Source organism: Actinomadura madurae, assembly GCF_900115095.1.
Lineage (GTDB): Bacteria > Actinomycetota > Actinomycetes > Streptosporangiales > Streptosporangiaceae > Spirillospora > Spirillospora madurae.
In genome coordinates, this window is sequence record NZ_FOVH01000010.1 from 341,506 (window position 1) to 384,375 (window position 42,870).

At 71.5% G+C, this 42,870-nt stretch carries 38 protein-coding genes and 2 tRNA genes (1 of these 40 only partly in view); 31 read left to right on the forward strand and 9 right to left on the reverse strand.

Annotation, left to right across the window (positions count from 1 at the left end; all coding sequences use genetic code 11):
* The 16 genes from BM339_RS27500 to BM339_RS27575 all read left to right on the forward strand — a co-directional run.
* Positions 1 to 42, forward strand: partial view of a hypothetical protein gene (locus BM339_RS27500; RefSeq protein WP_075022691.1) — the 3' end only. It extends 1,467 nt beyond the left edge of the window; 42 of the gene's 1,509 nt are visible here — the last part of the coding sequence; its start codon lies beyond the left edge, outside the window; the stop codon is at positions 40 to 42.
* A 45-nt stretch (positions 43 to 87) separates the two neighbouring features.
* Positions 88 to 498, forward strand: a complete 411-nt coding sequence (gene ndk, locus BM339_RS27505) for a nucleoside-diphosphate kinase (RefSeq protein WP_021598063.1) — start codon at positions 88 to 90, stop codon at positions 496 to 498.
* Between the two features lie 377 nt (positions 499 to 875).
* Complete coding sequence (locus BM339_RS27510) at positions 876 to 1,910, forward strand: rod shape-determining protein (RefSeq protein WP_024935654.1); 1,035 nt, start codon at positions 876 to 878, stop codon at positions 1,908 to 1,910.
* 33 nt (positions 1,911 to 1,943) lie between these two features.
* Positions 1,944 to 2,933, forward strand: coding sequence for a rod shape-determining protein MreC (mreC, locus tag BM339_RS27515; protein WP_021598066.1), 990 nt, complete (start codon positions 1,944 to 1,946; stop codon positions 2,931 to 2,933).
* Position 2,934: 1 nt separating this feature from the next.
* Positions 2,935 to 3,534 (forward strand): rod shape-determining protein MreD, encoded by a 600-nt coding sequence (gene mreD / locus BM339_RS27520; RefSeq protein ID WP_021598068.1) that lies wholly within the window; start codon positions 2,935 to 2,937, stop codon positions 3,532 to 3,534.
* Positions 3,531 to 5,603: a penicillin-binding protein 2 gene (gene mrdA, locus BM339_RS27525; RefSeq protein ID WP_021598069.1), complete on the forward strand. Its 2,073-nt coding sequence runs from the start codon at positions 3,531 to 3,533 to the stop codon at positions 5,601 to 5,603. The genes mreD and mrdA overlap by 4 nt, the downstream gene beginning before the upstream one ends.
* Positions 5,603 to 6,784 (forward strand): rod shape-determining protein RodA, encoded by a 1,182-nt coding sequence (rodA, locus tag BM339_RS27530; protein WP_024935653.1) that lies wholly within the window; start codon positions 5,603 to 5,605, stop codon positions 6,782 to 6,784. The genes mrdA and rodA overlap by 1 nt, the downstream gene beginning before the upstream one ends.
* A gap of 75 nt (positions 6,785 to 6,859) precedes the next feature.
* A complete protein-coding gene (locus BM339_RS27535; protein ID WP_021598072.1) occupies positions 6,860 to 8,782 on the forward strand; it encodes a TIGR03960 family B12-binding radical SAM protein in 1,923 nt (640 codons plus the stop codon).
* A 151-nt stretch (positions 8,783 to 8,933) separates the two neighbouring features.
* Positions 8,934 to 9,791 (forward strand): TIGR03936 family radical SAM-associated protein, encoded by an 858-nt coding sequence (locus BM339_RS27540; RefSeq protein ID WP_075022692.1) that lies wholly within the window; start codon positions 8,934 to 8,936, stop codon positions 9,789 to 9,791.
* Positions 9,792 to 9,997: 206 nt separating this feature from the next.
* On the forward strand, positions 9,998 to 13,258 hold the full coding sequence (locus BM339_RS27545; RefSeq protein WP_083597987.1) for an Rne/Rng family ribonuclease: 3,261 nt from the start codon (positions 9,998 to 10,000) through the stop codon (positions 13,256 to 13,258).
* Between the two features lie 503 nt (positions 13,259 to 13,761).
* Positions 13,762 to 14,076 (forward strand): 50S ribosomal protein L21, encoded by a 315-nt coding sequence (gene rplU / locus BM339_RS27550; protein WP_021595696.1) that lies wholly within the window; start codon positions 13,762 to 13,764, stop codon positions 14,074 to 14,076.
* A 14-nt stretch (positions 14,077 to 14,090) separates the two neighbouring features.
* The gene (rpmA, locus tag BM339_RS27555; RefSeq protein WP_021595697.1) at positions 14,091 to 14,348 is read left to right on the forward strand and encodes a 50S ribosomal protein L27; all 258 of its coding nucleotides are present in this window, start codon (positions 14,091 to 14,093) and stop codon (positions 14,346 to 14,348) included.
* A 117-nt stretch (positions 14,349 to 14,465) separates the two neighbouring features.
* Entirely contained in the window at positions 14,466 to 15,830 is a 1,365-nt protein-coding gene (obgE, locus tag BM339_RS27560) for a GTPase ObgE (protein WP_412521069.1), read from the forward strand.
* A gap of 20 nt (positions 15,831 to 15,850) precedes the next feature.
* The gene (proB, locus tag BM339_RS27565; protein WP_021595699.1) at positions 15,851 to 16,957 is read left to right on the forward strand and encodes a glutamate 5-kinase; all 1,107 of its coding nucleotides are present in this window, start codon (positions 15,851 to 15,853) and stop codon (positions 16,955 to 16,957) included.
* Between the two features lie 46 nt (positions 16,958 to 17,003).
* On the forward strand, positions 17,004 to 18,263 hold the full coding sequence (locus BM339_RS27570; RefSeq protein WP_075022694.1) for a glutamate-5-semialdehyde dehydrogenase: 1,260 nt from the start codon (positions 17,004 to 17,006) through the stop codon (positions 18,261 to 18,263).
* Positions 18,264 to 18,354: 91 nt separating this feature from the next.
* Positions 18,355 to 20,109 carry a TIGR03767 family metallophosphoesterase gene (locus BM339_RS27575; RefSeq protein WP_075022695.1) on the forward strand — a complete coding sequence of 585 codons (1,755 nt, stop codon included), beginning with the start codon at positions 18,355 to 18,357 and terminating at the stop codon, positions 20,107 to 20,109.
* An 88-nt stretch (positions 20,110 to 20,197) separates the two neighbouring features.
* Here BM339_RS27575 and BM339_RS27580 read toward each other — a convergent pair whose 3' ends face one another.
* Positions 20,198 to 21,232, reverse strand: a complete 1,035-nt coding sequence (locus BM339_RS27580) for a M48 family metallopeptidase (protein ID WP_021595702.1) — start codon at positions 21,230 to 21,232, stop codon at positions 20,198 to 20,200.
* Between the two features lie 90 nt (positions 21,233 to 21,322).
* Between BM339_RS27580 and BM339_RS27585 the strand changes: the two genes are divergently transcribed.
* From BM339_RS27585 to BM339_RS27640, 12 genes are all read left to right on the forward strand, one after another.
* Positions 21,323 to 22,609, forward strand: coding sequence for a phenylacetate--CoA ligase family protein (locus BM339_RS27585; protein ID WP_075022696.1), 1,287 nt, complete (start codon positions 21,323 to 21,325; stop codon positions 22,607 to 22,609).
* A gap of 50 nt (positions 22,610 to 22,659) precedes the next feature.
* Positions 22,660 to 23,259, forward strand: coding sequence for a nicotinate-nucleotide adenylyltransferase (gene nadD, locus BM339_RS27590; RefSeq protein ID WP_063747787.1), 600 nt, complete (start codon positions 22,660 to 22,662; stop codon positions 23,257 to 23,259).
* 176 nt (positions 23,260 to 23,435) lie between these two features.
* Positions 23,436 to 23,849: a ribosome silencing factor gene (gene rsfS / locus BM339_RS27595; protein WP_075022697.1), complete on the forward strand. Its 414-nt coding sequence runs from the start codon at positions 23,436 to 23,438 to the stop codon at positions 23,847 to 23,849.
* The gene (locus tag BM339_RS27600) at positions 23,842 to 24,504 is read left to right on the forward strand and encodes a histidine phosphatase family protein (protein WP_075022698.1); all 663 of its coding nucleotides are present in this window, start codon (positions 23,842 to 23,844) and stop codon (positions 24,502 to 24,504) included. Before rsfS ends, BM339_RS27600 begins: the two co-directional genes overlap by 8 nt.
* A 77-nt stretch (positions 24,505 to 24,581) precedes the next feature.
* A tRNA-Ala gene (locus tag BM339_RS27605) sits at positions 24,582 to 24,654 on the forward strand.
* A gap of 266 nt (positions 24,655 to 24,920) precedes the next feature.
* Positions 24,921 to 25,511, forward strand: coding sequence for a TetR/AcrR family transcriptional regulator (locus BM339_RS27610; RefSeq protein ID WP_218163769.1), 591 nt, complete (start codon positions 24,921 to 24,923; stop codon positions 25,509 to 25,511).
* Positions 25,512 to 25,599: 88 nt separating this feature from the next.
* Complete coding sequence (locus BM339_RS27615) at positions 25,600 to 26,145, forward strand: VOC family protein (RefSeq protein WP_075022699.1); 546 nt, start codon at positions 25,600 to 25,602, stop codon at positions 26,143 to 26,145.
* Positions 26,142 to 27,797 carry an FAD-dependent monooxygenase gene (locus BM339_RS27620; protein ID WP_075022700.1) on the forward strand — a complete coding sequence of 552 codons (1,656 nt, stop codon included), beginning with the start codon at positions 26,142 to 26,144 and terminating at the stop codon, positions 27,795 to 27,797. The genes BM339_RS27615 and BM339_RS27620 overlap by 4 nt, the downstream gene beginning before the upstream one ends.
* 95 nt (positions 27,798 to 27,892) lie before the next feature.
* Complete coding sequence (locus BM339_RS27625; protein WP_075022701.1) at positions 27,893 to 28,762, forward strand: fumarylacetoacetate hydrolase family protein; 870 nt, start codon at positions 27,893 to 27,895, stop codon at positions 28,760 to 28,762.
* 35 nt (positions 28,763 to 28,797) lie between these two features.
* The gene (locus BM339_RS27630; protein WP_075022702.1) at positions 28,798 to 29,565 is read left to right on the forward strand and encodes an SUMF1/EgtB/PvdO family nonheme iron enzyme; all 768 of its coding nucleotides are present in this window, start codon (positions 28,798 to 28,800) and stop codon (positions 29,563 to 29,565) included.
* Positions 29,456 to 29,740 carry a hypothetical protein gene (locus BM339_RS48915; RefSeq protein WP_143118611.1) on the forward strand — a complete coding sequence of 95 codons (285 nt, stop codon included), beginning with the start codon at positions 29,456 to 29,458 and terminating at the stop codon, positions 29,738 to 29,740. Before BM339_RS27630 ends, BM339_RS48915 begins: the two co-directional genes overlap by 110 nt.
* A gap of 28 nt (positions 29,741 to 29,768) precedes the next feature.
* Positions 29,769 to 31,919, forward strand: a complete 2,151-nt coding sequence (locus BM339_RS27640; protein WP_177287791.1) for an AMP-binding protein — start codon at positions 29,769 to 29,771, stop codon at positions 31,917 to 31,919.
* Positions 31,920 to 32,051: 132 nt separating this feature from the next.
* On the opposite strand, the gene BM339_RS27645 is transcribed toward BM339_RS27640, so the two are convergent.
* Both BM339_RS27645 and BM339_RS27650 read right to left on the reverse strand, forming a co-directional pair.
* Positions 32,052 to 32,498, reverse strand: a complete 447-nt coding sequence (locus BM339_RS27645; RefSeq protein WP_143118612.1) for a helix-turn-helix domain-containing protein — start codon at positions 32,496 to 32,498, stop codon at positions 32,052 to 32,054.
* 161 nt (positions 32,499 to 32,659) lie between these two features.
* Positions 32,660 to 33,403: an alpha/beta hydrolase family protein gene (locus tag BM339_RS27650; RefSeq protein ID WP_021595708.1), complete on the reverse strand. Its 744-nt coding sequence runs from the start codon at positions 33,401 to 33,403 to the stop codon at positions 32,660 to 32,662.
* A gap of 368 nt (positions 33,404 to 33,771) precedes the next feature.
* Here BM339_RS27650 and BM339_RS27655 point away from each other — a divergent pair, with 368 nt between their 5' ends.
* Together BM339_RS27655 and BM339_RS27660 are read left to right on the forward strand one after the other, a co-directional pair.
* Positions 33,772 to 34,332, forward strand: a complete 561-nt coding sequence (locus BM339_RS27655; protein ID WP_021595709.1) for a hypothetical protein — start codon at positions 33,772 to 33,774, stop codon at positions 34,330 to 34,332.
* Positions 34,333 to 34,417: 85 nt separating this feature from the next.
* Positions 34,418 to 34,490: transfer RNA gene (locus tag BM339_RS27660), tRNA-Ala, on the forward strand.
* Positions 34,491 to 34,611: 121 nt separating this feature from the next.
* Here the strand turns inward: BM339_RS27660 and BM339_RS27665 are convergent.
* From BM339_RS27665 to BM339_RS27680, 4 genes are read right to left on the reverse strand one after another with little or no spacing between them, the layout of a single operon-like run.
* Positions 34,612 to 35,709, reverse strand: coding sequence for a baeRF2 domain-containing protein (locus BM339_RS27665; RefSeq protein WP_075022703.1), 1,098 nt, complete (start codon positions 35,707 to 35,709; stop codon positions 34,612 to 34,614).
* Positions 35,710 to 35,766: 57 nt separating this feature from the next.
* Entirely contained in the window at positions 35,767 to 36,276 is a 510-nt protein-coding gene (locus BM339_RS27670; RefSeq protein ID WP_021595711.1) for a DUF1360 domain-containing protein, read from the reverse strand.
* Positions 36,273 to 36,632: a VOC family protein gene (locus tag BM339_RS27675; RefSeq protein WP_075022704.1), complete on the reverse strand. Its 360-nt coding sequence runs from the start codon at positions 36,630 to 36,632 to the stop codon at positions 36,273 to 36,275. Before BM339_RS27675 ends, BM339_RS27670 begins: the two co-directional genes overlap by 4 nt.
* On the reverse strand, positions 36,633 to 36,890 hold the full coding sequence (locus BM339_RS27680; RefSeq protein ID WP_021595713.1) for a DUF7218 family protein: 258 nt from the start codon (positions 36,888 to 36,890) through the stop codon (positions 36,633 to 36,635). It abuts the gene before it with no gap.
* 67 nt (positions 36,891 to 36,957) lie between these two features.
* Between BM339_RS27680 and BM339_RS27685 the strand changes: the two genes are divergently transcribed.
* The gene (locus tag BM339_RS27685; protein WP_177287792.1) at positions 36,958 to 40,203 is read left to right on the forward strand and encodes an ATP-binding protein; all 3,246 of its coding nucleotides are present in this window, start codon (positions 36,958 to 36,960) and stop codon (positions 40,201 to 40,203) included.
* 121 nt (positions 40,204 to 40,324) lie between these two features.
* Here BM339_RS27685 and BM339_RS27690 read toward each other — a convergent pair whose 3' ends face one another.
* Together BM339_RS27690 and BM339_RS27695 are read right to left on the reverse strand one after the other, a co-directional pair.
* Positions 40,325 to 41,146 carry an ABC transporter permease gene (locus BM339_RS27690; protein WP_021599544.1) on the reverse strand — a complete coding sequence of 274 codons (822 nt, stop codon included), beginning with the start codon at positions 41,144 to 41,146 and terminating at the stop codon, positions 40,325 to 40,327.
* On the reverse strand, positions 41,143 to 42,120 hold the full coding sequence (locus BM339_RS27695) for an ATP-binding cassette domain-containing protein (protein ID WP_075022706.1): 978 nt from the start codon (positions 42,118 to 42,120) through the stop codon (positions 41,143 to 41,145). The genes BM339_RS27690 and BM339_RS27695 overlap by 4 nt, the downstream gene beginning before the upstream one ends.
* Between the last annotated feature and the right edge of the window lie 750 nt (positions 42,121 to 42,870).

Genomic DNA, 42,870 nt, shown 5'->3' on the forward strand with positions numbered 1-42,870 from the left:
CAACTCTCCGGGAATGCGGCTCCCGGCCCGCGGGCCGGGTAGTATTCGCGCGCTCAGCCAATCCGTAATTCGCGAGGAGAAACACCCGTGTCCGAGCGCACTCTTGTCCTGGTCAAGCCCGACGGCGTCCGCCGCGGTGTCATCGGGGAGGTCATCTCCCGGATCGAGCGCAAGGGCCTGACGCTCGTCGCGCTGGAACTGCGCACGCTCGCCCGCGAGACCGCCGAAGCCCACTACGAGGAGCACTCCAGCAAGCCCTTCTTCGGCGAGCTGGTCGAGTTCATCACCGGCGGCCCGCTCGTCGCCATGGTCGTCGAGGGCCCGCGCGCCATCGAGGCGTTCCGCGCCCTGGCCGGCGCCACCGACCCGGTCAGCGCCACGCCCGGCACCATCCGCGGCGACTTCGCCCTGGAGATCGGCGAGAACATCGTGCACGGCTCCGACTCCACCTACTCCGCCGAGCGCGAGATCAAGCTCTTCTTCCCCGAGCTGGGCTGAGCTGACCCAGGGGCGACCCCCTGGAACCCCCGTTGCGACGCAGGCGATCCTCACGCCGCCGTTGCGCTTCCTGTGCCTGTGCGGTGTGCGTGGCGTCGCTGTGGTCGCCTGCGTCGACGGGTATGCGCCCTCCGCTCGCCGAATCGCTCCGGGCGCCTGCCCGTGAATGGTGGCCGGGGTTCGAACTCCGGCCGTCCGGTGCGTGACGGGGCTGGGAGGGCGAGCCCGCGTGGTTTCTTTTATGGAAAACCGGGCTGGTCAGGGAGCGTTTTTTTCGCGACGCGCGGCGCGGGGGTGACTGCCCGCGGGCGGGGGTTCACGTTACGATGGACACGCCGCTATACACGCCCGTCAATCATGAAGGGCTCCCTTTCTTCATGGGTAACAAGCTGTCGTTTCTTGGCCGTGACATGGCGGTCGATCTAGGTACCGCCAACACCCTGGTGTACGTACGCGGGCGTGGCATCGTCCTCAACGAACCCTCCGTCGTGGCGATCAATAGAAACACCGGGAGGATCGTCGCGGTCGGCATCGAGGCGAAGCGGATGATCGGCCGAACGCCCGGCAACATCGTCGCGGTCCGCCCGCTGAAGGACGGCGTCATCGCCGACTTCGACGTCACCGAGCGGATGCTGCGCTACTTCATCCAGAAGGTGCACAAGCGCCGGCACTTCGCCAAGCCGCGGATCGTGGTGGCGGTGCCGAGCGGGATCACCGGGGTGGAGCAGCGCGCGGTGAAGGAGGCCGGCTATCAGGCCGGCGCCCGCCGGGTCTACATCATCGAGGAGCCGATGGCCGCCGCGATCGGCGCCGGCCTGCCCGTCTACGAGCCGACCGGCAACATGGTGGTCGACATCGGCGGCGGCACCACCGAGGTCGCGATCATCTCGCTCGGCGGCATCGTCACCAGCCAGTCGGTCCGCGTCGGCGGCGACGAGCTCGACCAGGCCGTCATCTCGTTCTCCAAGAAGGAGTACTCCCTGATGCTCGGGGAACGTACCGCCGAGGAGATCAAGATGGCGATCGGGTCGGCCTATCCCGGCGGCGAGGAGGAGCCGCACGCCGAGATCCGGGGCCGCGACCTCGTGAGCGGGCTGCCGAAGACCGTGGTGATCTCCGCCGAGGAGGTCCGGCGGGCCATCGAGGAGCCGGTCAACGCCGTGGTGGACGCGGTGAAGACCACCCTCGACAAGTGCCCGCCCGAGCTCTCCGGCGACATCATGGATCGCGGGATAGCACTGACCGGCGGCGGCGCGCTGCTGAAGAACCTCGACGAGCGGCTCCGCGAGGAGACCGGGATGCCCATCCATCTGGTGGACAACCCGCTCGACTCGGTGGTGCTCGGCACCGGCAAGTGCGTCGAGGACTTCGAATCGCTCCGGCAGGTGCTCGTGCCGGAGAAGCGGCACTAACCCCGGCTGACCAAGGAAACCGGAGGTCGGTGGGTGAAGGACACCCGGCGCACCCGCGTGGTCCTCGGCGCGCTGCTGGTCGTGGCGCTCACGATGATCACCGTTGACTACCGCGGCGGGGCGGACTCCCCGCTGCGCGGCCTGCGCGGCGTCGGCGCGACGGTGTTCGGGCCGGTGGAGCGGGCGTCGGCGTCCGTCGTCCGGCCGGTGAGCGACACCTTCGACGCGATCACCGACGCGCCCGGCGAGCGGCGCCGCGCCGACCGGCTGGAACGGCAGAACCAGAGGCTGCGCGAGCAGCTGCGCTCCACCCGGCTCGACCAGGACCGCTCCGCGCAGCTCCAGCGGCTGCTCGGCACCGCCGGGATGGGCGGCTACAAGATCCGCGCCGCGCAGGTGATCTCCGCCGGGCAGGGCTTCGAGGACACCGTCACCATCGACGTCGGCAGCCGCAACGGCATCAAGCCCGACATGACCGTGATGAGCGCCGACGGGCTCGTCGGCCGCGTCACCCGGGTCGGGCCCGCGACGTCCACCGTCCTGCTGGCCACCGACCAGACGTCCTCGATCGGCTCCCGCCTGGAGGACTCCAAGGAGATCGGGATCACCCAGGGCCGCGGGCGCCGCGGCCTCGGCGGGGGCGGCGAGACGCCGCTGCGGTTCCAGCTCCTGGACGCCGCCGCGCCGATCCGCGTCGGCCAGCGGATCGTCACGCTCGGATCGCAGGGCCAGCGGCCGTACGTCCCGGGCGTCCCGATCGGCGTGGTCGAGCGGATCGAGAAGGCCACCGGCGGGCTGACCCGCACCGCCTACGTGCGGCCGTTCGTCCGGTTCACCAGCCTGGACGTCGTCGCCGTCGTGGTCGCGCCGCCGAAGACCGATCCGCGGGACGCGGTGCTGCCGCCCAAGCCCCCGCCGCCACCGACGCCCTCGGCGAGCCCGAGCCCGTCGGCGAGCGGCAGCCCGAGGGCGCGGCCGAGCGGCACGAGCAGCCCGTCCACGAATCCGAGCCCGGAGGACTGACGTGCTGAACCCACCCGAGCCGTCGCCGGCCGGCCGCACCGCGGTGACCGCGATGGTGATCGCCGTGACGCTGATCCTGCAGGTGTCGGTGGCCAACCGGCTGCCGCTGCCCGGCGGCGTCCAGCCCGACCTCGTGCTGCTCGCCGTCGTGGCGCTGGCGCTGGTCGCGGGGTCGATGACCGGCATGGTCACCGGGTTCCTCGCGGGCCTCGCGGCCGACATCATCCCGCCCGCCGACCACACCCTCGGCCGCTACGCGCTCGTCTACTGCCTCATCGGGTACCTGTGCGGCGCCGCGTCCGCCGAGATGGACCGCCAGTCCGCGGTGCCGTTCTTCGCCGTCGCCGCGGGGGCGCTCGCCGGGACCGTCCTGTACGCCGGGACGGGGATGATCCTCGGCGACCCGCGCGCCGAGTGGGCCACGGTGTCCAGCATGGTGCCGCTCCAGGTGCTCTACGACGTCATCGCCAGCCCGTTCGTCGTGTGGGCGGTGCTGCGCGTCACCAGACGGTACGAGCGCGGCGAACGGTCCCGGGGGGACCGCCTCTCGGTGCCCGTCGCCCGCTACCGCGCGATGTCGGAGCGGGGCGGGAACCTGTGAACCCGCGCACCCACTTTCGGCTCGTCGTCCTGTACGTGCTCGTCGCGGCGCTGCTGCTCGTCCTCGTCGGGCGGATGTGGGCGCTGCAGGTCCTGGAGGGCGAGAAGTACCGGGGGATCGCCGCCCAGAACCGCATGCGCGACATCGTCGTCCCCGCCACCCGCGGCATGATCCTCGACGACCGGGGCAAGCCGCTCGTCCGCAACCGCAGCGCGCTCGTCGTGTCGGTCGACCGCACCACGCTGTCGCGGCGCAAGGACGGCGGCGAGGCCGTGCTGAAACGGCTCGCGGGCGTCCTCGGGACGAGCTACGACGAGATCTCCAAGCGGATCCGGCTGTGCGGGCCGGGGATCAAGCGGCCCTGCTGGCCCGGGTCGCCGTACCAGCCGATCCCGGTCGAGGACCACGTCGACCCCAAGCGCGCCCTCCAGATCATGGAGCGGCAGGAGGACTTCCCCGGCATCACCGCGCAGGTCCAGGCCGTCCGGGAGTACCCGGAGCCGGACGGCGCGAGCGCCGCGCAGGCCCTCGGCTACCTCCAGCCCGTGACGCAGGAGGAGCTCGACAAGCGCAAGGGCCTCAAGGTCACCGGCTACAGCGGCGTCGACCTGGTGGGACGGGCCGGACTGGAGGCGCAGTACGACGCGGCGCTGCGCGGCGAGCCGGGCTTCCGCAGGGTCCTCGTCGACAGCCAGGGACGCGTCACCGGCACCGCCGAGGAGCAGGCGCCGATGGCCGGCTACAACCTCGTCACCAGCATCGACGCCGGGGTGCAGGGCGCGGCGGAGAAGGCCCTCAAGCACGCGATCGACGGGGCGCGCAAGGCGGGCCGCCCCGCCGACGCCGGCGCCGCGGTCGTGATGGACGTGCAGACCGGCAAGATGATCGCGATGGCGAGCTTCCCGACCTACGACCCGAGCATCTGGACCGGCGGCATCTCCCAGGAGGAGTACGACGCGCTGCTCGGCAAGAAGAAGGGCGAGCCGCTCATCTCCCGCGTCACCCAGGGGCAGTTCGCCCCCGGCTCCACCTTCAAGATCTCCTCGGTGTCCGCCGCGGTGAAGGACGGCAACAGCCTGAACGGCACCTACCCCTGCCCGGGCTCCTACAACGTCGGCAACCGCGCGTTCCGCAACTTCGAGGGCCAGTCGCTCGGCCCGATGTCGCTGCACACGGCGCTCGTCAAGTCCTGCGACACGATCTTCTACCGCTTCGCCTACCAGGAGTGGCAGCGCGACGGCGGGATGAAGCCGAAGAAGAACCCGTCCGACCCGATGGTGAAGATGGCCCGCGAGTACGGGTTCGGGTCGCGCACCGGCATCGACCTCCCGAGCGAGAGCGAGGGCCGCATCCCGGACCGGGGGTGGAAGAAGGACTTCTGGGAGACCACCAAGGCCGCCAACTGCAAGGGCGCCAAGGAGGGCTACCCGAACGTCGCCAAGACCGACCCGGCCCGCGCCGCCTACCTGAAGGCGGTCGCCACGGAGAACTGCACCGAGGGGTACGTGTGGCGGCCCGGTGACGCGGCGAACTTCTCGGTCGGCCAGGGCGACGTCCTGGTCACGCCGCTGCAGCTCGTCCGCGCCTACGCGGCGCTGGCGAACGGCGGCGAGCTGCTCGCCCCGCGGCTCGGCGTCGCGGTCGTGCGCGCGGACGGGACGGTCGTGCGCCGGATCGAGGCCCCGCCGCCGGAGAAGCTGCCCGTCGAGGCGCGGACGCTGAAGTACATCCGCAAGGCCCTCGCGGACGTGCCGAAGAGCGGTACCGCGGCCGGCGCGTTCTCCGGGTTCGACTTCAAGCGCGTCGACGTGGGCGGCAAGACCGGCACCGCGGAGGTGTACGGCAAGCAGGACACCTCCTGGTTCGCCTCCTTCGGCCCGGTGAAGAAGCCGCGGTTCGCGGTGGTCGCGATGGTCTCCCAGGGCGGGCAGGGCGCGCAGACGGCGGGCCCGGCCGTGCGGGAGATCTGGGAGGCCATGTACGGGACCAAGGACAGGAAGCCGCTGCTCGACGACGGCAAGCTTCCGTCCGAGCTGCCGAAGATGCCCGGCGAGGGGGCCGCCCCGTGATCACGGGCTCGAAGGCGGGGACCGTCGAGGGGTACGGCGGCCGCCGGACGTGGCGGAGCCATCTGGCCGGGCTGCGGCGGCTCGACATGCCGCTGCTGCTGGCGGTGGTGGCGCTGTCGGTGGTGGGCGCGCTGCTGGTGCGGTCGGCCACCTTCCAGCTGCTGACCGAGCAGGGCAAGGACCCGGAGGGGTTCCTCAAGCGGCACATCCTCAACCTGGTCATCGGGTTCGTGCTCGGCGGCGTGGTCACCCTGCTGGACTACCGGCTCCTGCGCGCCTACGTCCCGATCCTCTACGGGGTCGCGTGCGTCGGGCTGGTCGCCGTGCTCACCCCGCTCGGCGACACGATCAACGGCTCGCACTCGTGGATCGTGCTCGGCGGCGGGTTCCAGGTGCAGCCGTCGGAGTTCGCGAAGGTCGGGCTCGTGGTGCTGCTGGCGATGATCCTCGGCGAGCCGCGGGACGGGGAGATCGGTCCCGGCCGGCGCGACGTGCTGCTCGCGCTCGTCCTCGCCGGCGTGCCGGCCGTGCTGATCATGCTGCAGCCGGACCTCGGCACAACGCTGGTGTTCATCGCGGTGGTGCTCGGCATGCTGGCCATCTCCGGCGCGCAGAAGCGCTGGCTGTTCGGCCTCGTCGGCGGCGGCGCCGCCGCGGGCGCGGCGGTGTGGTTCTTCGGGCTGCTGAAGGACTACCAGATCGACCGGTTCACCGCGTTCATGAACCCCGAGGCCGACCCGCGCGGCGCCGGCTACAACGCCCAGCAGGCGCGGATCGCGATCGGCTCGGGCGGCGCGTTCGGCAAGGGCCTGTTCAACGGCGAGCAGACCGGCGGCCACTTCGTCCCCGAGCAGCAGACCGACTTCATCTTCACGGTGGCGGGGGAGGAGCTCGGGTTCGTCGGCGCCGCCGTGATCGTCGCGCTGCTCGGTGTGGTGATGTGGCGGGGCCTGCGCATCGCCACCCAGGCCGCCGACCTGTTCGGCACGCTCGTCGCGACCGGGGCGGTGTGCTGGCTGGGGTTCCAGACGTTCGAGAACGTCGGCATGACGATCGGGATCATGCCGATCACCGGGCTGCCGCTGCCGTTCGTGTCCTACGGCGGCTCCGCCACCTTCGCGAACATGATCGCCTTCGGCCTGCTGCAGGCCGTTCACGTGCGCCGTCGGCCGTTCGATTAGCGCGTTCGATCAGGGGGCGGGTACGGCGTAGGCTGGACGTTCATTTCCAACGTCCCCTGCTCGGAGGAATCCGTCATGCCGGTCGAGTCGCTCTTCCCGCGCCTGGAGCCGCTGCTCCCGAGCGTGCAGAAGCCGATTCAGTACGTGGGCGGCGAGCTGAACTCCCAGCTCAAGGACTGGGACGAGACCGCGGTCCGGTGGGCGCTGATGTACCCGGACGCCTACGAGGTGGGGCTGCCGAACCAGGGCGTCCAGATCCTTTACGAGATCCTGAACGAGCGGGACGGCGTCCTGGCGGAGCGGACCTACTCGGTCTGGCCCGACATGGAGGCCGTGATGCGGGAGCACGGCATCCCGCAGTTCACCGTCGACGCGCACCGCCCGGTCGCCGCGTTCGACGTGCTCGGCGTGTCGTTCTCCACCGAGCTCGGCTACACCAACCTGCTGACGGCGCTCGACCTCGCCGGCATCCCGCTGGAGGCCGCCGACCGCACCGGCGACCACCCGATCGTGATCGCGGGCGGGCACGCCGCGTTCAACCCCGAGCCGATCGCCGACTTCGTCGACGCGGCCGTCCTCGGCGACGGCGAGGAGATCGCGCTCGCCATCACCGAGGTGATCCGCGAGTGGAAGGCCGAGGGCGAACCCGGCGGCCGGGACGGGCTGCTGCTGCGGCTCGCCGCGTCCGGCGGCGTGTACGTCCCGCGCTTCTACGACGTCACCTACCTGCCGGACGGCCGGATCCAGCGGGTCGCGCCGAACCGCCCGGGGGTGCCGTGGCGGATCGAGAAGCACACGGTGATGGACCTCGACCAGTGGCCGTACCCGAAGAAGCCGCTCGTCCCGCTCGCCGAGACCGTGCACGAGCGGTTCAGCGTGGAGATCTTCCGCGGCTGCACGCGCGGCTGCCGGTTCTGCCAGGCCGGGATGATCACCCGTCCGGTCCGGGAGCGGTCGATCACCACGATCGGGGACATGGTCGAGCAGGGCCTCAAGGAGTCCGGCTTCCAGGAGGTCGGGCTGCTCAGCCTGTCCAGCGCCGACCACAGCGAGATCGGCGACGTCGCGAAGGGCCTCGCCGACCGCTACGAGGGCACCAACACCTCGCTGTCGCTGCCGTCCACCCGCGTGGACGCCTTCAACATCACGCTCGCCAACGAGTTCTCCCGCGGCGGCCGGCGGTCCGGCCTGACGTTCGCGCCCGAGGGCGGCTCCGAGCGGATGCGCAAGGTGATCAACAAGATGGTCACCGAGGACGACCTGATCCGCACCGTGACCACCGCGTACGAGAACGGCTGGCGGCAGGTCAAGCTCTACTTCATGTGCGGCCTGCCCACCGAGGAGGACGAGGACGTCCTCGCGATCGCCGACATGGCCAAGCGCGTCATCAGGGCCGGGCGCGAGGCCACCGGCCGCAAGGACATCCGCTGCACGGTGTCCATCGGCGGGTTCGTGCCGAAGCCGCACACCCCGTTCCAGTGGGCCGCGCAGTGCGACCACGAGACCGTCGACCGGCGCCTGCGCGCCCTCAAGGACGCCCTGCGCGGCGACAAGGAGTACGGCCGCGCCATCGGCCTGCGCTACCACGACGGGCAGCCGTCCATCGTCGAGGGCCTGCTGTCGCGCGGCGACCGCCGCGTCGGCAAGGTCATCCGGGCCGTCTGGGAGGACGGCGGCCGGTTCGACGGCTGGAGCGAGCACTTCTCCTACGAGCGTTGGACGGCGTGCGCCGAGAGGGCCCTCGCCGGCGAGCCCGTCGACCTCGCCTGGTACACCGTCCGGGAGCGCGACGAGGTCGAGGTGCTGCCCTGGGACCACCTCGACGCCGGCCTGGACCGCGAGTGGCTCTGGCAGGACTGGCAGGACGCGGTCGACGGGACCGAGGTCGAGGACTGCCGCTGGACGCCCTGCTACGACTGCGGCGTCTGCCCCACGATGGGCACCGAGATCCAGATCGGCCCGACCGGCCGCAAGTTGCTCCCGCTGAGCGTGGTCTAACCGGATTCGGCCTCGTCAGCGCCCTGGCCTGCGGGGGTCCGGCGCCCCTCGGGGGCCGGGGCTGGCGGAACCGGGCCCGGCGACCCGTACTCTATAGGGAGACCTTTATTTCGACTCGACACGAGTAGGAAGGACCAGAACCCTGGCACCCATGCCGGAGGGTCCGGCGCCGGCCCCCGTGACCCAGCGACTGCGCGTCCGCTACGCCAAGCGGGGCAGGCTGCGGTTCACGAGCCACCGCGACATATCCCGGGCCGTGGAACGCGCCGTTCGGCGCGCCGGGATCCCTGTCGCGTTCAGCGGCGGATTCACCCCCCACCCGAAGATCTCGTATGCGGGTGCGGCGGCGACAGGGGTGGCCAGTGAGGCCGAATACCTCGAACTCGGGCTCACCGCGACCTGCGACCCTGCGCGGGTGCGGGCCGATCTCGACGCCGCCCTGCCCCCCGGGCTCGACATCCTGGATGTCGTGCCGGTCCGGGTGGGACGCGGTGACGCGCCGGCCAGGCCGGGCGCGTTCGCCGATCGGCTCGAGGCGTCCGAATGGCGGATCAGGCTGGACGGCGTCGCCGAGCGCGACGCCGCCGAGGCCGTGGCCGCCTTCATGGCCGCCGCGACCATCGAGGTGGAACGCCTCACGAAGAAGGGGCGGCGCCGTTTCGACGTGCGCGCCGCCGTGTCCGCGTTCGAGCCGGACCGGCGCGCCGCGGAGGCGGCGGATGCCCCTTGTGCGATACTTCGAATGGTTGTTCGGCATTCCACACCCGCCGTACGACCCGACGACATCCTCACCGGACTGCGCCAGGTCGCCGACCTCGCGCCGCCGTCACCTCCGTTGGTGACCAGGCTGGCGCAGGGGCCCCTCGACGCGGACACCGGTGGTCTCGCGGATCCCCTGGATCCCGACCGGGAGATCGGCCTGCCGTCCGGCGACGACGCCGCGACGGTCCGCGGCCTGGAGCGGCCGCAGCCCGGGGACGCCGCGAGCGCGGATGCCGTCAGCGCCTGACCGTGGGACCGAAGCCGTGGCAGCACGGAACCGGTCCCGCAGGGTACGGCGGGCGCACCCCCGACGACTTCGTCGTCATGACCGGGCACTGCCCGGCCGTGGCGACGCCGACGATTGACGAGGTGCTCTCGTGCGGCGCACCGCACCGATCCGCCCCCGGGCGGGGCGGGCGGACGCGCCCGGGAGCCTGACGGGAGATTGCCCGGATGCTTGAGAACGAAGCCGATTCGGCCACGGCCGAAGGCACTGGTAACGAGAACGTGGAGAACGAGAGCGCGGAGGCCGCGCAGCCCGAGGCCTCGGGTGTGACGTCGCGCCCGCGCCGTGCGAGCCGTCCGGCCGGGCCGCCGCCCGACGTCGAGGCCGCTCCTCCCGCGGCGGACGCGTCCGCCGCGGAGGCCGTCCCGGCGGCCGAGGCCTCCGAGCCGCCGAAGCGCACCACGAGGACCCGCACCCGCACCCGGAGCGCGAAGGCCGCCGAGGCGCCCGAGCCCATGACCGGCGCGGAGACCACTCCGGAGGCCGGGCCCGAGGGTGCCGGTGAGGAGCCCGCGCCCCGTACCCGGACCCGGCGCCGCTCGGCCGCGTCCGCCGCCTCGGAGGCGCCGGGCGTGCCCGCGGTGCCGCAGGTCCCGTCCGTTCCGGTCGCCGGCACGGAGCCGGCGCTCGACTCGGCGTCCGCCGAGCAGGTGTCGGAGACCGAGCCCGCTAGCGGGGTCGGGGTGCCGGGCGTGACATTCCAGCCGCCCATGGTCGTCTTCCAGCCGCCGCAGCCGACGGCGGACAAGCCCGCCCGCCGCAAGCCCGCCGAGGCCGAGCCGGCCGAGCCCGCCGAGACGGCAGAGAGCGACACCGGCGACGAGGACCTCGACCACGGTTCCGCGGACGAGGACGAGTCCGACGACCGCCCGTCCCGCCGGCGCCGCCGCCGCGGCGGCCGCGGCCGGGGCCGGGGCGGCAAGGAGGGCGCCGACGACGAGGTGCCCGCCGACGAGGCCGAGGCCGAGGAGCCCAAGGACGAGGAGCCCAAGGACGAGCAGCCCGCCAAGGGCGGCAAGGCGGCCAAGGGCAAGTCCGGCAAGTCCGGCAAGTCCGCCAAGGGCAAGGACAAGGAGAAGGACAAGGAGCCCAAGGCGGAGGAGCCCGAGCAGGACTCCGCCGACGGCGAGGACGAGGACGAGACCCAGTCCGGCGGGAGCCGCCGCCGTCGCCGCCGGCGGCGCCGTTCGGGCGCCGACGGCGAGACCGGCAACGGCACGGACGACCCGCCGAACACCGTCGTGCACGTGCGCACCGCCCGCGAGGAGCGGGCCGCCGCCGAGGACGAGGTCCGGTCCGTGCGGGGCTCGACCCGGCTGGAGGCCAAGAAGCAGCGCCGCCGGGAGGGCCGCGAGCAGGGCCGCCGCCGCCCGCCGGTGATCACCGAGGCGGAGTTCCTCGCCCGCCGCGAGGCCGTCGAGCGCGTCATGGTGGTGCGGCAGGAGGGCGAGCGCACGCAGATCGCCGTCCTGGAGGACGACGTCCTCGTCGAGCACTACGTCAACCGCGCCACGCACCAGTCGTACGTGGGCAACGTCTACCTGGGCAAGGTCCAGAACGTGCTCCCGTCGATGGAGGCGGCGTTCGTCGACATCGGCAAGGGCCGCAACGCCGTCCTGTACGCGGGCGAGGTCAACTGGGACGCCTCCGGGCTGGAGGGCCAGCCGCGCCGCATCGAGTCGGCGCTGAAGTCGGGCCAGTCGGTGCTCGTCCAGGTCACCAAGGACCCGCTCGGCCACAAGGGCGCCCGGCTGACCAGCCAGGTCTCGCTGCCGGGCCGCTACCTGGTGTACGTGCCGGACGGCTCGATGACCGGCATCAGCCGCAAGCTCCCCGACAAGGAGCGCAGCCGCCTCAAGTCGATCCTGAAGAAGGTCATGCCGGAGAACGCCGGCGTGATCGTCCGCACCGCCGCCGAGGGCGCGACCGAGGAGGAGCTCTCCCGCGACGTGTCCCGCCTGGCGGCCCAGTGGGAGAACATCCAGAAGAAGGTCAAGACGGCCTCGGCTCCCTCCCTGCTCTACGGTGAGCCCGACCTGACGATCCGGGTCGTCCGCGACATCTTCAACGAGGACTTCACCAAGCTCGTGGTGTCCGGCGCGGAGGCCTGGGACACCGTCTCCGAGTACGTCGAGTACGTCGCCCCGCATCTCGGCGACCGCGTCGAGCGCTGGACGGGCGACCAGGACGCCCTCTCCGCGTTCCGCATCGACGAGCAGATCGCCAAGGCGCTGGACCGCAAGGTCTGGCTGCCGTCCGGCGGCTCCCTGGTGATCGACAAGACCGAGGCGATGACGGTCATCGACGTCAACACCGGCAAGTTCACCGGACAGGGCGGCAACCTGGAGGAGACCGTCACCCGCAACAACCTGGAGGCGGCCGAGGAGATCGTCCGCCAGCTCCGGCTGCGCGACATCGGCGGCATCGTCGTGATCGACTTCATCGACATGGTGCTGGAGAGCAACCGCGACCTCGTGCTGCGCCGCCTCGTCGAGTGCCTGTCGCGGGACCGCACCAAGCACCAGGTCGCCGAGGTCACCTCGCTCGGCCTCGTGCAGATGACCCGCAAACGCGTCGGCCAGGGGCTGCTGGAGGCGTTCTCGGAGACCTGCGAGTCCTGCAACGGCCGTGGCATCCACGTCCACCTGACGCCGGTCGAGCCGAAGGCGGACAAGGCGGCCGGCAAGGAGAGCGGGCGCCGCCGCAAGCGCAAGGGCGACGTCGAGAAGGCCGTCGAGGAGAAGCTGGCCCAGGCCAAGCCGAAGGAGCCCGCCGTGCCGGAGCCCGCGCCGGAGCCGGCCGCCGCCCCGGCCCCCGTCGTGGAGGCGAAGCCGGAGCCGGTCCGCTCCCGGCCGAAGAAGTCGGGCCCCGCCAAGCGCCCGGCCGGCCCGCCGCCCGAGATCGACGAGTCCCCGGCGCAGGCGGCCGTGGAGGCAGCCGAGGCCGCGGCCGAGGCCACCGACATGCCCCCCGGCACCCTGGACTCCACCGAACCGATCACACTAGCCACCAACGGCACCGCCTCAACGGGCCCAACCGCCCCCGCCGAACCGACCAACCCCGCCGACCCAATCGAGTCTGCCGAACTGGCCGAGCCTGTCGAGATGGCGGAGCCTGTCGAACCGGTCGACTCTGCCGGATCGGCGGAGCCCGTCGAACTGGCCGAGCCTGCCGAACTGGCCGGGCCCGCCGAACCGGCGGAGTCTGCCGGATCGGCTGAGCCCGCCGCACCTGCCGCGCCGGTCGAGTCTGGCGAACTCGCCGGCACGTCCGAGCCGGTCGGCCCGGACCTGAACGGCACCGAAATGACCGCGGACGCGTCCGCCGCCGAGCCGAACGGCTCCGCTCCCGGCGCGACCGAGGAAGCTCCCTCCATCCGCTCCCACGTCCACGCCGCGACCCCGTTCGCGGAACCTGACCAGGAGTAACCGGAAGCGGCGGCGGGCCCGGAGCCCCCGCTGGCGTTCGAACCCCAGCCCGCCGCCGCAACCCCGCAACAACCTCAATGGTCGCGATCGCGTCCGAAGGCAGGTTCGAGCTTGAGAGAACCTGATCGCGCAGCGAGCCGCTAGGCGAGTCGGAGCGATGCCAGCGATCGCCCGCGGTGCCCGACGATGGAGGGCCTCCAGGCCCGAAGGAGGAGGGCACTGCCATGAGCACAGCAGAGAAATGCAATAAGCACAGGGATCCGGTATTCTTGTACATCGGCGCGTCGTGGGCGCGTCGCCTGAACCTGCACCGCGAACCCCGTCCGGGGCTCGTTCGGTGCTCACCTCGCCGATCCGGTGAGGCCAAGCAGAGAGCGCCAGGGGTCTCCTCTGGTGTGCCGCCCTCGGCCCGGTGCCGGGGGTAGGCCCCCATCCGGGGGCTGGTAAAGCCACGCGTGGGACCGGTTCAGTCCGGAAGCGCGCGCAGACGAAGGGTTTCCGCGGTGTACGCGATTGTCCGCGCAGGCGGCCGGCAGGAGAAGGTGGCCGTCGACGACGTGCTGACCGTCGACAAGCTGGCCGGTGAGGTCGGATCGACCGTCAAGCTTCAGGCCCTGCTGGTCGTGGACGGCGACGACGTCGTCAGCAAGGCGGCCGACCTCGCGCGCTACGAGGTGACCGCCGAGATCCTCGGCGCGGTCAAGGGCCCCAAGATCAACATCATGCACTACCGGAACAAGACCGGGTACAAGCGGCGGATGGGGCACCGCCAGCCGTACACCGAGGTCAAGATCACCGGTATCAAGGCCGGGAAGTAAGGGAGAGCGGTCACATGGCACACAAGAAGGGCGCATCGTCCAGCCGTAACGGTCGCGACTCCAACGCCAAGCGGCTCGGTGTGAAGCGGTTCGGCGGCCAGGTCGTCAACGCCGGTGAGATCATCGTCCGGCAGCGCGGCACCCACTTCCACCCCGGGCCGGGCGTCGGCCGCGGCGGCGACGACACGCTGTTCGCGCTGGTCGCGGGTGCGGTGGAGTTCCGCCGCTACCGTGGCCGCAACGCGGTGAGCGTCGTCCCGCCGGCGGAATAGTCCGCCGGGGCACCAAGCGTTCTCGAAGGGGCGGACCGTTCTTCGGTCCGCCCCTTCGCCGTTTCTCACCGAGGAGAGTTCACCGTGGCCGCTGGAGCGGGATCGGGCGCGCAGTTCATCGACCGGGTGGTGCTGCACGTCGCCGCGGGCAACGGCGGCAACGGCTGCGCCTCGATCCACCGGGAGAAGTTCAAGCCGCTCGGCGGGCCGGACGGCGCGAACGGCGGGCGCGGCGGCGACGTCGTCCTCGTCGTCGACTCCAACGCCGCGAGCCTCCTCGAGTACCACCGGCGGCCGCACCGCAAGGCCGGGAACGGCCGGCCGGGCCAGGGCAGCCTGCGCACGGGCGCGGACGGCGCGGACGTGGTCCTGCCCGTCCCGGACGGCACCGTCGTGAAGTCGGGCGACACGGTCCTCGCCGACCTGGTCGGCGAGGGCACCCGGTTCGTGATCGCGAAGGGCGGCAGCGGCGGCCTCGGGAACGCCGCGCTGGCGTCCGCCAAGCGCAAGGCGCCCGGGTTCGCGCTGCTGGGCGAGCCGGGCGAGGAGGCGGACGTCGTCCTGGAGCTGAAGAGCGTCGCCGACGTCGCGCTCGTCGGGTTCCCGAGCGCCGGCAAGTCGTCGCTGATCGCCGCGCTGTCCGCCGCCAAGCCGAAGATCGCCGACTATCCGTTCACGACGTTGATCCCGAACCTCGGCGTGGTGAGCGCGGGCGACACCACGTTCACGGTCGCGGACGTCCCCGGCCTGATCGAGGGCGCCAGCGAGGGCCGCGGCCTCGGGCTGGACTTCCTGCGCCACATCGAGCGCTCGTCCACCCTCGCCCACGTCCTGGACTGCGCGACGATGGAGCCGGGACGCGACCCGGTCAGCGACTTCGAGGTCATCGAGCGCGAGCTCCAGGCCTACGACCGGGTGCTCGGCGACCGCCCGCTGTCGGACCGGCCGCGCATCGTCGTCCTGAACAAGGTGGACGTGCCGGACGCCCGCGACCTCGCGGAGATGGTGCGGCCCGACTTCGAGGCGCGCGGCCTGCGGGTGTTCGAGGTGTCGGCGGCGACGCACGAGGGGCTGCGCGAGCTGTCGTTCGCGATGGCGGCGATGGTGGCCGAGCACCGCGCGTCGCTGCCGCCGGCGGAGCCGACCCGCGTCGTGATCCGGCCCGAGCCGGTCGGGAGCGACGCCGACTTCGAGATCAAGAGCCTCGGCGACAACACCTACCTGATCACCGGGACGAAGCCCGTGCGCTGGCTGCGGCAGACGGACTTCGCCAACGAGGAGGCCGTCGGCTACCTCGCCGACCGGCTCGCCCGGCTCGGCGTGGAGGACGCGCTCACCGAGGCGGGCGCCGCGGCGGGCGCGACCGTCCTGATCGGCACGGCCGACGAGTCGATCGTGTTCGACTGGGAGCCGGAGGTCCCGGCGGGCGAGGCGGCGATGGGCCCCCGCGGCACCGACCGCCGCCTGGACGGGTACGTCTAGATCTGCGAGGAGACTGCTCGATGAGCGAGCGCGAGGCGATCGCGAAGGCCCGCCGCATCGTGGTGAAGGCGGGCTCGTCGTCGCTGACCACGCAACAGGGGACGATCGACGCGAACCGGATCGACGCGCTGGTGGACGTCCTCGCCGGCCGGCGCACCGAGGGCACCGAGATCGTGTTCGTGTCGTCCGGCGCGATCGCCGCCGGGCTGGGCCCGCTCGGGCTGACCCGGCGCCCGCCGGACCTCGCGACCCAGCAGGCGGCGGCGAGCGTCGGGCAGGGCCTGCTGTTCGCCCGCTACACCTCGTCGTTCGCCCGGTACGCGCTGACGGTCGGGCAGGTGCTGCTCACCGCCGACGACATGATGCGCCGCTCGCACCACCGCAACGCGCAGCGCACCCTCGCGCAGCTCCTCGCGATGGGCGTCCTGCCGATCGTGAACGAGAACGACACCGTCGCCACCGACGAGATCCGGTTCGGCGACAACGACCGGCTCGCCGCGCTCGTCGCCCACCTGATCCGCGCGGACGCGCTGGTCCTGCTGTCGGACGTGGACGCCCTCTACACCGGAGACCCGAGGCGGCCGGGTGTCCGCCGCATCGATGACGTGCACGGCCCGGACGACCTGAAGGACGTCGAGCTCGGCGGGTCCGGGCGCGTCGGCACCGGCGGCATGGTCACCAAGGTCGAGGCGGCGCGGATCGCGGGCATCCCCGTGCTGCTGACGAACGCCGCGTCCGCCGCCCGCGCGCTCGCCGGCGACCGCGTCGGGACGCTGTTCCATCCGGCCGAGGGGCGCCGCATGTCGACCCGGAACCTGTGGCTCGCGCACGCCACCACCGGGCAGGGCCGCGTCACGCTGGACGCGGGCGCGGTCGAGGCGGTCGTGCGGCGCCGCAAGTCGCTGCTGCCGGCGGGCGTGACGGGCGTGGACGGCGACTTCGCCGCGGGCGACCCCGTCGACCTGTGCGACACCGGCGGCCGGGTCGTCGCGCGGGGGCTGGTGAACTACGACGCGTCCGAGATCCCCGACCTGATGGGGCGCTCGACGCGCTGGCTGGCCCGCGAGCTGGGCGCCGAGTACGAACGCGAGATAATCCACCGCGACCACCTGGTGGTACTGACATGACCGGGGGCTCGTCCCACGGGGACGACCGGACTGAGGGAGCCTGCTGATGAGCGAGGAGCGCGAGGAGTTCCTGCGGGTGGCGCGGCGCGCCAGGGAGGCCGCGGCCGGCCTGGCGCCGCTGCCGCGGGCGGCGAAGGACGCGGCGCTGCACCGGATCGCGGACGCGCTGGTGGCGGCCGCGCCGGAGATCGTCAAGGCGAACGAGGCCGACGTGGCGCGCGCCCGGGAGGGCGGCACGTCCGAGTACATGATCGACCGGCTGAGCCTGTCGGAGGCGCGGATCGCCGCGATCGCCGACGCGGTCCGCAAGGTCGCCGCGCTGCCGGACCCGGTGGGGGAGACGGTGCGCGGGAGCGTGCTGCCGAACGGGCTGGAGCTGCGGCAGGTGCGGGTGCCGCTCGGCGTCGTCGGGATGATCTACGAGGGCCGCCCGAACGTGACCGTGGACGCCGCCGCGCTGTGCCTGAAGAGCGGGAACGTGGCGATGCTGCGCGGCTCGTCGTCGGCGCACGACTCGAACACGGCGCTGGTCGGGGTGATGCAGGGCGCCCTCGCCGGCACCGAGGTCCCGGCGGACGCGGTGCAGCTCGTCCCGGGAACGTCGCGCGAGTCGGTGAAGCACCTGATGCGGGCGCGCGGCCTGGTGGACGTGCTGATCCCGCGCGGCGGCGCCTCGCTGATCAACTCGGTGGTGGAGGAGTCGACCGTCCCGGTGATCGAGACGGGCGTGGGGAACTGCGCGGTGTACGTGGACGCCGCCGCGGACGTGGACATGGCCGTGGAGCTGCTCCTGAACGCCAAGACGCAGCGTCCGTCGGTGTGCAACGCCGCGGAGACGTTCCTCGTGCACGCCGACATCGCCGACAGGTTCGTCCCGCGCGTGCTTGAGGCGCTCAAGGACGCGGGTGTCACGGTGCACGGCGACGACCGCGTCCGCTCGTACGGCGACGGGGTCGTGGAGGCGACCGAGGACGACTGGCACGCCGAGTACCTGTCGCTCGACATCGCCGCCCGCGTGGTCGACTCGCTGGAGGACGCCGTCGCCCACATCCGGCGGTACGGGTCGGGGCACACCGAGGCGATCGTCACGGCGTCCCAGCCGGCCGCGAAGCGGTTCGTCGCCCTGGTCGACTCGGCGGCCGTGATGGTGAACGCCTCGACGCGCTTCACCGACGGCGAGGAGTTCGGGTTCGGCGCGGAGATCGGCATCTCGACGCAGAAGCTGCACGCCCGCGGCCCGATGGGGCTGCCGGAGCTGACCTCCACGAAGTACGTGGTGACGGGCGAGGGGCACGTGCGCGGCTGACGCCGGGCGGCGGGACCGGCAGCGGCCACCGTCGGAGTTGTGACATTTTTGCCATTGATGTCACCTTCACGGTGTGGTCTGATTCACGATTGTGACTCGTGAGTACAGCCGCCGCCGTGTCCTAAAGGGCGCCGCCCTCGGCGCGGGGATCGCCTCCACCGGGCTGGCCGCGTTCCCCGCCCGCCCCGCCGCCGCGGCGCCCGCGCTCCGGGGCCCCGTCACCGGCACCACCCTCGACCGGACGTACCTGCTCGGCGCCGCGGGCGCCGGCGGGTACCGCCCGGTGATCACCGGTCCGGGCGAGCCGCACGTCCTGCGCCGCGACCTCGGCGGCACCGCCTCCGCGCGGCGCGCCGCCACCCGCCGCGGCGTCCTGGCGTTCGGCCATCTCACCGACGTGCACGTCATCGACGCGCAATCTCCGGCCCGCGTGGAGTTCGTCGACCGGTTCAAGGACGCCCTGAACGTGCTGCCCGTCGAGGGCGCGTACCGGCCCCAGGAGATCCTGTCCACGCAGGTCGCCGAGGCGATGGTGCGGGCGGTCAACGCGGTCGGGCGCGGCCCGGCGACCGGCCTGCCCCTCGCGTTCACCATCAACACCGGCGACGCCGCCGACAACGTCCAGTACAACGAGGTCCGCTGGATCATCGACCTGCTGGACGGCGGCCGCGTCCGCCCCGACTCCGGCGACCCGGACCGGTACGAGGGCGTCATGGACTGGACGTCCTACGACCGGGCGTTCTGGCATCCGGAGGGCGCGCCGCCCGGCGCGGAGGCCGACCTCCCGATCAGCCGGTACGGGTTCCCGCGGGTGCGCGGCCTGATCGACGCCGCCCGCCGGCCGTTCCAGGCGACCGGGCTGGACTCGCCCTGGCTCGCGGTGTTCGGCAACCACGACGGCCTCATCCAGGGCAACCTGCCGGTCAACCCGATCGTGTCGGGCCTCGCCACCGGCGGCATCAAGATCGGCGCCCCGGCGGACGACGGGCAGGCCGAACGCCTCGCCCGCATGCTCCGCGACGCCGACGCCGCCGAGCTCGTCCGGCTCAGCCGCGAGCGGGGCGGCGCCGGCGGCCTGTTCCGCCCGGTCACCCCGGACCTGAACCGCCGGATGCTGTCGCGCGGCGAGGTCGTCGCCGAGCACTTCAAGACCACCGCGTCGCTGCGCGGCCACGGCTTCACCCTGGCCAACCTCCGCGAGGGGACGGCCTACTACGCCTTCGACCGGGGCGTCGTGCGGGGCCTCGTCCTCGACACCGTCAACCCGAACGGCTACTCCGAGGGGTCGCTCGACCGGAAGCAGTTCGCGTGGCTGGAGGCCCAGCTGAAGGCGGGGAGCAGCCGCCACCTCGCCGCGGACGGCTCGGTCGTCCGGCACGCGGTGAAGGACCGGCTGTTCGTGCTGTTCAGCCACCACCCGATCGGCTCGCTGGAGAACCCGCTCGGCGGCGACCGCGTCCTCGGCGACGAGATCGAGGCGCTCCTGCTGCGCTACCCGAACGTCGTCCTCTGGGTGAACGGCCACACGCACCGCAACCAGGTCATCCCGCACGCCCGCGAGGGCGGGGGAGGGTTCTGGGAGGTCAACACGGCCGCGCACATCGACTTCCCGCAGCAGAGCCGCCTCGTCGAGCTGGCCGACAACGGCGACGGCACCCTGTCGGTCTTCGCGACCATCCTGGACTCGGCCGGGCCCGCGTCCTACGGCGGCAGCCTCACCGATCCGGTGCGGCTGGCGTCGCTGTCCCGGGAACTGGCGGGCAACGACTGGCAGGACCGGGAGGACAACCGCCGCGGCGAGGTCGCCGACCGCAACGTCGAGCTTCTCGTCCCCGCGCCCTTCTAGGACGCGGGACGCTCGGCCGCGGTACGCGAGGGGACGGGACGCGAAAGGGCCGCCGCGTCCGTGTCGCGGCGGCCCTCGTTCTCGCTGGTCAGTTCCGGTCGGTCGGCCCGTTGTCGCGCCGGGTGAACCGGTCGAACAGCCCGCCGGCCGCGCCCGCCGCGGCGTCGGCCATGTCGCGGACCTTGCCGACGAACGGGTCGGCGGTGCGCTCCCACGACTCCCGGTAGGACTTGGCGGCGTCCTTGATCCCGTCGCTGACCGACGCGTCGCCGTCGTCGTCGCGGCGCGGGTAGTCGCCGGCCAGGATCCGCTCGTACTCGCCGCCGCGCGCCCACTGGTCGATCTCGGCGAACCGGATCACCGCGAACGGGTGCGACTGCCCGAGCAGGTTCAGGAACTTCAGGATGCCGTCCCGCACATCGCCGGCCGCGTCGTACTCGCGCGCCTGCTGCAAGAACGCCTCGCTGCTCATCTCGCCCAGCTTGGTCCCGCCGGCGAGCTTCATGTTCACCCGCTTGGCCGCGTCGACGTCCTGCCCGACGAGCAGCCCCGCCCGGTCCGAGGACAGCTCCGCCTTCCGGAACCACTCGCGCAGCCCGATGATGATCGCCGCGATGCCGACGTTGCCGAGCGGCAGCCACGCCAGCCGCGACCCGAGCTGGAGCAGGATCTGCATCATCGTCTGGTACACCGCGTGCCCGGACAGGATGTGCCCGACCTCGTGCCCGACGACGAACCGCAGCTCCTCCTCGTCCAGCAGGTCGATCAGCCCGGTGTTCAGCACGATGAACGGGTGGTCGGAGCCGAGCGCCATCGCGTTCGGCGTCGGGTCCTGCCGGACGTACAGCTCCGGAACCTCCGGCATGTCCAGGATGTAGCAGGCGTCGCGGACCATGTCGTGGATGTGGCGGAACTGGTCCTCGCCGACGCGCACCGTCCCGCCGAGGAACATCAGCCGCAGCGACCGCTCGTTCACCAGCCCCGACAACTTGCGCAGGACGACGTCGAACCCGGACAGCGAGCGCAGCGCCACCAGCGCCGAACGGTCCGCAGGGTGTTCGTAGGCCCGGGAACTGATCCCGGGGAAGCGTGTGCGTGCTCGATCCGGCGTGTTCTCCGTCATACCTGGCATGGTAGTTCCGACGAACCACCGTGCCGCAGGGTTCCCCGCAGCGGGGGGCCCGTCCGGCTCCGGACGTGCCCTGGAGGCCCCATGTTCGACCCGAAGGCCGAGGCGATGTCCCTCGACGAGCGCGCCGCGCTGCAGCGGCACCGGCTGTGGGGCATGGTCGACCGGCTCCTCGCCGCGGACGGCGTGCAGGGGCGGCGGCTCAAGGGCACGGGCGTCGAGGGCGGCTCGGACGTGACGCTCGCCGAGTTGCGCAACCTCCCGTTCACCACCAAGCAGGACCTCTGGGACAACTACCCGTTCGGGATGCTCGCCGTCCCGCGCGACCAGGTCGCCGCCGTCCACGGGTCCAGCGGGACGCGGGGCCGCCCGACCCTCGTCGCCTACACCAAGGCCGACCTCGACCTGTGGGCGGCGATGTGCGCGCGTTCCCTGTCGTGCGCCGGGGCGTCGCCGGGCAGCATCGTCCACAACGCCTACGGGTACGGCCTGTTCACCGGCGGGATCGGCATCCACCAGGGGGCCGTCGCGTTCGGCGCGACCGTGGTGCCGATGTCGGGCGGCATGACCGACCGGCAGGTGCGGATGCTCGCCGACCTGCGCGCCGACATCCTCACCTGCACCCCCGCGTACGCGCTGCGGCTCGGCGAGGCCGTCGCGGAGGCCGGGGTCGAGCTGCCCGCGCTGAAGGCGGGCCTGTTCGGGGCCGAGCCGTGGTCGGAGGAGCTGCGCACCGCCATCGAGGACGTCCTGCCGATCAAGGCGATGGACATCTACGGCCTCTCGGAGGTCATCGGGCCGGGCGTGGCGACCGAGTGCCTGGAGCAGGACGGCCTGCACGTCAACGAGGACCACTTCATCGTCGAGGCCGTCGACCCCGCCACCGGCGAGCCCGTCGAGGACGGGACGCCCGGCGAGCTGGTGTTCACCACCCCGACCAAGCAGGCGCTGCCGCTGCTGCGCTACCGGACGGGCGACATCGCGTCGCTGACCCGCGGCGAGTGCCCCTGCGGCCGGACCCTGGTCCGGATGAGCAAGGTCCTCGGGCGCGCCGACGACATGCTCGTCGTCCGCGGCGTGAACGTCTACCCGAGCGAGGTCGAGCGCGTCCTGCTCGGCTCGGGGCTCGTCCGGCCGCACTACCAGCTCGTCGTGGACCGCCGCAGCCCGTCCGTCCGGCTGCTGGTGGCCTGCGAGGCCCTCTCCGGCGACCCGAAGGACGCGCTCGCGCACGCCCTCCACGAGACGCTCGGCCTCACCGCCGAGGTGGCCGTGCTGCCCGCGGGCACCGTCCCGCGGGTCGAGGTCGGCAAGGCCGTCCGCGTCGTGGTCTGGAAGGACGGCGGCCCGCCGCTGCCCGGCCTGGCCTGAGCCCGGGGCCGGGCCCTCCGGGCGTCGGGCCGCTGGCTATTCTCGTCGGCATGACGCAAAAGCGGCGCCTAGGGATCATGGGCGGCACGTTCGACCCGATCCACCACGGGCATCTCGTGGCCGCCAGCGAGGTCGCGCACTTCTACTCCCTCGACGAGGTCGTGTTCGTGCCGACCGGCCTGTCCGCCCACAAGGAGGGGAGCAAGGTCGCCGCCGCCGAGGACCGCTACCTCATGGCCGTCATCGCCACCGCGTCCAACCCCCGCTTCTCCGTCAGCCGCATCGACATCGACCGCCCGGGCCCCACCTACACCGTCGACACGCTGCGCGACATGCGCGAACTCCACGGCCCCGACGCCGACCTGTTCTTCATCACCGGCGCCGACGCGCTGGAGAAGATGCTGACCTGGCACGACACCGACGAGCTGTTCGAGCTCGCGCACTTCGTCGGCGTCACCCGCCCCGGCCACCGGCTCGCCGACCCCGGCCTGCCCGACGGGCGGGTCTCGCTGATGGAGGTCCCCGCCCTGTCGATCTCCTCCACCGAGTGCCGCGAGCGCGTCCACTCCGGCGAGCCCATCTGGTACCTCGTCCCGGACGGCATCGTCCAGTACATCAACAAGCGCGAGCTGTACCGCGCCGCCGGCTGACGCCCGCCCGCCCGGCGGTGGGGGGCCGAGCTCCGGCGCACCGGGGCACATATTCTGGAGAAGGAAGGGGCCGCAGCTGCCATTTGCGGTCGAACAGCGACAAAGAGGTCGGTCGACCGCCACCCGTGAGAAGGTGTAGGCGAGACGACCCCTACAGGGAGGATCGCGAGCGCATCGTGACCGCATCCGAGAGGGCGGCGCAGCTCGTCCGGATCGCCGCCGAGGCGGCGGGCGACAAGCTGGCCGACGACATCCTTGCCTACGACGTGAGCGAGCAGCTCGTCATCACCGACGCGTTCCTGCTCTGCTCGGCTCCGAACGACCGGCAGGTCCGCGCCATCGTCGACGAGGTCGAAAAGCGCCTGCGCGAAGAGGCCGGAGCCAAGCCCGTCCGCCGCGAAGGCGAACGCGAGGGCCGCTGGGTCCTGCTGGACTACGCGGACATCATCGTGCACATCCAGCACGAGGAGGACCGCATGTTCTACGCCCTCGAACGGCTCTGGAAAGACTGCCCCCTCATCGCCCTGCCGGAGAGCGTCACCGTCCACCAGGCCCAGCGCGCCCGCGCCGTCGGGAGCCCGAGTGACTGACAGCCGCCCGGCCCGCGAACCCGGCAGGCGCCGGCTCGTCCTCTGGAGGCACGGCCAGACCGCCTGGAACGTCGAACGCCGCTTCCAAGGCAAGACCGACATCCCCCTCGACGAGACCGGCGTGCGGCAGGCCCGCCGCTCCGCCGCCCTCCTCGCCGGGCTCCGCCCCACCGCGATCCTCGCCTCTCCGCTCCGCCGCGCCGCCGACACGGCCCAGGCCCTCGCCGACCTCACCGGACTGCCCATCCGGTACGACCGGGACCTCATCGAACGCGACGGCGGCGCCTGGGAGGGCCTCACCTCCCACGAGATCCGCGAACGCTACCCCGCCGAACACGCCGCCTGGCAGCCGCCCGGCGGCGAGACCAGCGCCCAGGTCGCCAAACGCGTCGGCGCCGCCCTCGAACGCGCCCTCGACGACCTGCCGCCCACCGGCCAGCTCGTCGTCGCGTCCCACGGCGCCGCCCTCCGCCTCGGCATGTCCCACCTCCTCGGCCTTCCCGAAGAGGTCTGGGAACGCCTGGGCGGCCTCTCCAACTGCTGCTGGTCCGTCATCACCGAGATGCGCGACGGCGGCTGGCGGCTCGCCGAACACAACGCCGGCACCCTCCCCGAACCCGTCCTCAGCGACGACCGCCCCGACGCGGGCACCTGACCGCAAACGATTCGAGCACCGACCCGTCCGTCCGATACACTGGCGGAGCGCTGCGGGATGAACGTCCACGCAGCGGCGGGGCTATGGCGCAGTTGGTAGCGCGCCTCCATGGCATGGAGGAGGTCTGGGGTTCGAATCCCCATAGCTCCACTCGGAGTTGGGAGTGGTATGTCTGCGGAGAGCGCAGACCTGCCACTCCTTCGTCGTGTTGGCCCAGGGGGGCGACCCCCCTGGAACCCCCGGCGTGGGGGCTCCGCCCCCACGCCCCCTGCCGGTTGCGGTTTGCGGCCCTGTGCGAGTTCGTGGTGGTTGGGCCTCGTGCTCTGGGGCTTCGCCCCTTGCCCCCTGTGGACGCAGCCGGTGTCCGGCTCGGCCGGGGGCGCCGGGGCGCTCACGTTGTAGGCGAAGATTGCAGCATGCCGAAGAACATGCAGGAGATCCCGCACGCCGAACGCCGGGCGAAGGTGCTCGCTGAAGCGATCCGCCAATTCGGCGACAACGGGTACCGCGCCACCAGCGTCACGGCCGTCGCGAAGGCGCTCGGGCTCTCCTCCGCCGCCGTCCACTGGTACTTCCCGTCCAAGGACGACCTGTTCGCCGAGGTGCTGACGACCATGTTCCAGGCCGCCACCGCGCGGGCGTCCAGCAGTCCCGAGTCGGGTGGCGACCCACGCGCGGAACTCATCAGCGTTCTTGAGGAACTCGAGCCCTACAAGTCGCTCGTGCGAGAGGCGTACGAGCGACTGAACACCTCCCCGACACTGCAGGCCGCGTACTCCGAGATGCTGCGATGGGTCGACGACCGCCTCCTCCGGGCCATCGCCCAGCGCGTGCCCGAGGACGCGGACGTCGATCTCCTGGCGGACACGGCGCACGTCCTGCTCGAGGGCCTCCTCGTCAGCGTGCGCAAGGTCGACCGACCGATGGCGGACATGATCGACCTTCTTATCGATCCGCTGGCCGCCGCGGCCGCCGCGCGCTCCCGGAGTGGCGACGCAGGCTCTTGACTGTGAGGTAAGACTCATGCAGGCTCTCTCTTAATCGTCAGTTGAGAGCTGTCCGGCATGGCAATGCCGCCGCATGAGAGGAATCCCCGTGGTCTCACCCGCCAAGCTCGCCCACATCGTCCTACGCACCGGTGACCTGCAGCCGATGATCGACTGGTACGTCGACGTCCTGGACGCACGCGTCGTCTACGCCAACGACCGGCTCGCCTTCCTCACCTACGACGACGAGCACCACCGTGTGGCCTTCCTGAACGCCGGTGCGACCGAGCGGCCCACCCCCGCGCACTCCGGGCTCGAGCACGTCGCCTTCACCTATGCCGAGCTCGGTGACCTTCTGGACAACTACCAGCGCTTGAAGGCCGCCGGGACGACGCCGGTGTGGAGCATCAACCACGGCCCGACCACGTCGCTGTACTACCGAGACCCTGACGGCAACCAGGTCGAGTTGCAGATCGACAACTTCGACACCGACGAGGAGCTGGAGGCGTTCTTCGCCTCGGGTGCGTTCGCCGCCAACCCGATCGGAGTCGAGTTCGACCCCGACGAGCTGCACGCGCGCCTGAGGGCCGGCGAACCCAGGAGTGAGCTGATCAAGCAGACGGGCAGCTCGGCGACTCCGAGTCAGCGGCAATGAGCGGCGCGGTCGATGCGCCGGTACTGATCGTCGGCGCAGGGCCGGTGGGTCTGGCCACTGCCTATGTCCTCGGACGCCACGGCGTGGCGAGCGTGGTCTGCGAGAAGTACGAGTCCGTGAATCCGCACCCGCGCGCCCATGTCGTCAACACCCGATCGATGGAGATCTTTCGGGACTGGGGAATCGCAGACGCCGTCCTCCGTGAGGCCGTCGGTCCCGAATGGGGCAACGTCGTCTGGAGGCACACCTTCACAGGTGAGGAGCTCGGCCGAATCCCGCTCGCCCTCGACGAAGAGGTGCATTTCGCCAGCGTGTCCCCGGTGGCGACGGCGTCCTGTGCCCAGGACCGGGTCCAGCGGGCGTTGCTGGACGCGCTGCAGGGGCAGGGGATGGCGACCGTTCGCTTCGGGGTCGAGGTCACCGAGCTCGACGAGGACGAGCGGGGGGTGTCTGCGACGCTCGGCCGCGTGGACGGCGCCGTCGAGCACGTTACGGCGCGGTATGCCGTGGTCGCGGACGGTGCTTCGGGTGCGCTGAGTTCGACGTTGGGCATCGAGATGGAGGGCGTCCCGGAGTTCGGCCGGCAGATCAACGTCTACTTCCACGCCGACCTCTCCTCGTGGACGGACCGCGATCCCGCCCTGCTCGTGTGGCTGATCAATTCCGCCGCGCCCGGTGGGATCATCGGGATGGACGGCAAGCATCGTTGGACCTACAACTTCGGCTACGACCCCGAGGTCGAGACCGTCGCGGACTACCCTCCGGAGCGCTGTGTCGACCTGATCCGCAAGGCCCTGGGTGTCGATGGCATCGAGATCGAGGTGAAGTCCGTCGGGACGTGGCGGCTGGCCTCGCAGATCGCACGGCGCTACCGCCGGGGCAACATCTTCTTGGTGGGGGACGCGGCGCACCGGTTCCCGCCCACCGGCGGCATGGGGATGAACACAGGCATCGCCGACGCCGACAACCTCGGGTGGAAGCTGGCCGGGGTGCTCGCCGGCTGGGCACCCGACTCTCTGCTGGACACCTATGAGACCGAGCGTCGACCGGTGGCCCGCAGCAACGCCGAGTTCAGCGTCGACAACGCAATGAAGATGGCCGAGTGCGGGCTCGGGCCCACCACGGTGGCGAGCGCTCGGCTTCTCGAGAGTGACGACCCGCATGAGGCGGCGGCAGAGCGCGCCCGTCTCGCCGAGGCGATCCCGCGCCAGCGTGAACACTTCGGTTCGGTCGACCAGGAGATCGGCTACGTGTACGGCGCCGGCGGCCCCCCAGCCGCACCGATCTACCCCCACTCCCGGGGTGTCGAGGGTGGGCGCCCACCGCACCGCTGGATCAGCCGAGCCGGTCAGCGGGTCTCGACCCTCGATGTCATCGCGCGGGGGTTCACGCTGATCGCGGCCCCGGGCGGGCGACGCTGGCTCGAGGCGCTCGACCGGGTCGCGGGCGACATCCCCTGCTGCCGGGTGCTCACCGGCCGCGACATCGACACCGGGGACGAGGATCCGTTCGGCCTCGGCGAGCACGGCGCCGTGCTGATCCGTCCCGACGGGCACATCGCATGGCGAGCACCCGCGGGATCGGCCAGGCCGGAGGACGACCTCGGACACGCACTGTGGACGACGTTCGGCGCGATCCCCGCCGATCGCTGATCGCTGGCCGGGGCGTCGAGCGGCGCTCGCGCGCGAACTGCGGGGACCACGGTCTCCGGCCCACGAACACGGACGAAGGAAGAGACACGAGGTCAATGCGGATCTACAGCACCGAACGAGGCATCGCTCGGGAGACGGAGACGGGGAGGCTCGACCTGCTCGACCTCGCATGCCACGACGTTAGAGGGCTGCTGTTCGGGCCGGGTCTGGAGGCGGCGCGACATGCGTCCGTGACCGCCACCGTCCCGCTCGGTGGCGTACCGGTGCTGGCCCCGGTGGCGCGACCGGGAAAGATCTTGATCATCGGTTACAACTACCCGAGCCACGGTGACGAGGTTCGTGAGGCGCGAGGCGAGGTACGCCTACCGAAGGTCCCGAACTTCCAGATCGTGGCAGGCTCAGCCGTCGCCGGGCCCGATGCGCCCGTCGTCCTCCCCAAGGTCGCCGACGCGAAGGTCGACTACGAGGGCGAGGTCGCCGTGGTGATCGGCCGCTCGACGAAGGAGGTCTCGGCCGACGATGCCTGGGGGCACGTCGCCGGCCTCACCGTGGTGAACGACGTGTCCGCACGCGACGTGCAGGCCAGGGCGATGGCCGGTGACCTGACGGTCTCGATCGGCACAGCCAAGAGCTTCGACACCTTCAAGCCCATGGGCCCCTGCCTGGTGACCGCCGACGAGTTCGAGGCGGAGTCCGACCTGCGGCTGATCACACGGGTCAACGGAGAGGTGCGGCAGGACGACCGCACCGGCACCTTCGTGCACAGCATCCCCGAACTCGTCGCCTACCTCTCGAAGTTCATGACGCTCGAGCCGGGCGATGTCATCTGTACCGGAACCCCTAGAGGAGTCGGGTTCTTTTCGGAGCGGTTCCTGCACGAAGGCGATCAAGTAGCGATCGAGGTCGAGAGGATCGGATGCCTCCGCAACCGCGTCGTCTCCGCGTCCACGGCTCCCCCCACATGAGCACACCGGCAAGGCCTCTACGGACCTGGAAGGGGATGAAGCCGATTCCGGGCGGGACCTACCGGATGGGCTCGGACCAGTTCTACCCCGAGGAGCGCCCCAGCCACCGCGTGCGGGTCGACGGTTTCCTGATCGACGCACATCCCGTGACGGTCGGGGAGTTCCGCCGGTTCGTCGAGGCGACCGGCTACGTGACCACGGCCGAGCGGACGCCCGACAGGCGCGACTACCCCGACGCCGATCCCTCGCTGTTGGTCCCCGGGTCTCTCGTCTTCACACCGCCGAGCGGACCGGTGCCGTTGGACGACATCCGTCAGTGGTGGACCTATCTGCCCGGCGCCGACTGGCGTGCCCCCTTCGGCCACGGCTCGGCGGGCAGTCCCGACCGCCACCCGGTCACGCAGGTCTCGTGGATCGATGCCCGCGCCTACGCCTCGTGGGCAGGCAAGGACCTGCCCACGGAAGCGGAGTGGGAGTGGGCTGCACGCGGAGGGCTCGATCAGGCGGCCTATGCGTGGGGAGACGAGCTCAACCCGAACGGGCGAGTCATGGCGAACACATGGCAGGGCGACTTCCCCGACCTTCGCGGACTACGCAGGGGCACCCGTCGCCGATCCCGGTCTCCTGGTGGGCGCTTCGATGAGACCGCTCCTCACAGGGGAATCCGACCAAGTCGGGGAAGAGGAGCTCGGCATGGAGAGCTTCGGCCACCGTGCGTACCGGGAAGGGGAGTGGAAGCTCGTCTTCGCCCCGGAGGTCAGCGGCGGGACAGGCGAGTACGCCCTTTACGACCTCGCCACTGATCCGGGCGAGACAAAGGATGTCGCCGCGGAACACCCGGACGTCGTCGAGCGCCTCGCCGCGAAGTGGCACCGCTACGCGGAGGCGAACGGCGTGGTCGCGGTCGACTTCGACGTCGTCAACGCCGACGCCCCACGTAGCAGCGCCCTGCTCCACGTCGTGGACTGGGGCGAATGATCGTCAGGAGTGAACGACCTTGCCCAAGTTGAACATCGTCATCGGAAGTACACGCCCTTCACGAGTCGGTGCCACCATCGCCGAGTGGGTTCTTCAGACGGCTGAGTCACATGGCCGCTTCGATGCAGACCTGGTGGACCTAACCGCGATGGGGCTGCCGTTGCTCGACGAGCCGAACCACCCTCGGGAGGCCGACTACCAGCACGGGCACACGCTGCGCTGGAGTGAGCAGGTGGCGAGTGCCGACGCCTTCGTCTTCGTGACGCCGGAGTACAACTACGGCGCGCCGCCCGCCCTGATCAATGCGATCGACTACCTGTTCCACGAATGGCAGTACAAGCCGGTGGGCTTCGTCAGCTACGGCGGAGTGTCCGCTGGGACCAGATCCGTTCAAATGCTGAAGCAGATCGTGACGACGGTGAAGATGATGCCGGTGCCGGAGGCCGTCTCCATCCCGTTCTTCCCGAACTTCATCGAGCAAGGCGTCTACACCCCCGATGACATAGCGCAGGCGAGTGCGTCGGCGATGTACGACGAACTCATCCGCTGGACTATCGCCCTCGAGGGCCTCGGACCGGCGAGGTCGATGAAGGTGCCGCAGCCGAGCGCGCGGCCGGTTGACCCGCGACCGATCCGCCCCCATGGTTCCGAAGGAGGGATTCCACTGAGCGCCGATTCGCCGCCGAGCATGCCGGCCCGCATCCCGTTCAACCGCGAGCACAGTTCGCCACGAGCATCCTGCATCCGAGCCGGGGATCGTGCCCTCGACAATGCGGATTTCGCCGAGGTTGTCCGGCGTGCGACGGGCAGGTTCGAAGGCCTGGGCGTCGATCGCGGTGACACGGTGGCGGTGCTGCTGCCCAACTGCACCGAGATCGTCACCGTCATGTTCGCCGCATGGTGTCGGGGTGCGGCGATGACCCCGATCAATCCGAATCTCACCGATGACGAAGTGCGGTACCAACTGCGGGACTCCCGTTCCGTCGTCGTCGTGGGCGGAGAACGCGCTCGGGCGCTGGCCTCCTCCGTCGACGCGTCCTGGGTCGATGCGGAGACGCTCCATCGCGACGATCACGAGCCGCCCATCGGACCCGGCAGAGCGGTGCCACCGGCGGCCGAAGCTTCGGACATCGCGCTGGTGATCTACACGAGCGGCACCACCGGCAGGCCCAAAGGGGTGCTCCTCGACCACGCGAACCTGGACGCGATGAGCGCCTCGCTTGTCGAGCACTTCGAGCTGACCGGCGCGGACAGGAGCCTTCTGGTCCTGCCGCTGTTCCACGTGAACGGGCTCGTCGTCAGTGTGCTGTCCCCGCTGCGCGCCGGCGGGAACGTCGTCGTCGCCCCGCGGTTCTCACCCGACACGTTCTGGGACCTGGTCGAGGCGAACCGACCGACCTTCTTCTCCGCTGTGCCAACCGTCTACTCGGTGCTCGACACCCACACGGAGCGTGCGGTCGACACGTCCTCGCTGCGTTTCGCCATCTGTGGAGCGGCCCCCGCGCCGTCCCGGCTCCTGACCCGGTTCGAGGAGCGCTTCGGCGTCCCGGTCGTCGAGGGCTACGGGCTCTCCGAAGGCAGCGTCGCGTCGACGGTCAATCCGGTCGCGGGTCCCCGCAAGCCCGGAACCGTCGGCGTCGCGCTGCCGGGCCAGGAGGTCCTGGTGGTCTCCGACGACGGGACCCCGCAGCCCCCGGGGGAGCGCGGAGAGGTCATAGTGCGCGGCTCCAACGTGATGCGGGGATACCTCGGGCGGCCGGAGGAGACCGCCGCGGTCCTCCGCGCCGGCTGGCTGCATACCGGTGACGTGGGCGTTCTCGACGAGGACGGCTACCTGCGCATTGTGGACAGGATCAAGGACATGATCATCCGGGGTGGGGAGAACATCTACCCCAAGGAGATCGAGGAGTGTCTCCACCGCCACCCCGGCGTGGTCGAAGCCGCGGTCGTCGGCAAGCCTGACGTGAAGTACGGCGAGGTCCCCGTCGCGTTCGTCGCCGCACGGCCGGGGAGCACGGTGACGGCCGAGGAACTGCTGGAGCACTGTGCGGCGTCACTCGCTCGCTACAAGACCCCCACCGAGATACACGTGCGGGATCAGCTGCCCAAGAACTCGGTCGGCAAGCTGGTCAAGAGCCCTCTGCGCGAGGCCGCGAGTGCGCGAGTCAGCACGCGATGACCGAGTGCGACAGCCCTGTGAACGCTGCCGGTATGCATGACGGCGGTTCGAGCGTGGACCGCATCGGGTCTGGCCGTCCATCAACGGCAGCCCCGTCCGAAACTGATCGAGTTGGCGTAGCTGCAGAGCGGGTCATCGAGGGTCACCTGCCTCCACATGCGGGCGCCCGTGGGTGTCGCAGGTGGGGATGCCGCGTTCGCGCAGTTTGTTCAGCACTGTGGTGTGGTTGACGCCGAGGTGATCGCCGACTCGGGCCAGGAACCAGCCGAGGGTGTAGAGGTGGATGGCGTCGTCGACCTGCTCGGGCGTGAGGCCGCGGCGGCGCCTCGGCACGCCGTATCGGTGGAGGATGCTGCTGACGGTTCGGCGCTCGATGCCGAACCGGTCACCGAGTTCGTACACCGTCGCGCCGGCCCGGTAGTCGGCGATCAGCTGCTCGACTTGATCGACACGGAGTCGCCGTGCCCGGCGAGGTCGGTCGGGCTTGGTCGAGGTCGGCTCGGGGGTATTGAGGCTGGAAAGCTCTTCCAGGGCTCTGACCTGGTCTTTTGTGTTCGAGTAACGTCCCCTGACCTCCACGAACGAGTTGGGAGTGGTGTGCCCGCGGGAAGCGTGGGCCGTCACTCCTTCGTCGTGGTGGCCCAGGGGGCGACCCCCTGGAACCCCCGGGTGAGGCCTTCGCCCCTTGCCCCGGGGCCCGGGTGGTGTCGGCGTCCGGGGTGGACGCCGACACCGCTGGGTCAGGCCGGGGGACTCATCAGGTGGCGGGCGAAGAAGCGGACGGCGCTTCCGGCCTCGAATCTCGGTAGTTGCTTGTGGGTGCCGGCGTTGGCGTGCAGCGTCTTCTGCTTCGAGGCGAAGGCGTCGAAGAGCGCGAGGCCGGATTCGCGGGGGATGTGCTCGTCGTCCCACTGGAGGACGAACTCGACCGGGATGGTGATCTGCCTGGCCGTCTCGGCCAGCGACTCGGCCCAGAACTGACCGAAGACCGCGGCGGTGATCCTGGGTTCGATCGCGGTCAGCGGCACCCCGATGGCGGTGCCCATGTTGATGCCCAGGTAGCCGACCGGCCCTTCGCCGATCTCCGGACGTTCCTGGAGGGCGTCAAGGGTCGCCCGCCATTCCGGGACGGCACGCTCGGCCAGGTGGGCGTTGTAGCGGACGACGATCGGGCCTTCCGCCTCGCCCGCCGCCCTCGCCTCGTACAGCGCGGCGATCTCGCGCTCGTCGTGCGCGGTGCGCGGACGGTCGCCATGTCCGGGCGCGTCGATGACGGCGACGTGGAAACCGCAGCCGTTCACGAGGAGATGCGCGCGGCCGCTCATCGCCGGTGCCTTCTTGTGGGTGCCGCCGCCGTGGCCCATCAGCACCAGGGGCGCGTGATCGGGGCCGGATGCGGGCGACCAGAGAACGCCGGGGACCTCGCCGACGCTGAAGTCGCGTTCGATGACACCGTTCGAGGATGTCTCCGCAGTGAAACGCATGGTGTTGCCTCTCGGGATCGCCTTGGAGGCGCTCCCGGCGACACCTACGTCAGTCGCCCGGCCGTGATGGGGCGTGGGAGCACCCACGTCGATACAGCGTTCATGGGTCTCACCTCCTCGCCCGAAGTCACGGCCCCCGCAAGGTACCAACCCGCCCGCCGTCCCCCGCAACACCTTTTCGGTCTTGCCCATGGTTCGGCCCGGCCTGCGGCTACGCGGCCGGCGCGGTCGCCGACCGCCTCGGCTGGGCCTGACCGCAAAGCCTTCACCATGGCGGCGGCTACCTTTCTCCGGGCCGCGCTTCACCATGTCGATCATGCGGGAACGCCTGGTCGTGGCGATGCATGATCGAGATGAGGGCTGACCCCATGAAAATCCGGACCAGGGCGAGAAGACCGCTGCTGACCGCCACCCTCGCCGTGGCGTCCGCCATGGCCCTGGCGGTATCGGCGTCCGCGCACGCCGCGCCGCCACCCGCACCGGAAAGCCAGAAGCTGGACGACTGCATCAAGGCGCTCAACGTCCTGAGCCAGTTCGACCTGCTCCCGACCCAGCCCGACCTCAGCCGCACGCTGTGCTCGACGAACGAGGCCGAGCTGACCGAGGTGCACCAGACCCAGGTCGAGCAGAAGCAGGCCGACCAGACGCGCGCCGACCAGACGCGCGCCGAGGAGATCCGCGCCGAGCAGATCCGGACCGAGCTGATCCGGGCCGGCCTGAACCGTCCAGGTCAGGTCCGGACCGAGCGGGACCCGAACACCTCGTACATCAACGAGATCGAGATCGAGTACACCGACAAGAACGGCAGGACCGTCGAGACCGAGCGGCCGCTCGGCGCCATCGTCGAGTGGCCCAGGAACGTCATCGTCAAGATGCCGGTGCTCAACGAGGTCACCCGGACCTACATCTACCGGTCCGGCAACAGCTGACCGGCCGCGGGCCGCGGAGTCATGACACTCCGCGGCCCGCACGTCCCAACCGCTCCCGGCGTGCACTAAGCTTTTCCACGACCGAGGGGCTATGGCGCAGTTGGTAGCGCGCCTCCATGGCATGGAGGAGGTCTGGGGTTCGAATCCCCATAGCTCCACGAATGAGTTCGGGAGTGGTGTGCCCGCGGAAAGCGCGGGCCGTCACTCCTTCGTCGTGTTGGCCCAGGGGGCGACCCCTGGCCCCCCGGGTGGGGGCTCCGCCCCCCACACCCCTGCCGGTCAGGCGGTGTAGCGGAGGACGGCTCCTACCTGGACGTCTTTCGGGGCGCCGTTCGTCGGGAGCAGGACCAGCTCGCTGTCCGTCGCGGCGGCGGCCCTGATCAGGGCGGCGTCGGCGCGGTCCTCGCGGGGGTCGGCCACGCCGAACTCGTCGCGGAGCTCGTCGGCCGTGGCCGCCACGTGCATCGGGTCGGGGCCGATCCACAGGCGGTCCCGCGTGTCCTCGTCCGACAGCAGCAGCGTCTCCACTCGCGCCTGGCGGACGGCCTCGACCGTCGGGGTCAGGCCCGAGACGGCGCGCTGGCCGTTCGCCAGCTCGCGGTCGAAGCGCTCGGCGACGGTCATGACGCGCTCCGCGGTCTTCAGCCGGAGGAGGCGGCGCAGCTCGGCGTCGAGGTCCGGGTCGTCGACCGTGGTGTTCTTGTCGGCCTCGACGGTGTGCTCCAGGACGTGCTCCGAGACCTCCTCCAGGACGGCCGTCCGGGCGCGGGTGTCGCCGGCGATCAGGATGGCCTGGGCGCCGCAGCGCTCCGCGGCCCGGTCGATCTCGTGCGCGACCTTCTTCGCGTTCAGCTTCCAGACGTTCTCCGAGGAGCGCTGGAAGCGCGACTGGTTCCAGTCGCCCGCCTTCACCTTGCGGATGGGGTAGTCCTCGTCGCCCTCGACGTCGATGTGCTCGTGCTTCCCCTCGGCGGTGACGCAGTCGATGGCGCCGCCGCGGCGGTCCACGACCGCCAGCAGGTGCGGGAACCGCTCGCCGCGTTCGGCCAGGTAGGGCAGGACGTCAGGGAGCGGCGCGACGGTGGCGTGCGGGTTGCGGGGGCTTCGGGGGAGACGCTCGCCGTACACGACCGCGCCGTCCGCCGCGAAGATCACGATGCCTTCGGAGCGGCGGAGCGTCAGCTCCTCGTCGATGGTCTGCCCGACCGCGCGGAGCGTGTCCTTCGGCGCGCCCTGGGCTTCCAGGTCCGCGCGCAGCGCGCGCCACCGCAGCTCCGCGGCTTTGGACGCGTCCTCGGTGGTCCGGGTGAGGTCGGCGTACACCGACACGTAGGGGCCCGGACGGTGATACAGCGTCTTGAGGAATGCGAGATCCATGAACTCGCCGTACCCGGCATCACTGGGGCAAACGTAAAGAACGTGGCGATTGGGGCATCACCCCTGGGCGGACCGCTGCAGCCGCGCGTACGCCAGTTGCAGCCAGTCCGAGCCCGCGACCGCCGTCATCGTGGCGCCGGCGAGCCGGGTCGCCTCCGGGGCGAACACCAGGCCCGCCGCGTAGGCCGTCGCGACCCACTGGCCGGTGCAGAACGGGCAGGTGACCAGCTCGCCGACGGCGTGCCGGACGCCCTTCCCGCGCACCTCCTCCGCGACCTCCGCGGGACCGGCCGTCCCCGAGTAGCGCGTGAACGGGGCGCGCAGCGGGCTCGTCACCGGATCCTTCGCGATCAGCCGGGACAGCTTGTGCGTCGTGACGGTCATCAGCGCGAGATCGGCGAGGCCGATCGCCGGGGGCCGGTCGCGCAGCCGCCGGCCCAGCAGCGCCAGCGTGCCCGCCGTGACCCCGTAGACGGCGAGCGTGCCGAGGTAGGAGCCGAGGGGGCGGTCCTCGTCGCCGGCGTACTCCTCGGCCTGCCTGCGCGCGGTGTCCACGACCGCGTTCATGGGTTCTCCTCTCCAGGCGGGACGATCACGCAGAACTCGTTGCCCTCGGGGTCCGCGAGGACCGTCGTCGGCCAGCCGTCGTCCACGAACGGGCCGCGGACGACGGTGGCGCCGAGCCCGCCGACACGGGCCAGTTCCGCGTCCATGTCGGCCACGCGGAGGTCGAGATGCATGCGGTTCTTCACGGTCTTCGGCTCAGGGACGCGCTGCAGGAGCAGGGGCGGCCCGTTCCCGGAGGGGTCCGTGAGCTTCACGTACGGGGGGTCGAAAACGCCGCGCTCATAACCGAGCGCGGCGGCCCAGAAGTCGGCCAGGGTGTCGGGGGCGCGGCAGTCCAGAACGAAGACGAGTTCCATTCAGTGGTCGCGCAGCGCCTTGACCAGCTCGGACTTGTTCATCGAGGAACGCCCCTCGATACCGATCTCGCGGGCGCGCTTCATCAGCTCGTCCTTCGTCCATTCGTCGTACGAGGGATTCTTGCCGCCCTTGCGGCCGACCTTCTTCGACCCCTGGCCCGCGGACGCGTTCGCGATGCGCGCGGCCTTCTCCTTGCTCTCGCCCTTCTCGCGGAGCTTCTGGTACTTCTTCTCGTCCTTGATCTGTGCTCTAGGCATATCGGACAGGTACCCGGCACGCGGGATCCACACATCGGCGACAATGGCAGGCGGGAAGGGGACACCTTTGCGCATCGGCATCCTGGGCTCGCTCGACGTGCGGGACGAGGCCGCGCGGCCCGTCGAGGTCGGCGGCCGGAGGCTGCGCGCCCTGCTGGTCCGGCTGGCGGCCGAGGCGGGCCGCCCCGTGTCCGCCGACCGGCTGCTGGACGACCTGTGGGACGGCGCGCCGCCCGGCGGGAACGCGCTGCAGGCGCTCGTGTCCCGGCTGCGCGGCGTCGCGGGACGGGACGTCGTCGAGCACGGCCCCGCCGGCTACCGGCTCGGCATCGACCCCGGCGAGATCGACGCGGTCGCGTTCGAGCGCGGTGTCGCCTCCGCCCGCGCGGAGCGGGACGCCGGGCGGCGGGCGGACGGCCTGCGGGCGGCGCTCGAGCTGTGGCGGGGCCCCGCGCTCGCCGATGTGGCCGACGCCGACTTCGCCCGCGGGACGATCACGCGCCTGGAGGAGCTGCGCCTCGCCGCCGTCGAGGACCGGATCGACGCCGAGACCGCAGCGGGCCTGCCCTTCCCGTCCGTCGCGGAGCTGGAGCCGCTGGCCGCGGCGAACCCGCTCCGCGAGCGGCTGCGCGGCCAGCTGATGCGCGCCCTGTACGCGGCGGGCCGGCAGGCCGACGCCCTGGAGGTGTACGAGGAGACGCGGCGCGCCCTCGCCGACCGGCTCGGCGTCGATCCGTCCCCCGAACTGGCCGGCGTCCACCTGTCGATCCTGCGGCGGGAGCCCGCGGGCGCGGCGGCTCCGGCCGCCTCGGCGGCACCGGAACGCGCGCCGGGCGGGCCGCGGCCCGCCCGCACCAACCTGCCCGCGCAGCTCACCAGCTTCGTCGGCCGGGAGGAGGAGTCCAAGCGGGTCGGCAAGCTGCTCCGCGAGACCAGGCTCGTCACCCTCACCGGACCCGGCGGTGCCGGCAAGACGCGGCTCGCGGGGGAGAGCGCCGCCGCGCTCGTCGACGAGATGCCGGACGGGGTGTGGTTCGTCCCGCTCGCCCCGGTCACCGACCCGGGCGACGTCGTGCAGGCGCTGCTGTCGGCGCTGGGCGTCCCGGAGACCGTCCGCCCCGCGGAGACCCGCGCCGTCGTGCGCCCCCTCGAACGCCTCACGGACTTCCTCGCCACCAAGCGGATGGTCGTCGTCCTCGACAACTGCGAGCACCTCGTCGACGCCGTCGCGCGGCTCGCCGACCACCTCGCCGCGCAGGCCGACGGCCTCCGGATCCTCGCGACGAGCCGCGAGCCGCTCGGCATCACCGGCGAGGCGCTGTGCCCGGTGCCGTCCCTTCCACTGCCGGACGAGCACGTCACCGACCCCGCCGACGCCCTCGGCTACGCGTCGGTGCGGCTGTTCGCCGACCGCGCCGCGGCCGTCCGCCCCGGCTTCGCCGTGGACGGCTCCACCGTCGCCGACGTCGTGGCGATCTGCCGGGCGCTCGACGGGATCCCGCTCGCCATCGAGCTGGCCGCGGCCCGGCTGCGCTCCCTCACGTCCGGGCAGGTCGCGGCCCGGCTCGGCGACCGGTTCCGGCTGCTGTCCGGCGGCAGCCGCACCGCGCTGCCGAGGCACCGGACGCTGCGCGCCGTCGTCGACTGGAGCTGGGACCTGCTGGACGACGTGGAGCGCGCCGTCCTGCGCCGGCTCTCGGTGTTCGCGGGCGGCGCCACCCCGGACGCCGCCGTCCACGTGTGCGGCCAGGACGCACCGGACGCGCCCGACCCGCGCGACGTCATCGACGTGATCGCCGCCCTGATCGACAAGTCGCTGGTGATGGCGGACGGCGACACCGACGTCCGCTACCGGCTCCTGGAGACCGTCCGCGTCTACGCGGGGGAGCGGCTGGAGCAGGCCGGCGAGACCCGCCGCGTCCGCGACGCGCACGTCGCCTACCTGGTCGGCCTCGCCGAACGCGCCGAGCCGGAGCTGCGCCGCGGCGACCAGCTGCGCTGGGCGGCCCGGCTGGCCGCCGAACGGGAGAACTTCACCACCGCGTTCCGGCACGTGACCGAGACCCGCGACGTGGAGTCGGGCCTGCGTCTCGTCGCCGGGCTGGTGTGGTTCTGGGTCGTGCGCGACATGGAGCGCGAGGCGGGCGGCTGGACGTTCGCCGTCCGCGACATGGCCGGTGACGCCGCCCCGCCCGGACTGGAAGAGGAGTACGCGCTCTGCGTGGTCGCCGCCAACGTCCTCGGCGAGATGACCACGGAGCCGGGGCCCACCGCCGAGTCGATGCACCGGACGCTGGAGGACGCCGCCGCCCGGATGCCCGAGGCGCCGATGCATCCCATGCTCGCCCTGGCCCGACCGGCGCTGAGCATCTTCAGCGGGGACATGGCGGAGATCCGCAGCCGGATGGGCGGCATCAAGGAGCACCCGGACCCGTGGGTCCGCGCCGTCGCCCGCGTCGTCCTCGCCCACGTGGGCATCAACCTCGGCGACCTCTCCGAGGCCGTCGAGGGCGCCGCCGACGGCTACGCCCGGTTCCGCGAGCTGGGCGACCGGTTCGGGATGATCGTCGCGCTGAGCGCGATGATCCATCTCGCCATGGCCCGCGGCGAGATGCGGGAGGCGGTCCGGCTCGGCGACGAGGCCTACGAGTACGCGACGGCCGGGGTCAGCCCGGAGCAGGGCTCCGCCATCCTCGCCCAGCTGGCCAAGGCCCGCGCCCAGCTCGGCGACACCGTCCGCGCCCGCGCCGAACTCGAACGCGCCGTGGCGCAGACGGAACGGATCGGCGAGTTCGCGGACGCCGCGAGCTGCTCGCTCCTGCTGTGCGAGCTGGCCCTTCTGGAGGGGGACCGCGACGCCGCCCGCTCGCACGCCGACCGCGCCTACAAGTGGGTGGAATCGCGCGGGCACCGTGCCGACTTCGTGCAGGCGTCCCGCCGTACCTTCAGCCGCCTCGGCTGCCTCGCCGAGGAGGACGGCGACCTGGAGGCGGCGCGGCGGTGGCACGGCCGTGCCCTGGGCGGCCTGGAGAACGACCCGCTCATGGGCAATCCGAACGTGGCGTCCCTCATCGAGGGCCTCGCCGCGTTCGCCGCCGCGAGCGGCGCGCACGTCCGCGCCGCCGAGCTGCTCGGCACCGCGCACGGCCTGCACGGGTATCGGGACATGACGAGCCACGAGGTCCGGCGCACCCTGCCTGCCGTCTGCGAAGTCCTCGGGGAGGACGCCTTCGTCGCGGCGTACGAGCGAGGCCGCCGGACCACCCGTGACGAGGTCTTCGAGCAGGCCGGCGATCTGGTCGCGTCCGTGTGAGGCGGCTGCGGGGAGGCCGGTTCGCCGCCTGCATGTCTTGAGCCCTTGCGGGACGGTGCCTTGTGCGGAGCGCCGGCCCGGGAATCGAGGATCCGGGCCGGCGCGACTCGCGGCATGGTCGTCAGGCCCTGCGCGAGTACATGCGCATGGCCAGCGGGAACGTCACGACGACGATGCCCGCCGCCCACGCCAGCGTGTACCAGACGTGGTCGCCGACAGGCCCGCCGACGGTCAGCGCGCGCACCGACTCCGCCAGGTGCGTGACCGGGTTGACCTTCGTCCACGCCTCCAGCCATCCCGGCATCGTGGACGTGTCCGGCACGAGGACGCTGCTGCCGAACGTCAGCGGCATCACCCAGATGAACGCGAGCCCCTGAACGGTGTCCGGGGACGGAGCGACCAGCCCGACCAGAACGGAGATCCAGCAGACGGCCAGGTAGAACACGTACGCCAGCGCGAACGCCCCCAGCACCGACAGCGGATCGGTGTGGAACCGGAACCCGAGGACCGACCCGAACCCGACCAGGACGGTCATCACGGTGATGAACCGGACCGTGTCCCCCAGCACCGTGCCGATCAGCGGTGCCGACCGGGCGATCGGCAGGCTGCGGAACCGGTCGAACACCCCCTTGTGGATGTCCTCGTTCAGCGCCGTCCCCAGACCCATCGTCGCGAACATCGCCATCTGCGCGACCAGGCCCGGCAGCAACTGCTGCAGGTAGGAGCGCGTGTCACCGGCGACCGCGCCGCCGAACACGTACAGGAACAGAAGCAGGAACACGATCGGCATCAGCGTCGTGTCCAGCAGCTTCTCCGGCGAATGCCTCAGCTGGGCCACGTTGCGCCACGCCAAGGTCAGGCCGTGCCGCAGCGTCCGGCGCGGGCTGATCCGCGCCGGCGGCTCCCCGGCGGCCGGACGGGTGTCAACGGTGATCGCGGTCATGCCACGCTCCCCTCGGAAACGAGTTCGGGCTTGGGCTCCTCGGCGAGGTGACCGGTCAGCGTGAGGAACACCTCGTCCAGGCTCGGCATCCGCAGCGCCAGCTCGGCCGCCACGATGGACGCGTCGTCCAGCCGCCGGACGAGCGCCGACAGCAGCCGCGGATCGTGCACTGGCGCCGAGACGAGCCCTGTGGGCGCCTGCACCTCCGGCCGCTCCCCGGTCAGCTCGGCGACGATCGCGGCGAGCTGCTCGACGCGGTACGCCTCGGTCGCGCGGACCACGAGGGTCTGCTGCCCGATCCGCCCCTTCAGGTCGTCCGCCGTGCCCTCCGCGATGACGCGCCCGTGGTCGAACACCGCGATACGATCGGCGAGCGCGTCCGCCTCCTCCAGGTACTGCGTGGTCAGCAGCACCGTCGCACCGTCGGCGACCACCGCGCGGACGGTCTCCCAGACCTCGTTGCGGGCCCGCGGGTCGAGCCCGGTCGTCGGCTCGTCCAGGTAGATGACCTCGGGATGGTTGATCAGGCTCGCCGCCAGGTCGAGCCTGCGCCGCATCCCGCCCGAGTACGTCTTCACCGCACGCGACCCGGCCTCGGTGAGCCGGAACCGGTCGAGCAGCTGCCGGGCCCTCGCCTTCGCCTCCCGGCGGCCGAAGTCGAGCAGGCGGGCGATCATCACCAGGTTCTCGGTGCCGGTCAGCTCCTCGTCCACCGACGCGTACTGCCCGGTCAACCCGATCTTCGCGCGGACGCGTACCGGCTCCCTGAACACGTCATAGCCGCACACCTCCGCCCGACCGGCGTCGGGCTTGAGCAACGTCGCCAGCACGCGCACGGCCGTCGTCTTGCCCGCCCCGTTCGGCCCGAGGACACCGAGCACCATGCCCCGGCGCGCCGTGATGTCCACCCCGTCCAGGGCGGTGGTGTCCCCGAACCGTTTGCGCAGTCCCTCTGCGCGGATCACATCGTCCATGTGTCGTGTGCCTCTCGCATGTCCTTCGTTGTGACGATCACCACCGTGGGCTAGAGCGCTGACAGCACGCGCACATCGGCGTCCAGGCACTGACATCGCGCTGACATGGCCCTGAGCCCGAGCACCTGAACCAGGCGTGACCTGGGCGTTCCGGCAAGGCGGAGTGGGGGCGGCCGAGCCGATTTGACGGACACTCCGGCGCTGCCTAATCTCTGTCGTGCCCCAAGGGGATGCGGGACGCCGACAGGCGGACGGCCCCGGGGGACGCCAATAGAGGAAAACGGTTCGCAGCTTGCTCCGGGCCGGGGTACTCTTGAATGGCAAGCCCGGACAGGATGCAGGACGCCGCGAGGTGGCCGGCCCGCAGGGCACTCCCTACGAAACGATCTCGCCAGGTTTTCGGCCTGGGGGTGTGTCGTCGCGTGGGGGTCTGGAACGTCCTCGAACCGTCGAAAAGATCTTCGCCGATCCGCTTGACAACGGGAACGAACCAGGTAAGTTAGAAGGGTTGCCCCGGAGTCGGGACCGTGAGAGCGGGGTCCGGCGCGGTGGGTGTCCGTTTCTTGAGAACTCAACAGCGTGTTAAAAGCCAGTGCCTTTATCGGTTCGGCCTGTTGTGGCTGGACCGCCCCGTGACCGTCGCTGTTTGTGGTGATGGTCTGGGATTTCTTTGAGGCAACGCACAGACCCTTGGGGTTTTGTGTTTGCTGGGATTTTCTTCGAGGTTTGGCCGGCTGGGGTTCGCGCCTT

Bases quoted from the DNA above. Each gene is read 5' to 3' on its own strand.
- BM339_RS27670 (WP_021595711.1), bottom strand. From the start codon at position 36,276: ATGAACGCGGTCGTGGACACCGCGCGCAGGCAGGCCGAGGAGTACGCC.
- BM339_RS27620 (WP_075022700.1), top strand. From the start codon at position 26,142: ATGAGCGGCGCGGTCGATGCGCCGGTACTGATCGTCGGCGCAGGGCCG.
- BM339_RS27535 (WP_021598072.1), top strand. From the start codon at position 6,860: ATGCCGGTCGAGTCGCTCTTCCCGCGCCTGGAGCCGCTGCTCCCGAGC.
- proB (WP_021595699.1), top strand. From the start codon at position 15,851: ATGAGCGAGCGCGAGGCGATCGCGAAGGCCCGCCGCATCGTGGTGAAG.
- BM339_RS48915 (WP_143118611.1), top strand. From the start codon at position 29,456: ATGGAGAGCTTCGGCCACCGTGCGTACCGGGAAGGGGAGTGGAAGCTC.
- BM339_RS27540 (WP_075022692.1), top strand. From the start codon at position 8,934: ATGCCGGAGGGTCCGGCGCCGGCCCCCGTGACCCAGCGACTGCGCGTC.
- rpmA (WP_021595697.1), top strand. From the start codon at position 14,091: ATGGCACACAAGAAGGGCGCATCGTCCAGCCGTAACGGTCGCGACTCC.
- BM339_RS27680 (WP_021595713.1), bottom strand. From the start codon at position 36,890: ATGCCTAGAGCACAGATCAAGGACGAGAAGAAGTACCAGAAGCTCCGC.
- BM339_RS27630 (WP_075022702.1), top strand. From the start codon at position 28,798: ATGAAGCCGATTCCGGGCGGGACCTACCGGATGGGCTCGGACCAGTTC.
- BM339_RS27625 (WP_075022701.1), top strand. From the start codon at position 27,893: ATGCGGATCTACAGCACCGAACGAGGCATCGCTCGGGAGACGGAGACG.
- BM339_RS27570 (WP_075022694.1), top strand. From the start codon at position 17,004: ATGAGCGAGGAGCGCGAGGAGTTCCTGCGGGTGGCGCGGCGCGCCAGG.
- BM339_RS27655 (WP_021595709.1), top strand. From the start codon at position 33,772: ATGAAAATCCGGACCAGGGCGAGAAGACCGCTGCTGACCGCCACCCTC.
- BM339_RS27585 (WP_075022696.1), top strand. From the start codon at position 21,323: ATGTTCGACCCGAAGGCCGAGGCGATGTCCCTCGACGAGCGCGCCGCG.
- BM339_RS27690 (WP_021599544.1), bottom strand. From the start codon at position 41,146: ATGACCGCGATCACCGTTGACACCCGTCCGGCCGCCGGGGAGCCGCCG.
- BM339_RS27545 (WP_083597987.1), top strand. From the start codon at position 9,998: ATGCTTGAGAACGAAGCCGATTCGGCCACGGCCGAAGGCACTGGTAAC.
- BM339_RS27580 (WP_021595702.1), bottom strand. From the start codon at position 21,232: ATGACGGAGAACACGCCGGATCGAGCACGCACACGCTTCCCCGGGATC.
- BM339_RS27650 (WP_021595708.1), bottom strand. From the start codon at position 33,403: ATGCGTTTCACTGCGGAGACATCCTCGAACGGTGTCATCGAACGCGAC.
- BM339_RS27675 (WP_075022704.1), bottom strand. From the start codon at position 36,632: ATGGAACTCGTCTTCGTTCTGGACTGCCGCGCCCCCGACACCCTGGCC.
- BM339_RS27695 (WP_075022706.1), bottom strand. From the start codon at position 42,120: ATGGACGATGTGATCCGCGCAGAGGGACTGCGCAAACGGTTCGGGGAC.
- BM339_RS27665 (WP_075022703.1), bottom strand. From the start codon at position 35,709: ATGGATCTCGCATTCCTCAAGACGCTGTATCACCGTCCGGGCCCCTAC.
- BM339_RS27610 (WP_218163769.1), top strand. From the start codon at position 24,921: ATGCCGAAGAACATGCAGGAGATCCCGCACGCCGAACGCCGGGCGAAG.
- nadD (WP_063747787.1), top strand. From the start codon at position 22,660: ATGACGCAAAAGCGGCGCCTAGGGATCATGGGCGGCACGTTCGACCCG.
- BM339_RS27510 (WP_024935654.1), top strand. From the start codon at position 876: ATGGGTAACAAGCTGTCGTTTCTTGGCCGTGACATGGCGGTCGATCTA.